General features: G+C 41.0%; 52 protein-coding genes and 1 pseudogene (1 of these 53 running past the window's edge). 29 read left to right on the top strand and 24 right to left on the bottom strand.

Features of this window, described 5'->3' with window-relative positions; translation table 11 throughout:
* Positions 1–55 precede the first annotated feature (55 nt).
* The 3 genes from HWQ43_RS03380 to HWQ43_RS03390 all read right to left on the bottom strand — a co-directional run bounded on the left by HWQ43_RS03380 (position 56) and on the right by HWQ43_RS03390 (position 3,561).
* Positions 56–1,783 (bottom strand): site-specific DNA-methyltransferase, encoded by a 1,728-nt coding sequence (locus tag HWQ43_RS03380; RefSeq protein ID WP_366932776.1) that lies wholly within the window; start codon positions 1,781–1,783, stop codon positions 56–58.
* Between the two features lie 27 nt (positions 1,784–1,810).
* Complete coding sequence (locus HWQ43_RS03385) at positions 1,811–2,329, bottom strand: hypothetical protein (RefSeq protein ID WP_292730233.1); 519 nt, start codon at positions 2,327–2,329, stop codon at positions 1,811–1,813.
* Positions 2,330–2,661: 332 nt separating this feature from the next.
* Positions 2,662–3,561 carry an alpha/beta fold hydrolase gene (locus tag HWQ43_RS03390; protein WP_292730236.1) on the bottom strand — a complete coding sequence of 300 codons (900 nt, stop codon included), beginning with the start codon at positions 3,559–3,561 and terminating at the stop codon, positions 2,662–2,664.
* Between the two features lie 469 nt (positions 3,562–4,030).
* Between HWQ43_RS03390 and HWQ43_RS03395 the strand changes: the two genes are divergently transcribed.
* The 5 genes from HWQ43_RS03395 to HWQ43_RS03415 all read left to right on the top strand — a co-directional run bounded on the left by HWQ43_RS03395 (position 4,031) and on the right by HWQ43_RS03415 (position 7,683).
* A complete protein-coding gene (locus HWQ43_RS03395) occupies positions 4,031–4,585 on the top strand; it encodes a thioredoxin family protein (protein ID WP_292730239.1) in 555 nt (184 codons plus the stop codon).
* Positions 4,586–4,656: 71 nt separating this feature from the next.
* Positions 4,657–5,385 carry a UMP kinase gene (gene pyrH, locus HWQ43_RS03400; RefSeq protein WP_292730242.1) on the top strand — a complete coding sequence of 243 codons (729 nt, stop codon included), beginning with the start codon at positions 4,657–4,659 and terminating at the stop codon, positions 5,383–5,385.
* The gene (frr, locus tag HWQ43_RS03405; protein ID WP_292730245.1) at positions 5,372–5,920 is read left to right on the top strand and encodes a ribosome recycling factor; all 549 of its coding nucleotides are present in this window, start codon (positions 5,372–5,374) and stop codon (positions 5,918–5,920) included. The genes pyrH and frr overlap by 14 nt, the downstream gene beginning before the upstream one ends.
* Positions 5,921–6,059: 139 nt before the next feature.
* Positions 6,060–7,181 carry a geranylgeranyl reductase family protein gene (locus HWQ43_RS03410; protein ID WP_292730246.1) on the top strand — a complete coding sequence of 374 codons (1,122 nt, stop codon included), beginning with the start codon at positions 6,060–6,062 and terminating at the stop codon, positions 7,179–7,181.
* A 76-nt stretch (positions 7,182–7,257) separates the two neighbouring features.
* Positions 7,258–7,683, top strand: coding sequence for a hypothetical protein (locus tag HWQ43_RS03415; RefSeq protein ID WP_292730249.1), 426 nt, complete (start codon positions 7,258–7,260; stop codon positions 7,681–7,683).
* Positions 7,684–7,795: 112 nt separating this feature from the next.
* Here the strand turns inward: HWQ43_RS03415 and HWQ43_RS03420 are convergent, their stop codons facing one another.
* Positions 7,796–8,113, bottom strand: coding sequence for a hypothetical protein (locus HWQ43_RS03420; RefSeq protein WP_292730252.1), 318 nt, complete (start codon positions 8,111–8,113; stop codon positions 7,796–7,798).
* Positions 8,114–8,217: 104 nt separating this feature from the next.
* Here HWQ43_RS03420 and lysS point away from each other — a divergent pair, with 104 nt between their 5' ends.
* Positions 8,218–9,903, top strand: coding sequence for a lysine--tRNA ligase (lysS, locus tag HWQ43_RS03425; RefSeq protein ID WP_292730255.1), 1,686 nt, complete (start codon positions 8,218–8,220; stop codon positions 9,901–9,903).
* Positions 9,904–10,163: 260 nt separating this feature from the next.
* On the opposite strand, the gene purF is transcribed toward lysS, so the two are convergent.
* The 4 genes from purF to HWQ43_RS03445 form a co-directional block, all read right to left on the bottom strand.
* A complete protein-coding gene (gene purF / locus HWQ43_RS03430) occupies positions 10,164–11,663 on the bottom strand; it encodes an amidophosphoribosyltransferase (protein ID WP_292730257.1) in 1,500 nt (499 codons plus the stop codon).
* Between the two features lie 323 nt (positions 11,664–11,986).
* On the bottom strand, positions 11,987–14,383 hold the full coding sequence (purL, locus tag HWQ43_RS03435) for a phosphoribosylformylglycinamidine synthase subunit PurL (RefSeq protein WP_292730259.1): 2,397 nt from the start codon (positions 14,381–14,383) through the stop codon (positions 11,987–11,989).
* 43 nt (positions 14,384–14,426) lie between these two features.
* Entirely contained in the window at positions 14,427–14,705 is a 279-nt protein-coding gene (locus HWQ43_RS03440; RefSeq protein ID WP_292730262.1) for a type II toxin-antitoxin system death-on-curing family toxin, read from the bottom strand.
* A 53-nt stretch (positions 14,706–14,758) separates the two neighbouring features.
* Positions 14,759–15,073: a hypothetical protein gene (locus HWQ43_RS03445; protein WP_292730265.1), complete on the bottom strand. Its 315-nt coding sequence runs from the start codon at positions 15,071–15,073 to the stop codon at positions 14,759–14,761.
* A gap of 372 nt (positions 15,074–15,445) precedes the next feature.
* Here HWQ43_RS03445 and HWQ43_RS03450 point away from each other — a divergent pair, with 372 nt between their 5' ends.
* Positions 15,446–15,583 carry a hypothetical protein gene (locus HWQ43_RS03450; RefSeq protein WP_292730268.1) on the top strand — a complete coding sequence of 46 codons (138 nt, stop codon included), beginning with the start codon at positions 15,446–15,448 and terminating at the stop codon, positions 15,581–15,583.
* An 849-nt stretch (positions 15,584–16,432) separates the two neighbouring features.
* On the opposite strand, the gene apcD is transcribed toward HWQ43_RS03450, so the two are convergent.
* Positions 16,433–16,918 carry an allophycocyanin subunit alpha-B gene (apcD, locus tag HWQ43_RS03455; RefSeq protein WP_094348587.1) on the bottom strand — a complete coding sequence of 162 codons (486 nt, stop codon included), beginning with the start codon at positions 16,916–16,918 and terminating at the stop codon, positions 16,433–16,435.
* A 187-nt stretch (positions 16,919–17,105) separates the two neighbouring features.
* Here apcD and rlmD point away from each other — a divergent pair, with 187 nt between their 5' ends.
* Positions 17,106–18,512, top strand: a complete 1,407-nt coding sequence (gene rlmD / locus HWQ43_RS03460; RefSeq protein WP_292730273.1) for a 23S rRNA (uracil(1939)-C(5))-methyltransferase RlmD — start codon at positions 17,106–17,108, stop codon at positions 18,510–18,512.
* Between the two features lie 390 nt (positions 18,513–18,902).
* Positions 18,903–19,352, top strand: a complete 450-nt coding sequence (locus HWQ43_RS03465) for an anti-sigma regulatory factor (protein ID WP_094348589.1) — start codon at positions 18,903–18,905, stop codon at positions 19,350–19,352.
* A gap of 54 nt (positions 19,353–19,406) precedes the next feature.
* On the opposite strand, the gene HWQ43_RS03470 is transcribed toward HWQ43_RS03465, so the two are convergent.
* Positions 19,407–19,685 carry a DUF6439 family protein gene (locus HWQ43_RS03470; protein WP_292730277.1) on the bottom strand — a complete coding sequence of 93 codons (279 nt, stop codon included), beginning with the start codon at positions 19,683–19,685 and terminating at the stop codon, positions 19,407–19,409.
* A 122-nt stretch (positions 19,686–19,807) separates the two neighbouring features.
* Between HWQ43_RS03470 and HWQ43_RS03475 the strand changes: the two genes are divergently transcribed.
* Together HWQ43_RS03475 and asnS are read left to right on the top strand one after the other, a co-directional pair.
* On the top strand, positions 19,808–20,170 hold the full coding sequence (locus tag HWQ43_RS03475) for a hypothetical protein (protein ID WP_292730279.1): 363 nt from the start codon (positions 19,808–19,810) through the stop codon (positions 20,168–20,170).
* 2 nt (positions 20,171–20,172) lie between these two features.
* Positions 20,173–21,564 (top strand): asparagine--tRNA ligase, encoded by a 1,392-nt coding sequence (asnS, locus tag HWQ43_RS03480; protein WP_292730282.1) that lies wholly within the window; start codon positions 20,173–20,175, stop codon positions 21,562–21,564.
* Positions 21,565–21,685: 121 nt separating this feature from the next.
* On the opposite strand, the gene HWQ43_RS03485 is transcribed toward asnS, so the two are convergent.
* The 4 genes from HWQ43_RS03485 to HWQ43_RS03500 all read right to left on the bottom strand — a co-directional run bounded on the left by HWQ43_RS03485 (position 21,686) and on the right by HWQ43_RS03500 (position 25,109).
* The gene (locus HWQ43_RS03485; RefSeq protein ID WP_292730285.1) at positions 21,686–22,471 is read right to left on the bottom strand and encodes an Rpn family recombination-promoting nuclease/putative transposase; all 786 of its coding nucleotides are present in this window, start codon (positions 22,469–22,471) and stop codon (positions 21,686–21,688) included.
* Positions 22,472–22,585: 114 nt separating this feature from the next.
* Positions 22,586–23,023: a hypothetical protein gene (locus HWQ43_RS03490; RefSeq protein ID WP_292730288.1), complete on the bottom strand. Its 438-nt coding sequence runs from the start codon at positions 23,021–23,023 to the stop codon at positions 22,586–22,588.
* Between the two features lie 176 nt (positions 23,024–23,199).
* A complete protein-coding gene (locus HWQ43_RS03495; protein WP_292730291.1) occupies positions 23,200–23,364 on the bottom strand; it encodes a hypothetical protein in 165 nt (54 codons plus the stop codon).
* On the bottom strand, positions 23,361–25,109 hold the full coding sequence (locus tag HWQ43_RS03500; protein WP_366932775.1) for a protein kinase: 1,749 nt from the start codon (positions 25,107–25,109) through the stop codon (positions 23,361–23,363). Before HWQ43_RS03500 ends, HWQ43_RS03495 begins: the two co-directional genes overlap by 4 nt.
* Positions 25,110–25,511: 402 nt before the next feature.
* Here HWQ43_RS03500 and HWQ43_RS03505 point away from each other — a divergent pair, with 402 nt between their 5' ends.
* Positions 25,512–25,820, top strand: a complete 309-nt coding sequence (locus HWQ43_RS03505) for an NIL domain-containing protein (protein ID WP_181927876.1) — start codon at positions 25,512–25,514, stop codon at positions 25,818–25,820.
* A 77-nt stretch (positions 25,821–25,897) separates the two neighbouring features.
* On the opposite strand, the gene HWQ43_RS03510 is transcribed toward HWQ43_RS03505, so the two are convergent.
* Positions 25,898–26,575, bottom strand: a complete 678-nt coding sequence (locus HWQ43_RS03510; protein ID WP_012407592.1) for a response regulator transcription factor — start codon at positions 26,573–26,575, stop codon at positions 25,898–25,900.
* A 1,105-nt stretch (positions 26,576–27,680) separates the two neighbouring features.
* On the opposite strand from HWQ43_RS03510, the gene groES reads away from it, so the two are divergent.
* The 5 genes and pseudogenes from groES to HWQ43_RS03535 form a co-directional block, all read left to right on the top strand.
* On the top strand, positions 27,681–27,992 hold the full coding sequence (gene groES / locus HWQ43_RS03515; protein ID WP_094348596.1) for a co-chaperone GroES: 312 nt from the start codon (positions 27,681–27,683) through the stop codon (positions 27,990–27,992).
* Between the two features lie 102 nt (positions 27,993–28,094).
* Complete coding sequence (gene groL / locus HWQ43_RS03520; protein WP_251960123.1) at positions 28,095–29,729, top strand: chaperonin GroEL; 1,635 nt, start codon at positions 28,095–28,097, stop codon at positions 29,727–29,729.
* Positions 29,730–29,829: 100 nt separating this feature from the next.
* On the top strand, positions 29,830–30,270 hold the full coding sequence (locus HWQ43_RS03525) for a hypothetical protein (protein ID WP_292730303.1): 441 nt from the start codon (positions 29,830–29,832) through the stop codon (positions 30,268–30,270).
* A 12-nt stretch (positions 30,271–30,282) separates the two neighbouring features.
* Positions 30,283–32,976 (top strand): AAA family ATPase, encoded by a 2,694-nt coding sequence (locus HWQ43_RS03530; protein WP_292730306.1) that lies wholly within the window; start codon positions 30,283–30,285, stop codon positions 32,974–32,976.
* Positions 32,977–32,998: 22 nt separating this feature from the next.
* A pseudogene (locus tag HWQ43_RS03535) lies at positions 32,999–33,286 on the top strand (DUF4351 domain-containing protein); the annotation flags it as partial.
* Between the two features lie 455 nt (positions 33,287–33,741).
* Here the strand turns inward: HWQ43_RS03535 and HWQ43_RS03540 are convergent.
* Positions 33,742–34,590: a ParA family protein gene (locus HWQ43_RS03540; protein ID WP_292730309.1), complete on the bottom strand. Its 849-nt coding sequence runs from the start codon at positions 34,588–34,590 to the stop codon at positions 33,742–33,744.
* A 99-nt stretch (positions 34,591–34,689) separates the two neighbouring features.
* Here HWQ43_RS03540 and HWQ43_RS03545 point away from each other — a divergent pair, with 99 nt between their 5' ends.
* The 8 genes from HWQ43_RS03545 (at position 34,690) to ureC (ending at position 41,136) form a co-directional block, all read left to right on the top strand.
* Positions 34,690–35,469 (top strand): class I SAM-dependent methyltransferase, encoded by a 780-nt coding sequence (locus HWQ43_RS03545; RefSeq protein ID WP_292730312.1) that lies wholly within the window; start codon positions 34,690–34,692, stop codon positions 35,467–35,469.
* Between the two features lie 66 nt (positions 35,470–35,535).
* Entirely contained in the window at positions 35,536–36,408 is an 873-nt protein-coding gene (locus tag HWQ43_RS03550) for a radical SAM protein (protein WP_292730314.1), read from the top strand.
* Between the two features lie 58 nt (positions 36,409–36,466).
* Positions 36,467–36,964, top strand: coding sequence for a hypothetical protein (locus HWQ43_RS03555; protein ID WP_292730317.1), 498 nt, complete (start codon positions 36,467–36,469; stop codon positions 36,962–36,964).
* Between the two features lie 17 nt (positions 36,965–36,981).
* A complete protein-coding gene (locus HWQ43_RS03560; RefSeq protein ID WP_292730320.1) occupies positions 36,982–37,752 on the top strand; it encodes a hypothetical protein in 771 nt (256 codons plus the stop codon).
* A gap of 74 nt (positions 37,753–37,826) precedes the next feature.
* Positions 37,827–38,666, top strand: a complete 840-nt coding sequence (locus HWQ43_RS03565) for an urease accessory protein UreD (RefSeq protein ID WP_292730323.1) — start codon at positions 37,827–37,829, stop codon at positions 38,664–38,666.
* 63 nt (positions 38,667–38,729) lie between these two features.
* Positions 38,730–39,032: an urease subunit gamma gene (ureA, locus tag HWQ43_RS03570; RefSeq protein WP_292730326.1), complete on the top strand. Its 303-nt coding sequence runs from the start codon at positions 38,730–38,732 to the stop codon at positions 39,030–39,032.
* 21 nt (positions 39,033–39,053) lie between these two features.
* Positions 39,054–39,359, top strand: coding sequence for an urease subunit beta (locus HWQ43_RS03575; RefSeq protein ID WP_292730329.1), 306 nt, complete (start codon positions 39,054–39,056; stop codon positions 39,357–39,359).
* Positions 39,360–39,420: 61 nt separating this feature from the next.
* The gene (gene ureC / locus HWQ43_RS03580; RefSeq protein ID WP_292730332.1) at positions 39,421–41,136 is read left to right on the top strand and encodes an urease subunit alpha; all 1,716 of its coding nucleotides are present in this window, start codon (positions 39,421–39,423) and stop codon (positions 41,134–41,136) included.
* 91 nt (positions 41,137–41,227) lie between these two features.
* Here the strand turns inward: ureC and HWQ43_RS03585 are convergent, their stop codons facing one another.
* Positions 41,228–43,711, bottom strand: coding sequence for an NACHT domain-containing protein (locus HWQ43_RS03585; protein WP_292730335.1), 2,484 nt, complete (start codon positions 43,709–43,711; stop codon positions 41,228–41,230).
* Positions 43,712–44,172: 461 nt separating this feature from the next.
* Here HWQ43_RS03585 and HWQ43_RS03590 point away from each other — a divergent pair, with 461 nt between their 5' ends.
* On the top strand, positions 44,173–45,312 hold the full coding sequence (locus HWQ43_RS03590; RefSeq protein WP_292730338.1) for a hybrid sensor histidine kinase/response regulator: 1,140 nt from the start codon (positions 44,173–44,175) through the stop codon (positions 45,310–45,312).
* A gap of 191 nt (positions 45,313–45,503) precedes the next feature.
* Positions 45,504–46,886 (top strand): aldehyde dehydrogenase, encoded by a 1,383-nt coding sequence (locus tag HWQ43_RS03595; protein ID WP_292730341.1) that lies wholly within the window; start codon positions 45,504–45,506, stop codon positions 46,884–46,886.
* A gap of 69 nt (positions 46,887–46,955) precedes the next feature.
* Here the strand turns inward: HWQ43_RS03595 and HWQ43_RS03600 are convergent, their stop codons facing one another.
* The 3 genes from HWQ43_RS03600 to HWQ43_RS03610 form a co-directional block, all read right to left on the bottom strand.
* Entirely contained in the window at positions 46,956–47,561 is a 606-nt protein-coding gene (locus tag HWQ43_RS03600) for a sulfite oxidase-like oxidoreductase (protein WP_292730345.1), read from the bottom strand.
* A 295-nt stretch (positions 47,562–47,856) separates the two neighbouring features.
* On the bottom strand, positions 47,857–48,030 hold the full coding sequence (rpmF, locus tag HWQ43_RS03605) for a 50S ribosomal protein L32 (protein WP_012407602.1): 174 nt from the start codon (positions 48,028–48,030) through the stop codon (positions 47,857–47,859).
* Positions 48,031–48,448: 418 nt separating this feature from the next.
* Positions 48,449–48,940, bottom strand: coding sequence for a hypothetical protein (locus tag HWQ43_RS03610; protein WP_104905907.1), 492 nt, complete (start codon positions 48,938–48,940; stop codon positions 48,449–48,451).
* A 202-nt stretch (positions 48,941–49,142) separates the two neighbouring features.
* On the opposite strand from HWQ43_RS03610, the gene HWQ43_RS03615 reads away from it, so the two are divergent.
* A complete protein-coding gene (locus HWQ43_RS03615; protein ID WP_292730350.1) occupies positions 49,143–50,999 on the top strand; it encodes a caspase family protein in 1,857 nt (618 codons plus the stop codon).
* Between the two features lie 110 nt (positions 51,000–51,109).
* Here HWQ43_RS03615 and HWQ43_RS03620 read toward each other — a convergent pair whose 3' ends face one another.
* The 4 genes from HWQ43_RS03620 to HWQ43_RS03635 form a co-directional block, all read right to left on the bottom strand.
* Positions 51,110–51,487 (bottom strand): Mo-dependent nitrogenase C-terminal domain-containing protein, encoded by a 378-nt coding sequence (locus HWQ43_RS03620; RefSeq protein WP_292730353.1) that lies wholly within the window; start codon positions 51,485–51,487, stop codon positions 51,110–51,112.
* A gap of 760 nt (positions 51,488–52,247) precedes the next feature.
* Complete coding sequence (locus HWQ43_RS03625) at positions 52,248–54,020, bottom strand: ribonuclease J (RefSeq protein WP_292730356.1); 1,773 nt, start codon at positions 54,018–54,020, stop codon at positions 52,248–52,250.
* A 286-nt stretch (positions 54,021–54,306) separates the two neighbouring features.
* Entirely contained in the window at positions 54,307–55,191 is an 885-nt protein-coding gene (gene dapA, locus HWQ43_RS03630) for a 4-hydroxy-tetrahydrodipicolinate synthase (protein WP_292730359.1), read from the bottom strand.
* Positions 55,192–55,339: 148 nt separating this feature from the next.
* The gene (locus HWQ43_RS03635) at positions 55,340–56,377 is read right to left on the bottom strand and encodes an aspartate-semialdehyde dehydrogenase (RefSeq protein ID WP_292730362.1); all 1,038 of its coding nucleotides are present in this window, start codon (positions 56,375–56,377) and stop codon (positions 55,340–55,342) included.
* Positions 56,378–57,269: 892 nt separating this feature from the next.
* Between HWQ43_RS03635 and tig the strand changes: the two genes are divergently transcribed.
* A protein-coding gene (tig, locus tag HWQ43_RS03640) for a trigger factor (RefSeq protein ID WP_292730364.1) crosses the window boundary here: on the top strand, positions 57,270–57,671 show its start. It continues 1,032 nt past the right edge of the window; the window shows 402 of its 1,434 coding nt (coding positions 1–402); its start codon is at positions 57,270–57,272; its stop codon lies off the right edge, out of view.

Below are 57,671 nucleotides of genomic sequence, written 5' to 3' on the forward strand. Positions count from 1 at the left end.
AGTTATTTCCGGACTGATTACCGTGATTCACTAATCAACGAATCGCACTTTCTCTTTAAATACGACGAAGTGCGACATCGGGTTGACCAATGAGCCAAAAACTCTCGTTGCTGGCGCGTTTTTTCTTCAGGTCTTCTGTAAGTAGATCAGCATTCATTTGTACTTTGAGTAGAGTCACCCCAGGCCAGTTAGTTTCATCAATATCTTTTGCCGCTTCAGGATCAAATTGAAAAGCAGAAAAAATCACTAGCTTAGGTTTAGGAATTAGCGTTTGTGCTTCTTCAATTGCCATATCTACCTGGCGTTGATCGAGAGGAGCGTGTTCTAACCCAAAGGAAATAACGGCTCGCATTGGCTTGTCTTGATTGCTGTCACTTGAGAGAGAAGCGTTGTCTTCTTCATTACTGGGTTTAGTTTTACCATCAGCATGAAGCCAACGAGTTCCTGGTAAAGGTTCAACTCTGGAAAATAGAATGTATTGACCGCCTTTACCTCGAATTCCTGTTTTTAAAAGCTCCTCTCGCCATTCTGCCTGCCGCAGCGTTTCACCAGAACGAGCAATTGATTGATCAGTAACTGGAGTATTGGAAAACGCTTCAATATAATCAAGAGGTTTAACAGTTGGAGCAGGAACAGCTTCAACCGTAAATGGCCCTGAAACTCTTACTTTTGATTTATCAACAGTAGGTTGGTCGTAAAGAGTTTCTTTAGCAGCGTATTTTTGAATAACTTCCTCAATCTCTTTCCTTGCCATTCCTTCCTTGATTTCTGGGTTGTTGGCAATGGATTTCAGCGTAATACGTGACACTGTTTTATATTTGAAATCGCCACCTAAGCCTTCTTTTATATTCGCCAATTCATAATAATCAAAAACTGCTGTCATCAATCTTTGCTTTGCAAGTGTAATAGCTACACGAGAAGTATCGCAAGTGATCCAACGTCTTCCCCAGCGTTCTGCAACATAGGCTGTAGTACCACTTCCACAGGTTGGATCTAGTACCAAGTCTCCTGGATCAGTTGTCATCAAAAGACAACGCTCTATTGCTCTATGATCTGTCTGTAGAACATAGGTTCTCTGTTCCCCAAATCCACCCGGTCTTAAATCTAACCAAGTACTGTTTAAAGTCTTGTATGGAAACTCATCGTGATAGACTTTCCATCTTAGTGATTTACCAATAGGATGTAACCTTGCGGCGGATGCTAAACGTTTTAAACCTGTGATAGTAGTTTGCCAGCCATATCTTGCAGGTGGCTCATACTCAACATTATTAAAGGTGTATTTGAATGAATTATCATTGCCACGTCTTTGGGAAAATGTTGGCCATAATCTCCAAATACGACCTTCTGGTAATGGTTTCTTGTTTGTTTTTTGTGCTACAGAAAGATCAATAAGTTCTCCATGTTTTGTTTCAACGCAAATATATCGCTCGTTTGGATTCTCTATAGGGTCGCATTCTGTAAACAATTCCTTATACTTTATCTGGTTTATATCCTTCGCAAACCATAGCAAGAAATCATTTACACCTGGCAATAATTTGGATGACTGGCTGCTTGCTTTCATAAGAACAATTTCCATACAAAAGTTATCACTGCCAAATACTTCATCCATTAAGCACCTTACTCGATGGACGTTTTCATCACCTATTTGTACAAAAATAGAACCACTTTCATGAAGTAAATCTTTTGCCAGCCATAAACGATCGCGCAAATAAGATAAATAAGAATGAATTCCTAACTCCCAAGTGTCTCTAAATGCTTTGATTGTTTCTGGTTCTTGGGTCAGGTCTTCATCTTTGCCATCCTTTACATCTCACTTATTGACAAATGGCTGAAAATTTGAACCATATTTAATTCCATAAGGCGGATCGATATAAATCATCTGCACCTGCCCCCCCATACCTTCCTTTTCTAGTAATGAGTTCATTACTAAAAGGGAATCTCCAGCAACTAATCGGTTTGTCCAATTGTGCTTGTGCTTGTAGAACTCAATAGCCTGTCGAATAGGGGGATTTTCTTCTGGGGTTTGAAATAAGGACAGTTGTTTAACCTTTTCATCCTTGCGCTTCCGCACTGCCTCAATAATTGTGCGCGGATCTATGCGTTCATGGACGTGTAGTGATACTGTAGGCACTTCAAAACTGGTATGCTCTACTTTCCCAGCCCAAACTAACTGAGGATCAAGGTGAGGATCGTAGGCATATTTCTTACTACCCTCTTCTGGGTCAGTATCTGGGTTAACTAGCCCAATTGGGGGGTTATTGGCTCGTTGCTGGTTTTCATGCTTGTACTGCTCAATTTCTCTCTGCTCTGATTTCCTCTGCCTTGCCATATCAGTTTCCCTTGCCTCAGAGCTTTTAATTTACAATCTATTAGACCTTTTAAACCAGTTCGTTAAAATTTTCATGACTTAGCTTTTCAATTGGCTTACTACTCGTTGGTAAATTTTCTCCAACCAAATGGGTATTACGGGTTCACCTGCATCTAAAGATATTAAGCCTATCTCAGCCAAAAGGAGGTGCATCTTAGCTCGACTTTATCCAAAATTAAGAACTCGGTTTTCTTTATCTGGCAAAAACCCTGGATTTTTAGCAAATACTTTTCCACCTCACAGATTATCGGCGAAGCTAAACCACCCATTACGTGAAAATTATGCCGAGTCTATTACCGCGATCGCTCCAAAATCCAATCGAGTAAAATCGGATTGACTAACTCCGGCGCTTCATCCTGCGGACAATGCCCCACTCCCTCTAAAGGAATAAACTTTTCTACTTGCGGAAAGTTAGCTAATTCTCTCCCTAATTTAATTGGTTCCCACGGATCGGCTGTTCCCCACAAAATAATCGCCGGACACTGTAACAGTGGTAAAAGGTCTTCTGGTAGTGGCCCTGTAGAATAAGAAGTAAAAGCAAGAAACACAGCCCCAGCCCCTGGATCGCTTGCTGGTGACATCAAAATATCTACCAACTCATCTGTCACCATCTCAGCATTCGAGTATGCTTGCAGGAGAATTTTCCGCACTGTTTTCGGTTTGGCGAGTTGATTGAAAAAGAAATCGCCAACTGGTTTGATAGACAACAGGCGTTGCAGTAGAGGCGCTCCGTAACGACGAGATAAAGGTAAAGTTACCCGTTTGCGATCGTGCAACAGCCGTAAAGAACAGTTGAGTAAAGCAACTCCCAAGGCAATATCTGGATTACTTACTGCTGCTTGCATAGCGACAATACAGCCAATGGAATTTCCCACTAAAAAAGCTGGCTCACCCACTACTTCACGGCAAAAATCTGCTACTTGCTGTCCCCAGGTTTCTAATGTGTAGGTAATTTTTTCACCAGGTTGAGGTTTTGCAGAAGCACCAAAACCAATCAAATCAATAGTATAAACACGGCAATTTTCTGCTAATACAGGAATATTTTTTCGCCAGTGCCACCAAGAAGCACCAAATCCATGCACCAGGACAACAGCTGGCCCAGTAGTTCCTTGGGTTTGATAGCAAATCGGAAAATCTTGCCAAATCCAGGTTTTTGTAGAGTTAAGTGCTGTTTTTGAACTTGAGCTTGTCATGGTAATTTTGATCTAAATAATGCTAAAAGCTTTTTAGCAGCAAAGCACAAGTAAAATTGTTTTTAATTTGCATAAAATTTATCAGATTTTCAAAATAAATCCTTTGCTCTAGTGATAGCCTATACATATACCACAAAAGCTTATAGGCCGATAATACTAGCATTAAGCTGATAATTTTATCCAGTGTAGAGAGTTTTCGTCTTCTTTATAGAGATAATTTACTCACAACTGAGATTATGTCAGTATTAGAAATCATAACTTCTCTAATGTGAGTAATCTTTGGGCTATTTTTTACATGTGAGTGAATTAGCATCAGTGGTAGATTCAGTAGTTTCACAATTTACGATCGCAAATTTGGTCTATAAGATTGGCGAATATGAGGCATCGGCTAAGGGGTGGTTTGGAACTGGAAACTGACGCTGAATTTAACAATATTTTTTTTTGTTCCTAGTTCTGCGAGCCAGAAAACATGAATCTACTAGAAACAATTGATACTCCCGTTGGGAGCTACGCACCGGATTTTGAATTGCCAGGAATTGATGGTCAAGTACACCATCTCAGGCGTTATCTTGAGAAGTTCCGAGCAGTCGGCGTTATTTCTATGTGTAATCACTGCCCTTATGTAGAGCGGTATTTAGGCAGGCTAAAAAACATTCAAGCCGAATTTGCCCCAAAAAGCTTCACATTAATTGGACTCAATGGTAGTAATGTTGACTACGACACTAGGTCAAGCTTTGAAAATATGAAAGCTTTTGCCCGACGTCACCAGTTGAACTTTCCTTACCTGTGGGACTCAACGCAAGATGTGACCGGTAGTTTCGGTGCAACAAAAACACCAACGGCCTTTCTCATAGACACAAATGGTATAGTTCGTTACAAAGGTAAAATTGATAATCATCCCCAAGAGCGATTATCAGTGGGAGAGGATTATTTGAGAAGTGCGATCGCGTCTCTATTTAAAGGTGAAGAAATAACCATACCACAAACAGAACCAGTAGGTACTACATTGATTTGGCGTAACTAGACATAGATAGTCCCTGTAACTGTTATCTTAAATTGGAGGCAATTGCAACTTTTTTGATAAAGCGTAACTTCATGGGAACGAATTACCGACGGGTTTTACTCAAACTGAGCGGTGAAGCCTTAATGGGCAACATGGGCTATGGCATTGATCCCGAAGTGGTCAAAGGAATAGCACAAGAATTAGCAGAGGTGATAGCCACTGGTACTCAAATCGCCATAGTTGTTGGCGGCGGCAATATTTTTCGTGGCGTCAAAGCAGCGTCGGCGGGGATGGACAGGGCAACCGCTGACTATATCGGGATGATTGCCACGGTAATGAATGCCATGACGCTGCAAGATTCGCTAGAACGCATAGGAGTACAGACGCGAGTGCAAACCGCGATCGCTATGCAAGAATTAGCGGAACCGTATATCCGTCGTCGTGCCATCCGTCATCTTGAAAAAGGACGGGTGGTAATTTTTGGTGCTGGTTCTGGAAATCCCTTTTTTACTACAGATACTACTGCGGCATTAAGAGCCGCAGAAATTGATGCCGAGGTGATTTTTAAAGCCACCAAAGTAGATGGAGTATATGATGCCGATCCTCATATTTATCCTGACGCCAAGCGTTACAATAGCTTAACCTACGCGCACGTTTTAGCCAAAGATTTGCGGGTGATGGATAGTACTGCGATCGCCTTGTGTAAAGAAAATAATATCCCAATTTTGGTATTTGACCTAACGGTGCGAGGTAACATCCACCGAGCAGTCATGGGAGAATCCATCGGCACCCTTGTGGGAGGTTCTTGTGAAATTAGCTGAAGCTGAAAGTACGATGCAAAAAACCGTTGAGGCAACTCAACGAGCTTTTAACTCGATTCGCACTGGTCGCGCCAATGCGAGTCTATTAGATAAGGTATTGGTGGACTATTACGGTTCGCCTACTTCCTTAAAATCACTGGCAAATATTAGCACGCCGGATGCTACGACGATCTTAATTCAACCCTACGAGCGCAATACCCTAAACATCGTTGAGAAGGCTATTTCCCTCTCAGATGTGGGTTTAACACCCAGTAACGACGGTTCTGTAATCCGGTTGAATATTCCGCCCTTAACCAGCGAGCGTCGTAAAGAATTCGTCAAAATGGCATCCAAATATGCTGAAGAGGGTCGTGTTGCTATTCGCAACATTCGCCGCGATGCCATAGACGCCATTCGCAAACAGGAGAAAGCCTCTGAAATCTCCAAAGATGAATCAAAAGACCAACAAGACAACTTGCAAAAACTGACAAATGAGTATACTGCCAAAATAGACTCACTGTTGGCAGAAAAAGAAAAAGACATCACGACTGTTTAAAGTCTAAAGTCTTAAGTATAAAGGCTGAAGGATAATGGATAGATTCTTCAGCCTTTATCATTTCTTAGGTATCTAGCAAAAATTGATCAAAAGTATCTCAATAGAAAATAAACTAATTGGGGAGCAAAAATTCAGCCTTATGTACGACTGCATCATCGTCGGCGCTGGGCCAGCTGGTGGAACAGCAGCCTATCATTTAGCCAAACAAGGTCGCTCAGTATTAGTCTTAGAAAAAGAATCTCTGCCAAGATATAAACCTTGTGGCGGTGGTGTATCTCCAGCGATCGCTCAATGGTTTGACTTTGATTTTAGCCCAGCGATTTCTGTGAAAGCCAACTCCCTTCGTTTTACCTGGAAATTAGGCGACCCCGTGGAAGCAAAAATCGCCACCAAAGAACCAGTCTGGATGGTGCGACGAGATATTTTTGACCATTTCCTAGTGCAGCAAGGACAAAAGCAAGGGGCTGAACTACGAGATAATACGGAAGTAACTAGTATTGAATTTCAAAGTGACTATTGGCAAGTTAACACAGCTAATGGTGCAGTTACAGGTCGCTACTTAATCGCAGCCGATGGTGCCAAAGGATCAATGGCAAAATGGCTAGGTTTCAAAGAACGTAAACGTTTGCTCACAGGGGCTTTAGAGGCAGAAATCCCTGGCATCATGGAAAACAAACCCACAATTCATTTTGAGTTTGGCTTGGTCAAAAACGGCTATCTCTGGAACTTCCCCAAAGCTGATGGTTATTCTATAGGTGTCGGGACGTTTATTGGTCGTCAACCCCAGGACTTCAAAAAGATTTTGGATGAGTACGCCAAATCGTTGAATGTAGACCTCAAAACCAGCAAACAATATGGTCATCCCCTATGTATTTGGGATGGCAATCAAAAGCTACACACGCAAAATGCGGTTTTAGCTGGGGAAGCTGCTTGTGTGGTTGATCCCATGACAGCAGAAGGCATTCGCCCCTCAATTTTTAGTGGTTTACTCGCAGCCGCAACTATTAATGAAGCACTTTCTGGTGACACTAACGCTTTAGAAAAATATAGCGAAGCCATTAATGAAGAGTTGGGTACTGAGATGGCTTGGGCGCAAAAATTAGCTGGAGCATTCTATCGGTTTTCCAACATTGGCTACAAAGTTGGTGTTAAGCATCCCTCGGCTCCCCAAATCATGGGTAAGATTATGTGTGGAGAACTGCGCTATGGCGATGTTGCCGGTCGTGCCCTCAAGCATTTAATTCCTGGTTTTGGAAGTTAATTAACCAGATAAGTTACTTGAGCAACTTGTTAAAGGTAGGCAAACTTCTGCCAGATTGTACTAGATATTTTTCAATATGGCAATTTACTTGACAAAACGGCTGTCTATGTTCGCTAATATTCTTGCTCTTATCCTCTTCATGCCGGGAATTGCCTTAGCTGTACCCGTTCAAATCAATACGACTTATGGTGTTATTTTCCCCCAAAGTACCAAAACTGCAAGCTACTCCACCTCGTCGGAGATTAGCCTGACTCCCTTACAACACCAGGAACTCCAGGCTGTGCGTCAGAGAAGAAATAAGGAAATTGCGGCAGTATTAAACTCATCTCAGCGTGACCAACTTAATCACAATCTCCGGGCTGGTAATAATATCAAGCAAGCGCTAGAAAAACTAAATTTGCAACCAGAACAGCAAGACTTAGTAAAGGCGATCGTGCAATTTACTAACTTGAAAATAAAAGCTATTTCATCTAGGCATTTGCTAAAAATAGCAGAGAAGTAAAGGTTTGATTTGTAGAACTGATGGAAAAATTTGACTAATTGGCACTTCGATTTCTGGAAAGGCAATCAAGGATAACGTTGCACCCTACTGCAAAATAAATTCAATAAAGATTTCATTTGGTGCAGGATGACTCAATGTACTTTCGCGCATCAATCTGGACAACAGCGATACCTGGCTCAGGTTCCGAGTATTGGCTCAACTGAATGGGATCTTGCACCCGAACTAAGCCAACTTCTGATAGCAGCCGCTTGAGGTAGTCAGACGCACACAGCGTTGTCGCTGCGTAAGGAGGCTTTTTGGCACTCATCTGGATAACAACAACAACTTGCCCTTCAATCAGTTCAACCCGTTCATTTTCTGTAAAAATACCCGTTTCAAACATCCGGTGATATTCGTTTACAGTCCATAGACGGACTCTAGTTTGTGTCATTGTGTATTTCCTTTAGCCATCCGCACATCATTTTTAGGCGATTATCTCTTACTCTCAACTTTGGCAGCATCTATAATTAATCTTGCCCTATTTAGTTCGTTACCATGTCGGAAGAAGATATCCGAGCCGCCAGGCTGGAGAAAGTAGAACAGCTTAAGCAGCTAGGGACTAATCCTTATGCCTATCGTTGGGAATCCACCCATCACGCAGCGCAGTTGCAAGAAAAATTTGCCGATTTATCCAGTGGTGAAGAAGTTGATTTGGAAGTTGCCATAGCCGGACGCATTATGGCACGTCGCGTTTTCGGTAAATTAGCTTTCTTCACCTTGCAAGATGAAACCGGCACAATTCAGCTTTATCTGGATAAAAATCGCATCCAAGAAGGTATGGCAGATATTGATGCCGATGCCTTCAATCACCTGAAGCAACTTACAGATGCAGGCGACATTCTCGGAGCCAAAGGTACTATTAAACGGACTGAAAAGGGCGAGTTATCTGTCTACGTTAAACAATATACTATCCTCACTAAATCCCTGTTACCTCTACCCGACAAGTGGCATGGATTAACGGATGTTGCCAAGCGCTACCGTCAGCGCTACGTTGACTTGATTGTAAACCCAGAAGTGCGGCAAACTTTCCGCCGTCGCGCCCAAATTACTGCCGGTATTCGCCGCTATTTAGAACAGCGAGATTTTCTGGAAATTGAAACGCCAGTTTTGCAAAGTGAGACTGGAGGTGCAGATGCGCGTCCATTTATTACCTACCACAACACTTTAGAAATGGAGTTGTATCTGCGAATTGCTACAGAACTCCATCTCAAGCGGTTGATTGTAGGTGGTTTTGAAAAGGTGTTTGAATTGGGGCGGGTTTTCCGCAATGAGGGAATTTCGACTCGACACAATCCCGAATTTACGACGATTGAAGTTTACCAAGCCTACGCTGACTACAACGATATGATGGCGTTGACTGAAGGGATTATTACCACTGTCGCCCAAGAGGTACTCGGTACATTGGAAATTACCTACCAAGGGGAACCGATAGATTTAACACCACCTTGGCGACGGGTGACAATGCACGATCTAGTGAAAGAATTTACAGGCTTGGATTTTAATTCGTTCCAAAGTTTGGAAGAAGCGAAAACAGCGAGTAAAAATGCTGCTATTCCTGGTATAGATGAAGCACAATCAATTGGTAAGTTACTAAATTTAGCCTTTGAAGAGAAGGTAGAAGCCAATTTAATTCAACCTACCTTTGTAATTGATTACCCTGTAGAAATTTCGCCCTTAGCAAAACCTCACCGTTCTGTGCCTGGTTTGGTAGAACGATTTGAGTTATTTATAGTCGGGCGAGAAACTGGGAATAGTTTCTCAGAACTTACCGATCCCATCGATCAAAGAGAACGTTTAGAAGCTCAAGCGGCGCGGAAAGCTGCTGGTGACTTGGAAGCCCAAGGTGTAGATGAAGACTTTCTGACAGCTTTGGAATACGGGATGCCGCCTACAGGTGGTTTAGGGATTGGGATTGATCGGTTAGTGATGTTATTAACTGATTGTGCCAGTATTCGGGATGCGATCGCCTTCCCCTTACTCAAACCTCCCAGCAGCCTGATTAAAGAATTTCGTTATGATCCAACAACTCAAACACTAACTATTGAATTTGACAATGGAAGTGTTTATGAGTATTTCAAAGTACCCCTTAGTGTAAAGGAAGGCTTAGAAAATGCACCGTCTGATGGTCAATACTTTAACAAGTTTATTAAAGGGAAATTTAAGTTTGAACAATTGAGTTGAGTTAGTAAAAATAAATGGGGCGATGACTTGCCCTATTCATCAACTTGATTCGGATTTGGTGAGAGTTTCGCCTGGAGTGTCTCTCGTTCCCATGCTCTGCATGAGAATGGCTGATTAGAGGCCCTGCCTCCAATCAGACATTTTTAGGGCTTGTATGTACACCGTAGACTAGAGAAGGAGGAGAATTCAAAGCCTCTCAAGAGCAGGAGCGAAAAGTCTGAGTGCGGACTTGTCTCCTCTTCTCCCTAATTCCCCAATCCCTACACCACTACCTTTTCCAGGATCAGCTTAGAACGTTTCACTTGCTCAGGAATCGTTACGGGATAATCTCCGGTGAAGCAGGCAGAACAGAAACTATTGGTGTCTTCTCGTGTTGCTTCTAGCATTCCTTCCCAACTCAGATAGGCGAGACTGTCTACTTCCAGTTGCTTGGCAATTTCTGCTACTGACTTGGTAGCAGCAATTAGCTGATCCTGAGAATCGGTATCGATGCCATAGAAGCAGGGATGAGTTACAGGCGGAGAAGAAATTCGCATGTGTACCTCTACTGCACCTGCGTCACGTAAGGTTTTGACTAGTTTACGGCTGGTAGTACCTCGTACAATCGAGTCGTCTACAATAATTACTCGTTTACCTAGCAGCACATCTTTGAGGGGGTTGAGTTTCATCCGCAGACCCGATTCCCGCATGGTTTGGGTTGGTTGAATGAAGGTTCGCCCAACATAGCGATTTTTAATCAGTCCTTCGCCGTAAGCGACACCAGACGCTTGGGAAAATCCAATAGCAGCAGGTATACCAGAATCAGGAACACCAAAGACAATATCGGCATCTACACAAGATTCTTTAGCTAGCTGGTGTCCTAATCGCATTCGATAGCTGTACAAACTCTCGTTGTGCATGACGCTATCAGGGCGGGCAAAGTAAATCATTTCAAAGATACACAATTTCCGCTCAGATTTTTGACTCCAATGATAAGAAGCTAAACCTTCTTCAGTAATCCAAACTAATTCACCTGGTTCTACGTCTCGCAGGTATTCGGCTCCAATGATATCTAAACCACAAGTCTCGGAAGCCAAAACGTAACGGACTGGATTACCAGCCAAAGTGCCGATTACTAAGGGGCGGATTCCATTAGGGTCACGGACACCCATAACGCCGACGGGAGTCCCAATAACTAAACTAAAGGCTCCTTGGCAACGGTGAAATGCCTTAATTGCACCTTCTAGCCAATCAGCGCCCGTATCTATGGCTTCGGCGATCGCAAAAGCGATCATTTCTGAGTCTGTTGTGGTGACTAAGTTACATTTATTCTCAAGCAACTCTTGACGTAGTTGCACGGTATTGACTAAATTCCCATTATGTGCAAGTGCTATGGAACCTAAACGGGTTTCCAGCACTGCGGGTTGAGCATTAACTTTGCGGCTAGAACCTGTGGTGGAATAACGAGTGTGACCAACAGCAAGACTACCAGGCAATTGATCCAAGACAGATTCATTGAAGACTTGAGACACTAAGCCCATATCTTTGTGGAGATGTACTTGGGTTCCCTCAAAGGTAGCAATACCAGCTGATTCTTGACCCCGATGCTGGAGGGCATACAATCCAAAGTAGGTCAGTTTAGCAACGTTTTCTCCTGGGGCGTAGATGCCAAAAACACCACAAGCTTCTTCTGGCTTGTCAGGCTGATTTTCATGACTATTGATTGGGTTGTTGTTCTGGTCGGGGTATTCATCCGAAGTGACAGAATGAATAGAAATCATGCTAGCTTTGCTCCTGGTGGGGGGGTCAATCAATTTTGAATTTGAGATTGACAATTTTGGATTGATCGCACCGTAGTAAAGATGCGGCTTGGGATTTTAGAATGGCGATTTTAGATTTTTTGCCCAGTAAGAGCAAGATATGAACTAGAAGCAACGCCCCTAATCCAAAATCTAAAATTCAAAATCTAAAATTGGTAGTCAGTCGCTGGGATTAGATAGATGGCTGCGGAGTTCTTAACAAATCTTTAACCATCCATTAAAACAGTACCGTAAATTTGCTCAGAGACGCTAAAAGTTGTGAGTGAAGTCTAAATACTCAGCATTCAGCGCTCAGAAGTAGTGGTATGGATGGCGAGACGTTTGGCGATCGCATGGGAATAGCGATCTTCCATATCTTCGATACTAACTTTGATTAAGGTTTGGTTATCAGTGGTGAAAACCCCCAAACCCGTCTCAAAATTACCAACTACACCCAGTTTTTGCCACTCTTGACCCAGATGTTCCTGTAAATATGATTCCCAAATTTCTTGTTGTGCTGATGCTAAAGAAACTAAAATTCTGGCACCACCTTCGGCAAACAACACCTCGTCAAGGCGGTTTAACTGTGTAGGTGCTATTTCTAAATTGATTTCCGCACCAAGATTGCCAGCAAGACAACATTCGGCTAGTGCGATCGCCACTCCTCCCTCAGCAGAATCGTGGGCTGAACGTACCCAACCATTACGAATTCCTTCACGACAAACTTTCTGGACGCGGCGTTCCAAGTCAAAATCTACCCGTGGTGGTTTTCCGGCAACAGTCCCGTGGATAGTGGCTAAATATTCAGATGCTCCCAAACTGATTTGAGATGTCAGAGGCAATCCGAGAAGATAAATCACATCGCCGGATGCTTGCCAACCTTGACCACAAATTTTGGTTATATCAGGAATTAAGCCCACCATACCGACAACAGGAGTGGGATAAATAGGTTGTGGGATGCCTTGAGAATCAAGAGTTTCATTGTACAAAGAGACATTACCACCTGTGACTGGTGTCGCCAATTCTCGGCAACCTTCCGCCAAACCGCGACAAGCTTCTGCCAATTGCCAGTAACCAATGGGTTTTTCTGGAGAGCCAAAATTTAGATTATCCGTCACCGCCAGAGGTTCAGCACCTACACAGCTAAGATTGCGTGCAGCTTCTGCCACCACTGCCTTAGCTCCTTCGTAAGGGTCAAGATAAACATAACGAGGATTGCAATCTACCGTGGCAGCAACACCGCGTTGGGCATTGAGGGTTTCCTTGTCTCCTTGTCCTCCTTGTCCCCTTGTCCCCTTGTCCTCTTCCAGGGGGCGCAAACGGATAACAGCCGCATCTGCACCACCTGGCAGCATGACTGTATTATTTTGTACTTGATGGTCATACTGACGATATACCCAATTTTTAGAAGCGATCGTGGGTGTATCAAGCAAAGTTAAGAGAATATCATTCCAACTTTGCAGCCCTCCTAGAAGTTCTATTCCAGCAGTTGTAGAAGGAGGTAGGGAATCAGGAGTCCATTCCCAAGCTTGACGTGCATATTCTGGTGCTTCTGCCAATAACTCCCGATTATATAGTGGCGTATTCTCCGCCAAAGCCTCAGCGGGAATTTCTGCTGCTACTTCACCCTGAAAGAGAATCCGCACAATAGGTTCAGCGATGACTGTACCAGCAACAACGGCTTGAAGTCCCCAACGGTGAAAAATGTCGATTAATTCTTGCTCACGCCCTTTATGAGCAACAAACAGCATTCGTTCTTGAGATTCCGAAAGCAGATATTCATAGGGAACCATCCCCGTTTCTCTGACGGGAATCTTATCTAAATCTAGTTCAATTCCCACACCGCCTTTTGCCGCCATCTCTGAGGTAGAACAGGTGATTCCCGCTGCTCCCATATCTTGGGCGGCAACAACTGCACCCGTCTTAAACGCCTCCAGACAAGCTTCAATTAACGACTTTTCCAAAAAGGGATCGCCCACTTGCACAGCAGGGCGATCGTCTATGGATTGATCGCTCAATTCTGCACTAGCAAAACTCGCGCCTCCCATACCATCACGCCCAGTGGTGGAACCAACATACAGCACGGGATTGCCTAAGCCAGATGCTCCAGATTTGACGATTTCTGAGGTTTCCATCAACCCTAGTGCCATAACGTTCACTAGAGGATTTCCAGAATAAGCAGAGTCAAAGTAAACTTCACCGCCAACGGTGGGTACTCCCACACAATTACCATAATGTGAAATTCCCGCCACTACGCCTTGGAACAGCCTTTGAGTTTTGGCATCTTCTAAGGAACCGAAGCGCAGTGAGTTTAATAGAGCAATGGGACGCGCACCCATTGTAAAAATATCTCTGAGAATACCTCCGACTCCCGTTGCAGCTCCTTGAAAGGGTTCGACCGCTGAGGGGTGGTTGTGGGATTCAATTTTAAAAGCTAGTTGGAGTCCATCACCCAAGTCTACAACACCAGCATTTTCACCAGGGCCCACGAGGATGCGGGGACCCTCGGTGGGAAATTGTTTGAGTAGAGGTCGAGAATTTTTATAACAGCAATGCTCTGACCACATCACGCCAAACATTCCCAGTTCAGCTTTGTTGGGATGACGGCCTAGCCGACGGACAATTTCTGCGTATTCTTCTGGTTTAAGACCTTCAGCAGCAATTTCTTGGGGGGAAAAGGCTGGTTTTGAGGTTGCAGTCATGGAAGTAATGCACTCTGGGGGGACAGAGCATTATTCTATCGATTTACTTGCCCTGTAAGTGCAGTTCCAGAAATGTAGATAATTCTTCTTTGGATATTTCTTTCTGAACTACTTGAATCACCAAGTTGTAAACTTGCTCTTGGGATAAGTTCAAACTGTAGCCGTTTAAGGTTATGAAGGTATCCATAACCGCAAATGCAGTGCGTTTGTTGCCATCAATAAACGGATGGTTCATCGCCAAATGGTACAGGTATGCTGCTGCTTGCTCGTGAATTGTAGGATGGAGTAGTTCGCCGCCAAAAGTAGCTTGAGGTTGTACCAAAGCTGTTTATCTCATCTTGGTGAATGTCTAGGACTTGAGAAATAGAAAGAAATCTAGGAGTTTGCAAGGCGACGGTAAACCTCCTGCCATTTCTGTTTAGAAGCCAAATAAGCCTGCCATACCTCTTCATCTGAGGCAATCTGATTTGAGGGAGTATTTTCTAATTTGTCTTTACTTTGTTCAATTTCGCGGAAAAATTCGCCAAAATCAGGAATATTTAATAATAGTTTCTCAGTTGCTTCGCTTTCTTCTGTTTTTTGTAAATAAGCAATAATTGCAACTGCTACTCGCAACTTCTCAGAAGGAAGTTGACGTAACAGACTTTCGGCTTCTGATAAATAAGTGCTGTGCTTTTGTTCTGTTGCCATCGTTACCCCAAGCTAGGTTCGTTGCCAGTTGTGAATCAGTTTTGCCCCTAAATCTAGCTTCTCGCGCTATTGTGATTTACTCAATCAAGGCAACTGCAAAAACACTTAATTTTATAGTCAATTAAGCTGAATAGGGATAATTTGAGTAATCTTACTATTATTACAAATAAAGGCTTGTTTGTAAAATTAAGATTAACTAAATGCAACATTATTGAAGTAGGAAAATTCATTTTCCTATAATCTTTATTCAGGTTTTTCACAGTCCTAATCCATTGGAATAAACTATTTGTTATTGCTATAGTTGACGCAATTTTAGCTGGTTCGGGTATAGCTGCTACTGGAATTATTTCTATTTCAAGCACAGTAATAACAATGCTTATAGCAGGAGCTAGTATGGAGACAATATCAGCAGCAGTAGGAGCAATGTTGAATACAATTTATGCAGCCACCGCATCAGTTCAATTAGTAGCTATGTTGGTGAATGGCGTTAAAAGTATTTTGGGATGCTAATTTATGCTGCAAAGCGCCATGCCTAAGACGGCAAGCTACGCATTTCTAATTTTGTGTAAATTTAAGCGCGATCGCTCTTCAATTAAACTTTAACTAAATACCTGTATTTTCATCTTGGTAAATATTGGCAGTAGATGCCGTGCAGCCTTTATTACAAGCAAACTTGTTTCTTGGATGGAGGGGTAGTAAAACCCCAGAATGCACTCAACAGGATTATTCCGACCATGAACTAGACAAGATGAAGATCATTAGCACACCAAATGCTTTAGTCTTTAAAGATAACTTTATTTTTTAATGTTGGTGAAATTTCTAGCTCCTTTACTTACGTGAGTCTAGTCTTACTCAGAGATTATTCGGGTATATGCAGTTTAGATGTAACAATCAAGTGACGAGAATCACACATATCGATGATTAGGATCGTCTCGTTCATCTCGCTAACTAGGCATAATTAATGACAACTGAACTCTAGCCGAGTCATTAATAGGGAACACACTTAATAGCCGACAGCCTTAATCAAGGACTGTCGGTTTTTTGTATCTATATTGTTGTCCTTGTCTTTTGAGCAATGCCCCTCAAGAGTCCTGAGTAATGAGTGCTGAGTAGGGAAAATTTCAACTCGGAACTCGGAACGGGCTAAACGCCCCGCTACCTCTAACGGAACTGTTTTGCCCCATACCCATAAAATTTCCCCACAACTGGTTGGTAACTTGACAGAGATTTTGCCACAGCCACTACCAAATGTGGGGAAGGTATGATCAAATTGGGGATCTTATGCCTATCGAGTGCTAATATTTTGCACTCACTCTAGTAGACCGAAACTATATTCCTAGAACCAGCACACACTTTGTATTAAGACATCGCTTGAATGATGTAATCAAAGTAAGGTGCTGCTTCGGCAGCGTCTTCCGCACTCAGTAAGCTAAGAGAGGCTGTTTTGAGGGAATTGATCGCTTCTACCATTCCAGGCACGGGAACGCCCAATGAATTATACATTTCCCGGACACCAATCAAACCGATTTTTTCAATTGGCTCTTTGTCACCGGCAAGTACACCATAAGTAATTAGGCGTAAGTACCAGCCAAAATCACGGATACATAGAGAGCGTTGGCGTTCACCGTAAGCATTACCTCCAGGGGAGATAAAGTCAGGACGCTTCTGCCAAAGTTGTTTGGTTGCTTCTTGAACTATCTTCTTTTCGTTTTCAGCTAAGGTAGCCGCAATCCGCGTCCGTTGTACACCGGTTTGCAAAAAGTCTTTGATATTTTTAAGTTCGCCACTGCTGGGATAACGCAGTTCGTCGTCGGCTTTGAGAATAACTTGGCTAATTACAGTCATGATGATTGAAATCACCTGAAATATTATCTGTTAGTTTAGCGAGTTGGAGGTACACAAGTGAAGGGATCGGAGCTACTTATGTATTGAATTTATCTGTTTGGGGGAGTGAGGACTGGGGAGTGGGGATAAAAAAAGTGTTTTCCTAATGCCCCATGCCCAATAACAAATGACAAATGACAAACGACAAATGACTAAAATAATTTGGCAACAGGGTGAATTAATTGAAGTGACGATCGCTAACCTGAGTGATACAGGCGATGGTGTGGGACGCGCTGATGAACGTGTAGTGTTTGTCCCAGATACTGTCCCAGGCGATCGCGCCATTGTCCGCTTAGTACATGTTAAACCTAAATACGCCCACGGTAAGCTCCAACAGCTATTGGAGGCATCCCCCCACCGTATACGACCTAGTTGCATTGTGGCGGATAAGTGCGGTGGTTGCCAGTGGCAGCATATTAATTATGATTACCAGCTAGTAGCCAAGCAAAATCAAGTTATCCAAGCAATAGAGCGCATTGGCGGTTTTATTCAACCACCAGTAGATCCGGTACTTGCTGCCCCTTCCGCTTTCGGCTACCGTAACAAATCTACATATCCTCTCTCGCTATCGGCAACAGGACAAGTACAGGCTGGTTACTATCAAAAAGGTAGTCACCAATTAATTAATTTAAATCAATGTCCAGTTCAAGATGCGCGATTAAATCCCTTACTTGCCGAAGTTAAGCAGGATATTCAACAGCAAGGTTGGCAAATTTACGACGAACAGTGCCACCAAGGAAAAATTCGCCATCTCGGTTTACGCATTGGCCGACACACTGGAGAAATGTTGCTGACTTTGGTGGTGAAGGACTGGAATTTATCAGGAATTGAAACCCAAGCCCAGGAATGGTTAAAGCGCTATCCGCAGTTAGTGGGAGTGTCGCTCAACCGCAATAGCGATCGCACAAATGCTATCTTTGGATCAGAAACCCGTTGCATCGCTGGAGTACCCCACCTGCGGGAAAATTTTGCTGGACTGGAATTTCAAGTACGCCCAGATACATTTTTCCAAGTGTATACCGAAACAGCAGAGGCACTATTACAGGTAATTCAATCAGAACTCAATCTTCAAGGGCATGAGTTCCTAGTTGATGCCTATTGTGGTATAGGGACTTTAACTTTACCCCTCGCCAAAAAAGTACGTATTGCTACAGGATTAGAAGTGCAAGCAGCAGCAGTAGAACAAGCAATTTTGAATGCCCACCGCAACGGAATTGATAATGCGACATTCCAAGTCGGGGCAGTAGAAAAATTGCTTCCCCAAATGGGCACAATACCAGAAGTAGTAATACTCGATCCGCCACGTAAGGGGTGCGATCGCGCAGTCATAGATACTTTACGGCAATTGAAACCATCTCGGATCGTTTACGTCAGCTGTAAAGTAGCTACCCTCGCCCGCGACCTGAAATTGCTTTGTCAAGATGGGCAATATACCATCACACGGGTACAACCTGCTGATTTTTTTCCTCAAACTGCTCATGTTGAAACTGCCGCCTTTCTTGTGCTATCACATTTTGACAAGGGTAGTAATTCCTTCAAAAAAACTGAAATTTGAAAATTTTAGTCTAGTGCATACTAAAGATGCTAAAATTGAATTAAGCCAAAAATAAAAATTCATTTTGTTTAAATAAATTCAAGTTGCATAGGTTCTTAAAAACATGAAGAGGATTGCGTAAATTATAAATCGGCAACTAACTAGAGTATGCCAATACTCTCTAAAATTAACAGCATATTCTTAATTTGCTGAGTTTATTATCAAACTTATTCCAGCCGATATATAGGTAAACAATCCCAATTCATAGTTATAGAGCCATGCTCCCTAGCATTTTCAAAATTTAGTTTTAAAGACGCAAGTTTGAAGGCAGCATGACCACCTCAAGTTTTATCAGGGTGACTGTAATAGCAAACTGATGTCTAGCTAACTGAAAGCTATGGGGTTTCTCTTGTGATTACTATTTCACTCCGTCCAGTTGGACGTTATTGGGGCACTATTAGTTTTGCCTCAACCCTCTACCTTTGTCCCATCTTAGACTTATTGTTGGCAGAAATTCCAGCAAGATTACAAGCAGAACTGCGGCTAGGACTTCAAGAAGCCCTAGTAAATGCAGCTAAACATGGTAATAATCTTGATCCGAGTAAAACAGTTGTAGTTCGTTTTTCCGTAATAGATAATCAATATTGGTGGATCATCTCAGACCAAGGTAGTGGCTTTACTCCTTCATCTACTAGTAATGAAGAACCAACAGATTATCTTCCACCAGATGAGTCAGAAAATGGTCGTGGTTTATGTCTTCTGCATCAAATTTTTGATCAGGTAGAGTGGAACCGTAAAGGCACAGAATTGAGGCTTTGTAAACAAATGGAAAATCGCCGGGGATTATCTCTGCGGCGATGATGTATTTAGGAGTTAGAAGTTAAAAGTTAGGAGTTGAATAATAATTCATAACTCCTAACTTTTTCCGTGAGTTGGACAAGGAGGCGCAGAAATAGAGCGATCTAACCAACCAACTGCCTGTTGTAATCTAGCTTGAGCTTCTTCTGGCTGATTCTTTAAAAGATACACGATTGCTGCTGCCACTTGTTCATTAGCGCGGGAATTGCGGTTAGACTTGAGGCGATGCCAATCGTTAGGGGAAATAGTTAACCTTTCCATAAGGGCTTGAGCTAGTTCCAGAGTACTAAGTTCATTCAGTTGACTGGTTTTAGGCAGCTGAGTAGATTGAGACATAATTATGAGTGCTGAGTGCTGTTAGCGGGGCGTTGAGCCAGTGTTGAGTGCTAAGTCAAAACTCATAGTTTTAATTTTGACTATTGGCAGACTCGCCTTTAATCTTAGTTTACTACTTGTACATGAAGCCGCCAAAACAATCACAGTCGTCAGCAGAAAATCCAGAACCAGATTTTGAGCAAGAATTAGAGGAAGTAGAGCGATCGCTCCTATCCTTAAAAGAACGTTACGATCAAGTGCAACGCGATCGCCAACAACAGGCACAATGGCAACAGCGCCGCGATAAATTAAAGCACAATAAATCTCAGACACCAGAAATCAAAGCAGAGTTACGGCAAATTCAACGGCAGTTGGAAATGCTAGAACTAAACTTAGAAAGCCAGTTATTTTCTTGGCGTAGTCTCAAAAAACCTTTCTGGCAAGTAGTCCGCTTTGGTGGAATGGGCGTTATCATAGGCTGGATATTAAAGTCTTATGCTGGATAAATATGGTAAATCGACGGATTGCAGAAATATTGCGAAGTGGCCAACCTGATGAGTCTCTCCAAGTGCAAGGCTGGGTGAGGACAAAACGTGAGTCAAAAGGATTTGCTTTTATCGAAGTCAATGACGGCTCATCGCTAGCTAATTTGCAAGTCGTCATTAATCAGGATTTGCCAGATTATGAAGCTATATTAAAAAAATTGAATACGGGTGCTGCTGTTGAGGCTACAGGGGTACTAGTGGCTTCTCTCGGTAAAGGACAGAGGATTGAGTTAAAAGCCGAGACAGTGAAAGTTTACGGCGAAGCTGATCCCGATACATATCCCCTGCAAAAGAAACGCCATTCCTTTGAGTTTCTGCGAACCATTGGACATTTGCGATCGCGCACTAATTCTTTTGGCGCAGTTTTTCGCGTCAGAAATGCTTGTTCGACAGCAATTCACCAATTTTTCCAACAAAGAGGCTTTTTGTGGGTACACACACCCATCATCACTGCTAGCGACTGCGAAGGCGCAGGTGAACTATTTAGCGTTACCAGTTTAGATTTAAAGAATATTCCCCGCACAGATAATCAAGCAGTAGATTACAGCCAAGACTTTTTTGCTAAACCCACATATTTAACAGTTAGCGGCCAGTTGGAAGCGGAAGTGATGGCGATGGCGTTTAGTAACGTCTACACTTTTGGGCCTACCTTCCGTGCAGAAAATTCCAACACCTCGCGCCACCTAGCAGAGTTTTGGATGGTTGAGCCAGAAATGGCTTTTTGTGATCTAGAAGGCGATATGGATTTAGCAGAGGCGTTTCTCAAACACATTTTTAAATATGTGTTGGAAACTTGCCCAGAAGATATGGAATTTTTCAATGAACGCATTGATAAATCTGTATTGGCAACAGCCGAGAATATTATTAATAATCAGTTTGAACGCTTAACTTATACAGAAGCTATCAAACTTTTAGAAAAAGCTGATGTTAAATTTGAATATCCTGTAAGTTGGGGTTTAGATTTACAATCAGAACACGAACGCTATCTAGCTGAACAATTATTTAAAAAGCCTGCGATCGTTACAGATTATCCAGCGCAAATCAAAGCTTTTTATATGCGCTTGAACGACGATGAAAAAACCGTCCGCGCAATGGATATTCTCGCACCCAAAATTGGCGAAATTGTCGGTGGTTCCCAGCGCGAAGAACGTTTAGAAGTATTAGAAGTCCGCGTGTTAGCGCAAGGATTAAACCCAGAAGACTTGTGGTGGTATCTTGATTTGCGTCGTTATGGTACTGTTCCACACGCTGGTTTTGGGTTGGGTTTTGAACGACTCGTGCAATTTATGACTGGTATGGGAAATATTCGTGATGTGATTCCCTTTCCGCGTACACCACAAAGTGCTGAATTTTAGTTGGAGAATTTTAATCAGGCGATTAGAAATCGCGTCTGCACGGACTTATAAAAACTTTGAAACCCGCTAATGCGGGTTTTGCTTGTATAGGCACGTACTTTTATAAAGCGATTAATTAAAATTAAGGATTTTGAATCTCCTCTTGTAAAACTTGAACTTGCTCAATAGATAATTCAGTAACTTGAGCAATTTGTTCTAAACTCATGCCAATTCGCAACAAATTTAAAGCCAACTTTCTTGTTGTTTCTGCTTTACCTTCTGCTTTACCTTTCGCTTCGCCTTCTTCTAGGATCTGTTGATAAATGACTGATTCGCGCATAATCTCACTCCTTAAAATCTTGCTAATTACATCTTTCTTTAACACCAGACCTGCTAAAATGCCACTGGCAGCAGCTATATTTCTTTGTAGCTGGCGAGCGCTAATTGCTTCAACTGCTTTGGCTACTTGGGTTAATACCATTGTAGGATCGTTTGTTTGACTTAGCACGGCAAAGGGTAATAGACCTGGAATACTCATAAACCTGTCTGTTGGTTGTTCCCACAGACGTATTACTCCAAACTGATGGTAAGTGTTGTTTAATCTAAAACTGTTTTCACTGACTAATTCTGAACTGGTTTTTCTCAAATAGATTACTATTTGACGCATTTCTTTGTTAGGAAAGCGGCGATAAACCCTAACTCGATAATCTAACATCCGAAAGGGGATATCTTCATCAGGGTCGGTTTGAAATTCGGTATGTAGAACTAAATCATCAGATTGCAATAAAATTAATGAATCGGCGCGAATTGGTTCAGATGATAATTCAGTAGGGCTAAGTTCTGTTAATTTAATCGGTGAACCTAGTAACCAAGTTGCCAAGTCATCTTTGAAGTTTTCGGCAATAAATTTACAGATATTGTCATACATGGCAACCTTAAAGTAAGGGTATCGAGTATTTATGAGACAAATTAAATTTTTTGGTGTTGGACTGAGGTAGGGAAACCCAATATTATGTTACTACCTCACTGTTTTAAACACCACCTAATTACCAAGTAACTCTTGTCTACGCCGCTCTTGTTCCTGCTCATCAACACGTTGCTTTACTTCTTCATACTTTAGTGCGGCTGTAAATGCTTCTTCCAAAATTTGTCCACTTAAGTGTTTACTTTCATTTTCATCTCTTAACACAGAGATTATCTCCCTTCTTTGTTTATTGTCCAGGGCTATAAACCATTTTATAAAAGCATTTAATATCATTCTCCTTGAACTAATTTCGTTATGAGAAATAACACATGAAGGGCATACGTACACCAAATAGCAATCCCCATTAAAATGCCTAGAATCTACATCTTGACAAGAAGATATTGCGCTATCTCTAGCAATAGATTTTAACATTGTTTCATCACACTCTTTACTAGATGCATCTTGACTAGCAAGACAATCTAATAACTTTATATCAGGAATATTACTCTCATCCACACTATTATATCCATTATAAAATGCTAGGCTTGCAGCAGCTACAGAAGCAGGATATCCATCAACTAATTCTCCTGAAGAGGCTAACCAAGGAAACTTAGATAAAATTAATAAGTAGTGATATCTATAATCAATGCAAAATGAAACTTTATATCCATTTGATTTGATGCGTGAAAAATTTATTTTTTTGTAATAATCAGGTGAAAATGTATCTTTCTGGCAGCTTCAGCAACTTGGCTAAGTACTTTCATATCAACCTGTGCATCACTTCTCATTGGTGTTAACAACAAAGCCGAGCTAGTTACCAGCAAAGTAATTAAGCTTTTAACTGTGAAATTTATCATTGATTTCCCTCTCTTATTACTTGTTCTAATTCATCGGAAGCTTTAGGTATGGGATATGTAGATTCCCAAGGTTTAGGGATATTAGCCCCATCATCGTTTGTATTTACTGCATTGTTTGGTTGTTTTGTTGAAACTTGTTGCTTAGGTATTAATTGCCGTTTATCTAAGGCTGTTACAGTTGTTTTTGGCTGCTCCTTAGTTTGCAAGTAAACTTGTTTAGCTTTTTCAAGGCTAATTTTTGTCTGTTGCTGTTTATCGGCTTGTTGCCTTTTTTGTGTTATTAAAGCCCTTTTCCTTATATCAGCATTTAACTGTTCTCTTCTTTGCCTCATTTCTCTTTTTTCCCTTATCACAGCTTCTAACTGCTCTCTTGCTGTTCTAACAGCAGCTTCTTTTCTAATAGCCGCTTGTCTTTCTTCCTCGGCTTTTAAAGCAGCCTGAAGTTTTTGTTTTTCTATCTCCCCTATTTGAGATTGTTCGGTTTCTCCTTTGTCAGATGTAGGCAAAGTTAAAGGACTTATTTTAGGTTGAGAGTTAACAGTTAATGGAATTTCAGGAATTTGGTTAACTGGATTAGGAATAGCTACCGGAACATTTTCTACAGGAGAAACAGAAACCGGATTTTTGGTGTTTGGTTGATTAATAGCCGCAATAACAACAGCAAAACATCCCAGTCCTAAACCGATGAGAACTTGCCAAAGTTTTTGGCTTTTCTGAGTCTGCCTAGAAGGCGCATTGACTGATTTAGCTCCACCGACTGATACAGTAGCAACAGAACTAGATGATGCAGCAGATTTAGACCCATTACTTGATTTAATTTTCGTTTGTTGCCATAGTATTCTAGGCATTTGTAACGCTTTTTCAATTTCATTCAATTTATGCAAAATTACTTGCGTATTTTGAGGACGATGATTTGCAGTAGGAGCCATCAAATGGTCGATTAAATCTGCCAAAAGCGGAGAAATATTGAGTGCAGATTTTCGCCAGTGCAACTCGTTAGTCAGAGGGTCATAAATTTCTTTATCCTGGGGTTCCTTACCTGTGAGCAGAAAAATAAAAGTCCGTCCCAATGCAAAAAAGTCTGACTGCTGTACCGAATAACCGTTTTGTTGCTCTGGCGGTGAATAGCCTTGTGAAATAATTCTGGTATGGGAATTTCCCGCCAAAATGGTTGTCGTGACTTGTCGAACTGCACCAAAATCAATTAAGACAAGCTGCCCACTTGGTCGCAGCATGATATTCTGAGGCTTAATATCACGGTGAAAATATTTATGAGCGTGTACTAAAGCGAGAATTTCTACAAGTTGTTTTAGCCAATTGAGAGCTTGAGCTTCAGAAAGACGTTGATAATTACGAAATTCCATCCACTGCTCTAAATTTACGCCTTCAATTTTCTCCATCGCTAAACAGTGCAATGGTACAGAGCTATTTTTAGCTAAAACAGTAAAATAACCATTTGGTTCTACCTTGGGAATACCCGCACTGTTTAGCTGACTCAAAACCTTTGCTTCCTGTTGAAACAGTTCAATGGTTTTGGGGTTATTCTCAGTCAGCACTTTTAAAACTTTAGTTTTCCCACATTCGTCAACTTCAAAAGTGTTACCAAAGCCACCTTGTCCTAGTTGTTTGAGTACCCGATAGCGACCTTGCAACAATATTTCTGACCCACAGTTACGGCAAATAAGGTTGTTTGCATTCACTGCGTCAACAGGTTTTGGGCAATAGGGATTTATACAATAGGTCATTACACAGAAGTAAATATCCTAAAAAATCGATTTTTATTGATATCTAAACAGAGGGCTAAATCTATAAGTTTCTATTAATAGAATTCCCTAAAACTTTGACAAAGTAACATATATAGCACTTGTAACTTCAGTATTAAATTCCATACACAATAAATTAGGGTTACAACAATTGTTGTAACCCTACAGATTAGCTATATTAAATCTGCTCGAAAAGCACTATAGAATAACAATTAACCTTGTAACTACCGAATTATGAGCAATTCTTCACATTTACTACATCTATATTAATGGTTTGCCAAGGTAAATACTTTCTTGCTTGCCTGCGTGGGATAAGTGACGCTAGTGTTAAAAGAAATCGTGCAAAGCAAAACCCTCATCCCAGAAGTCGAGTAGGAAGCTAGAATGGCAATTCCCAATAAACAAGTAAAATCTAATACTGATATTTTAGATAATAGACGCACCCAAACTCGCATCCAGGTTCGTATTCCTAAAGACTTGCATGAGGAGCCAGTCATTTCACGACTGGTTTCTCACTACGGTATCACAGTTATTATTGCTGATGCTCAGGTAAGCGCAAACGTGCCACAATATAGCTGCTTCGATCTGGAACTACGGGGCACTGTTTCCCAGATTGAAAGTGCCTTGACTTACCTGGATGAACTGGATTTAGAAGTTTTGCACCAATCCAGCCCTGAAGAAGATGGTTGGTAAATTGAGTGCTGAGTCCTGAGTTACGAGTGCTGAGTCAAAAACACTCAGCACTCAGGACTCAGCACTCGTTACTGATTTTAGGCCATTTGATTTTCAATCGCCCACCGCGCTAGTTCAGTGCGGTTGTGGAGATTGGTTTTGCCCAACATATTGGACACATGGCTTTCAACCGTGCGCTGACTAACATTGAGTTCTTCAGCAATTTCACGGTTAGCTAAACCCCTAGCAACAAACTGAACTACTTTCAGTTCGGTTGGGGTTAATTGTACATCGAAGGGAACCTGGATACGGGAACCGTTTTCGCCTCCTTTTGCTTGGTGTTCTTTCCAACGGATAGTTTGTTTCAGCGAGGATTCAACTTGCGCTACGAGTTCTTCTGGTTCAAAGGGCTTGACCATATAAACATCAGCACCTTTGTTTAGACCTTTAACTCGGTCTGCACTTTGTCCCTTAGCTGAAAGGAAAAGAACCGGAATCCAGCTGGTGCGTTCGTTTTGCCGGACTTGTTCCACAAAAGTATATCCGTCCATTTCCGGCATCATCACATCGCAGATGATCATGTCTGGAACATCTTGCTCTAAAATTTCCAGAGCTTCACGTCCATTCTCAGCGGTGATGACTTCATATCCCCGGAATTCTAAGTAATCCTTCACCAGCAAGATGAGGTTAGGGTCATCATCAATCAATAGAAGTCGTTTGTGATCTTTCATGCTGGGCTCTTTCATAGCAGTGGCACTTGTCGCGCTTCGGTCCATCAAAGTCTTGAATATTTATCCTCTATGGTGGGTTATTCGAGATGTTGTCCTTTTTCCTACTTAACTTGCCTTTGCTGTCTCGAAGTCTCAAAAATGCCGAGCACTTTCAATAGACTAGTAGCTCGATAGCAAAAGTCCAGCAACGATACGTATAGCAGTAGTATCTATAATGCGCTATTATATATCGCTTTGAAAGGGGCGGGGTAAAAAACACTGATTAAATAATAATCTTTCGGACTCACAAGTAAGTATTGGCTTAAAGATGACCCTACCTCAAAACCAACCCGCACTTTCTTAAAGCTTACTGCCATACCATATCTTTTGGTTGTTAAGCCTCTATGAGGTGTTCACAAGAAACTAGGGAAGTTTCTGGCAAAAGATGGATTGAAAACGCATATTCTCCTACCACCTTATTGCCTATTCAGTGTTCTCGGATAATCCGCAGGGTAACTTCCAGGTTTGCTTGGCGATACCAGACACCATCAGGGTAAACCACCATTATGGGTCTAGAAGAAGAAACACGCAAGCAATTGGCTTTAGTTTTATAGACGCAAATAGAATGACTTTAGTGCGGCTCATCGAGTTTTAAATCTTTAAGTCGCTTTTTTAAGTAATCCCAGAATTCCAGACTAGCTCGTTTTGAGCAGCAATTGTCTGGTCAGCGCAAATAAAAATGTGTCGCTGAATTTTTGCAAGTCCTAAACTTTCTACACAATTACTCAGGATCTTATGTTCCAGGGACTTAGTGGTTTTGGGAATTTGATGGCTGGACTGGATCGCTGTCACTGTATTGTTACTGATCGAGCGGCTCCCTGATTACAGTTCTATAACAATTTGCAAGCTTTGCAAATCAAAGTTGACTGGGTTGACTGGGGAGTGGGGAATAGGGAAGAATTTTCATAACTCTTAATTCTCCACTCCCTACTCTCTTCGTAACTTACAGAACAAAACCCGCAAGGTATAAACAATTAAGCATTTATACTTAAGTACATCTATGACCTTCTAGTTCGGGAACCCGTACTCAAGGCATTCTTGCCATTGGACGCCACTTTTCGGTAAATTAGCACTCAGGAGTTGAGAGTGCTAAACTCTGGAGAAAATAATTATGGCTGCTTTATCTCTAAGCGTTTCTACAGTTAAACCTTTAGGCGATCGCGTTTTCGTAAAAGTGAGCGCCTCTGAGGAAAAGACCGCTGGTGGTCTGTATTTGCCCGATACCGCCAAGGAAAAGCCCCAAGTAGGGGAAGTAGTGGCCCTTGGTCCTGGCAAGCGTAATGACGATGGAAACCGTCAGGAATTGGAAATTAAAGTCGGCGATAAGGTGCTGTACTCTAAGTACGCTGGTACTGACATCAAGCTCGGCACTGAAGAATATGTACTGCTTTCTGAAAAAGATATTTTAGCAGTTGTTATCTAGTGGTCATTAGTCATTGGTCATTAGTCATTAGCCAATGACAAAGGACAAATGACAAATGACGAAGAACAAAAGACAAATGACAAAGGACAACTAAGAATAATTATGGCAAAGCGCATTATCTACAACGAAAACGCCCGTCGCGCCTTGGAACGAGGCATTGACATCCTGGCTGAGGCTGTAGCTGTTACCCTTGGCCCCAAAGGTCGTAACGTAGTCCTAGAAAAGAAATTTGGCGCACCGCAAATTGTTAATGACGGTGTAACGATCGCCAAAGAAATCGAATTAGAAGACCACATTGAAAACACTGGCGTAGCTCTGATTCGTCAAGCTGCTTCTAAGACCAATGATGCTGCGGGCGATGGCACAACCACTGCTACCGTTTTAGCTCATGCGATCGTCAAAGAAGGCTTGCGGAACGTTGCAGCTGGTGCTAACGCAATTTCGCTGAAGCGTGGTATTGATAAAGCTACTGCCTTTTTGGTAGACAAAATCAAAGAACACGCCCGTCCAGTGGAAGATTCCAAAGCCATTGCCCAAGTTGGTGCAATCTCAGCTGGTAATGACGAAGAAGTCGGTCAGATGATTGCCCAAGCAATGGACAAGGTGGGTAAGGAAGGCGTAATTTCCCTAGAAGAAGGGAAATCTATGTTCACCGAGTTGGAAATCACTGAAGGGATGCGCTTTGACAAAGGCTACATCTCTCCTTATTTCGCTACCGACCCTGAGCGGATGGAAGCGGTTTTTGATGAGCCTTTCATACTGCTGACCGATAAGAAAATCGCTTTGGTACAAGACCTCGTACCAGTGTTAGAGCAAGTAGCTCGTGCTGGTCGTCCTTTGGTGATTATCGCCGAAGATATTGAAAAAGAAGCTTTGGCAACCTTGGTAGTAAACCGTTTGCGCGGTGTACTGAACGTGGCTGCTGTTAAGGCTCCTGGCTTTGGCGATCGCCGCAAAGCACTACTAGAAGACATCGCTGTTTTAACTGGTGGTCAACTAATTACCGAAGATGCTGGTCTGAAGCTAGATAACACCAAGCTGGATAGCCTGGGTAAAGCTCGCCGGATCACCATTACCAAGGACAGCACCACAATTGTTGCCGAAGGTAACGAAGCTGCTGTTAAGGCTCGTGTCGAACAGATTCGTCGTCAAATCGATGAAACCGAATCTTCTTACGACAAAGAGAAATTACAAGAGCGTCTTGCTAAACTCTCTGGTGGTGTTGCTGTAGTGAAAGTGGGTGCAGCAACCGAAACCGAAATGAAAGACAAGAAGTTGCGCCTAGAAGACGCTATCAACGCTACCAAAGCTGCTGTGGAAGAAGGTATCGTTCCTGGTGGTGGTACAACTCTGGCTCACCTTGCTCCTGAATTGGAAGTTTGGGCAAAGAGCAATCTTAAGGATGAAGAGTTGATTGGTGCGTTGATTGTCGTTCGTGCCTTACCTGCACCTCTGAAGCGGATTGCTGAAAACGCCGGTCAGAATGGTGCTGTGATCGCTGAACGCGTCAAAGAGAAAGAATTCAACGTTGGCTACAACGCTGCAACAAACGAATTCGTCGATTTGTTGGCTGCTGGTATTGTTGACCCTGCGAAAGTGACTCGTTCTGCTCTGCAAAACGCTGCTTCCATCGCTGGTATGGTGTTGACAACCGAATGTATTATAGTTGACAAGCCTGAACCTAAAGATAGCGCTCCTGCTGGCGCTGGTGCTGGTGGCGGCGACTTCGATTACTAATACTTTGTAATCCCCTGTTTGTAAAAATAGCTGCTTCCCTTGTGGAGGCGGCTATTTTTTTATGTCAAGATTCAGGTGTTTCAAACGAGAAAATAACGAAATGGAAGATTACCAAGCCGCTTTTATGCAGCGTCACCTTGATACTGAAATATTATGTAGAAAGGAATCGGAAAGAAGAGTAGCCGCTATGCACTTTGGAGGTGTAACCATTGAATGTTTATTAAAAGCAATGATTTTTGCTACCTTACCAAAGGGTGCAACTCAGGAATGGAAGACAGATTCTACTAATCCTGGGCATACTATTACTAATCCGGGACATAGTTACACAGAAGCATTAAAGCGGCACAATCGACTTAAATCTAGAATTGATAATTATCCTGAAGTGCAAAAATGGCTTACTGAAGTGGAAAATCCAAATAGCCAAAATTTTATAAATATGCGTTATTGTGTCTTTGAGCCTGATGATGAAAGTTATAAACGCTGGTTAAAAGCTTATCGGAGTCTCAAGGGGTGGTTACAAAAGCAAGCTACTCAACTTTAAAGAGGTGGTCAAATGCAGGAAAGTTGGCAGGTTTTGCTAAAGCAGGAAATTGCAAACCAATATGTGCATAATTCACAAGAATGGGTTGATTTAAATATTTCTACATCAGGTTTATTGAATTTGACTATTGTAAGCGATCGCTTTATTAATTTATCTATTCCTCAGAGGAAAGAAGAAAGTTTTAATTTACTTAAATCACAAGTTCCTCATTTATCTCCTGGGTTTATTTCCTTATATACGCCTCAAGAAGCAGATTCACTAAATCTTTCAGCACCGCAGGCTTTTAATACAGCTTCAGTACAAACTTGGCAAGATTTAGCAATTCAAGCAGCAAATCCGCAAAATCAACCTCAACTTCCCCAGCTTGAACCCAGTTTACCCAGAACCGTAACTTTTTATTCCTTTAAAGGAGGAGTAGGTCGAACTACTGCATTAACCCATGTTGCCTCAATTTTGGCAATGCGTGGTCTTAAAGTCGTAGCTGTGGATTTAGATTTAGAAGCACCTGGGTTGAGTACAGCATTCGACCTCAAGCCACAACCAAAGTATGGAATAGTTGACTATTTTTATGAGCGTTCCTACTTACCAGAAGACGTAGAACCAAGTATTTCAATTGCTGAAATTTTTGGTGAAGTGAAAATCTCTAACGCCACAGGAAGATTATTTGTTGTTCCTGCTGGTTGTCTGAATCTTGATTATGTCTCCAAAGTTGATGATCTTCATGCTACTACTATTATTGATGGAGATCAAAATCTTTGGTCTGTTTTCAAACGTGAAATTTACGAACAATTAAAACCTGATATTATTTTAATTGATTCGAGAACTGGAATCAATCAATGGGGAGCTTTATCATTAATTCAAGCAGCTGACGAAGCAATTATATTTCTTTTTCCTAACGAACAAAATAAACAAGGAATAGAACTGCTAATACAATCCCTGCAATGGGTAAAAAATTTATCCATTAATTTTGTTTTTTCTCCTGTTCCTGATGTTACTGAGATTGGTTTGTCGAAAGTAAAACAAATTTGGTACTCATTGCTGAACAGATTAAATACAGTAACAAATGAAAACTATGAAACAGATGAAGATGAGCCAGATTTAGATAATTCTCAAACTCCAATAGAAAAACTTTTAGTAGTCCCTTATCTTTTGCCAATCGCTTTGGCTGATAGCTATCCTGTACAAGGTATGCAAGATTACTACACAAAAATTGCGAACTTAATTGATGAAAAAACTGATGAACTCAAACGTAGCAATGTTTTAAATACAATAGATCAGCGGTGGAACATTATTGAAAGTCTGCAATTTCCTGAAGTAAATGCTGCTGACCAAAGACAAGATTTGAATCTACTATTTCAGCGCACTACTGATTTTGAAAGATTTTTAGACGATACAACCTGCCTAATTAGAGGGCGAAAAGGCACAGGAAAAACTGCACTTTATTGGCTTTTTCTAAAACACAAAAGTGTTGCTCAAAAACTAGCTCATGGACGGTTGGATAAGACTATATTTTTATCAGCACATGGTAGATTCCAAAAAAGTCGCCCATCTCGTGATGAATTCCAAATCATCCATCAAAGTTTGCAGCAAAATAGTGGCACATGGGAAGCTTTCTGGAGAGCTTATTTACTGCTGAGATGTCATCATGAAAATTTATTTAATTTTCCTAAAGGTAAGAAAGGTGCAAAGTTTAGTGAACTGAAAAAAATTATTAATAATTTACCTATAGAAAGATGGCAGTCTGAATGCACTCAAGCCTTGCTATTATTATCTATTAACTCTGAACTACGGCTCATAGTCAAAGATGCCATAGATATTCTTCTTAATGAAGAAGCCAAAAATAATTCTCAAAAATTGTGGTTTCTTTACGATGATTTAGATGAAGATTTTCCTGAAGTAGGAGGAGTAAGACAGCAAGCACTCACTGGCTTATTCCAATTAGTTCAATCTTGTGATGCTAACAGATTAACAGAAATTAGATTTAAAATTTTCTTGAGAGAAGATATATGGAATCATTTAAGTTTCGACAATAAAAGTCATTTTACTGGACGGGACATTATCTTACAGTGGACTAGGATTGACTTTCTCCGATTAGCACTTCGCCAAGCAATACAATCTGAAGATTTCAAGAATTTGGTTGACCGAATATCTCCTGTTGCTTTTGAAAGTATTGATCAAGCTAGTGAAGAAGCGATTGATAAAGCTTTAGAAATACTTTGGGGAAGTCGTCGCCGAGGTGGAAACAGAGCTAAAAATGTATCTCGATGGGTTTATGAACGATTAACAGACTCAAGTGGCACTACTTTCCCTCGGAGTTTAAGTATATTACTTAAAGGAGCAAAAGAGCAAGAACTAACCTATAAGGGACAATCATCAAGCAAATTCCGTACAGACCGCTTACTTCAAGGAAAATCCCTAGAATTTGGTTTGAAAAAAGCATCAGAAAAGCGATGTGAAGAAATTAAAGAGGAATACCCTGATTTGGCTAAATTTTTTGATTCTCTTAAGGGGAAATTGGCCTTCTTATCTAAAGAACAGTTACAAACAGTATGGGAAGAGTCAGCACATGACATAGCAAATTTTGAAGAATTTGCTTCTTTTTTAGCGGAAATTGGCATTATTGAATGGCGGAAAAAAGAGAAACGCTATAAGGTTGCTGATATCTATGTATATGGTTTTGAAATGGATCGTAGAGGCGCGGTATAAAAATATTGTCGACTTTATTTATATTGCAGTTTGTATAGAAGTTCTCACCGTTTTGAGGTTTGAAAAAGATTTGGTTTGGCAATTTTTACGGGAGGATATTATGAAAGAGTCTGTAATTTATCAAGATATCGTTCAAAAGGAAGCGTTTAAATTGATTAGTCGTCAGCTTAAACGGCGTTTTGGTGATATTGATGGATCATTAGTTGAGCAGGTTCGTAATTTATCCGCTGAACAGTTAGAGGAATTGGGAGAGGAACTGCTTGATTTTTCTGAAATGGCTGATTTGATAGCTTGGTTAGAGCAGCAATAGAGGAATTAATAACAATGATTTACTTTTTAAGCTGCATCATATTTTAGAGATTGAGGCTGCAAGTAGTTTACCGCTTTTATCTTGAGCTTGCAATTTTTGAATAATATGCTCAATAATAATATTCAAATCCTTCCGGCGGCGCATAGAGCGTTTCGGGTCAAGTTGACCGTGTTTTAATAATTCTCTAACCTGTTCTCCTAGCTCAGTTAAGTAAAATCTAAGTTGTTCTTCACCCTGTTTGCGTAAAATTTGCCGACATTCAGTTAGGATAATATCGCCATTTTGGAGAGTTTTACTAGCATCTGATTGCTTTGGTGTTGCTTCGGACGAATCTTTACTTTTTTGAGCGTTGAAACTGTTAGTTAAACATTTTTCTACAGCTTTGGCAAGTTTTGGATCAGATTCTACAACTTCTGCGATCGCTCTTAATAAGTCTGCAATTTGTGATGCTTCTATTATCTACCTACTCTCTGAATAAATTCTTTAGTTAATTTCACCATAGAATCATCATATTTTTGTCTATAAGTCAAATAATTATTTAATTCTAACCCTTCGGCAATTCTTGCTCTTTCTAAAATTTTAGTTTCAAAAACTGGTGGATAGAAAGGGTTAACAATAATAGAGTTTAAATTTTCACTTTGGGCTATAGTTCGGTTGTAACGAGAAATTAATGTCCCAACTGTTTTTAAGTTATGTACATAATCTCTATTAAACTTTTCAATGTGTTCAAGTAATAAATCTAATCCATGAATGGACATTCGGTTTGGTACACAAGGGATTATACAAGCATTGCTAGCTAGAAATGCACTTTTAACTACTGTGTTAATATTTGGGGCGCAATCTATTAAAATATAATCATAATTATTTAATAAGGGTTTGAGGATTGTACGAATAAGCTCAACAGGTTTGAAGTTAAAAGAATAATAACCTGATGGCAATTCTTCCTGGATTTCAAATAGCCTTGGGCTTCTAGGTATCAGATGCAAGTGGGCAAAAGAATTTCTGTTTCTAACATTTGAAACATTGTGTTTAACTATAAAATTTTCGTTTTTAACATTTTCTAAAAAATATTCAGGATCTTTAAATAAATAAGGCAATGTCAATTTTTTACTTTCAAATTCTTTTTCCCAAACCTCTTCTGACATTAAAGCACTAGTCAAATTACTTTGAGGATCAAGGTCAATAGCAAGTACACGCTTTTTGTACATTGTATCGCCTGCTAAATATTCTGCTAACGCCATGACTATGGTAGTTTTGCCAACTCCACCCTTGAGGTTGCAAATGCTTATCACTTTAGCTGTCATAATTTCTGGTAGATTGACGCATTTCATGAGCTACAGTTCTATGCTTCCCTGAAAATACGCCCAACTAACAGGTTCATTTTTACTTTTATATCAAAACCCATGAGCCAAATTAATCCTGAAACAACCCCTTTACATACCTTAAACCCACTTAATCGGTTTTCTGACAGAGCAGAAGATTATGTAAAATATCGGCCAAGCTATCCCGCAGATGCAATTGATATTATCTTGGAAGGATTAGGTGAAAATTCACAACTCGTAGCAGCAGATATTGGTGCAGGTACAGGAATTGCTTCACGATTGTTAGCTGAACGAGGGTTTAATGTCATCGCCATAGAACCAAACGCAGCGATGCGAGAAGCTGCCCAAGCACATCCTTTGATAGAGTTTCGTGATGGAACAGCAGAATTTACCCAACTACCTGATAAATCAGTTGATTTAGTTACTTGTTTTCAAGCTTTCCACTGGTTCAATCCCGAACCAACTTTATTAGAATTCCACCGCATTTTAAAACCATCAGCACGCTTGGCTGTGGTGTGGAATAATCGAGAGAAAGAAGATGCCTTAACTACAGAATATAGCCGAATAGTCCGCGAAGCATCTAATAATCACCCGGCAGAATCTCGAATGCAGTCGGTAGAACCACTGTTAGTAACTCCCCATTTTATTAACATCCAGGAATATAATTTTACTTATAGGCAACAGTTAGATTTAGCTGCACTTATTGGACGAGCAATGAGTGTTTCTTACCTTCCGCGCGAAGGCTCGGCATACGAACAGCTTATTGATAATTTTGAAGAATTATATCAGCGCTTTCGTGATGAAAGTGGTTTTGTCTATATGGTCTATCGCACTAGCGTACACCTTGGTGAAGTAATTTAAAAATAAAAATGGGAATCATAAGAAGTAGGGTGCGTTAATTCACTCTCAATAAATATCAGGATTCACATGGCACAACCAAAATATGAAGGTTATTGCGAATGCATTCCTACCAAATTAGTCCGAGAAAAATTTGGAGATGTCAATGTTTATGCCCAAAATGCTAAATCACTTTTAACAAAAGCTACTGGTTTTATTGGTAATTATGATTTTACTCTAAATCCTTACAGGGGATGTCAATACGGTTGTAGTTATTGCTATGCTGCTGCATTTACCCCTAATGCTCAAATGCGCCAAAATTGGGGAAAATGGGTAATTTTTAAGGAAAATGCTGCTGAGATTTTAGCGAAAGAATTAAAAAAATGGTATGAAAAAAATCCCCAGACTCCTCCTAGTATATACATGAGTAGCGTTACCGATCCTTATCAACCACTTGAGTCTAAACATCAATTGACTCGTCGGTTGTTGGAGGTAATGCTAGATGTGGGGATTGACGGTTATCCAACTCCAACTTTGGTGATTCAAACTCGTAGCCCAATTATTACTAGAGATATTGATTATTTACAACGATTTAAGCGATTGCGAATTAATATGAGCATTTCCACTGGGAGCGAATTAGTGAGAAAAGATTTTGAACCGCGATCGCCCAGTATTAAAGCTAGACTAAATGCTATCACTAAAATCAAACAAAGTATTGATTATTTCAAAGGTTTTGTTCCTAAAATATCTATCACTATCACCCCTCTACTTCCTACTTTGCCAACTGATGAAGCTGCTTTTATTGACAAGTTAGCCATCGCCAATAGGGTTGTAATTCAAACTTTTCATGCTAGCCAGAGTCGTTCTATCATCGCATCAACTCGCCAAGAAGCTGAAGAAATTAAGCAAAAATACGCTTGGTGGTATGATGATGAGAAATTAAGCTATATGAAATTTAAATAAAAGTTAGTTTCTCGGCTTCCAAGTGTAGAAATTATGGAAGGTAAAGAGGGATTTGGTTATGAATAATCCTATCAGAAATTGGTGGCGAAGTCAGCAGTTTAAATTATCTTTGAGACGCGGGGATATCCGACATTCAACGCAATTATTGCAAGAAATTCAAAAATCAGGTGCAAGATTCTCATGGTTAGAAAAACTATTTAGGGATAAACTTCAACTTGAACGTTATTCCCAAGAATACAAACGACAAACAGAAACTTTAAATAAACAATTAACAGAAGCATCTCAGGAAAAAGATGATTTTATATTAATCCCAGATGAGGAATTTGTTAAATATATTTATAAAGCTTTTAATTTAATACAGCACGATGAATATAAACTGCAATCTACTAGTATTGATGAACGTATATTTGATGATTTTGAATCAAAACTAGTTGAATATCTCAAAGAAGAATTTAGTAAGATTCCTGAAAAACAGTTATTTATTAAGCTAGAAGACGGTCTTGAGGATATTAATAACTTAAAAATTGGACAAGATCCAGACTACCTTTTAGTCTAACTCCTCATGTCTACTTTATGAAGTATTTTTTAGATAATGTATCTTGCATATATTTAGCTTGGTTTCTCATTTACCAAGATGTTTTACTACCAAGTAAGATTAATATCCTTGATATTGCAGCAGGCCCAGGAACAGTTGCTTATAGTTTAGCTTTATTCCTCCAAAGTAGTAGCGGTTTTTTTCATATCCCACAAATGCACATATCTTACTACTCTTTAGAAAAACAAGATGCTTTCCAGTTTCGTGGGCTTCAGTTTTGGCGACGATATATAGAATCGCGTCTAACCCCAGTAAATGCATTCTTCCGCTTTGTTACTACTGATATTTTTACTTGGAAAAGCCAATCGAATAATCTACCCAAAGATTTTTTCGACTTTATCGTAATTTCCCACTGCTTCTTTATAGATAAAGCGAAGAGGGTTGAAGCTAATAATACTTATAAGCAAATATTTGCCACTAGCTTAAAAAATTCAGGTTATATTCTGCTAATTGTGCAAAATAAAAAGTTATTCAAAATTTACGATGTTCACCAATTTGAAAACCAAGAACAGGAAAAAAATGTAGTGGAGAAATTTTTAGCAGAACTGGGATTAGAGTTAGTTTGGTATAGGTATCTAACCTCAACAGGTTCAAGAACATCTTTGCCCGGTGCTGAATTTGCTAAGTTTGCTCAAGACAAATTACCAAAAAAGCTGTATATGAGTCCAATATTGCAACAGTATTTTGGTCAGAAGCATCAGTCAAACTATACATTAGATGATTATGTAATATTGGCGAGAAAATCATGATAAATTGCAGGTAAAATACCAAAGAATGCATTAAATAAATATAAGATATCTTAACTTTAATTTTGAATTTATAAATGACCTGCAATTCACAAATAGCAGAAGGTTGGCATGGCAAACTTAATTTAGTCTATGCCGATCGCCAGGGTAAAACCCAATTAATTTACAATCACCAACAAGCGCCCCTGAAGGTACAACGCCCATTTTATCCAGAAGGGGAAAAAGTTTGTCATAGCGTCATTTTACACACGGCTGGGGGAATGGTGGGAGGCGATCGCTTATCCTCTAACATCCATCTCCAACCCCAAACCCAAGCTTTAATTACTACGGCGGCTGCAAGCAAGATATACCGCAGTAATGGCTTACAAGCTAGACAAACCATTGAGATACAAGTTGATGCTGGCGCTTGTTTAGAGTGGTTGCCGCAAGAGACAATTTTATTTAACGACGCGATTTATCGGCAAGATTTACGGGTTAAATTAGCAACCGGGGGCAGTTGGTTAGGCTGGGAAATTACCCGATTTGGTCGCAGTGCTAGAGGAGAAAAATTCTTGCAAGGAGAATGGCGATCGCACACGGAAATTTGGCAACAAGATATTCCCTTGTGGATTGATCGGCAATCGTTACGAGGTAGCGAAGAAACTTTTCACAGTCCCCACGGCTTGGCTGGAAAACCAATAGTAGGTAGTCTAGTTTGGGTTGGTGGCGCAGTTTCAGCAGAAATTGTCGAAAAAACGCGAAATTTATGGCATGGCAAAGGAGAAGCGGGTGTTAGTCGGTTACAACATGGATTATTGTGTCGATATCGCGGTTCTTCTACATCTGAGGTGAGGAACTGGTTTATTAATGTTTGGCAGTTGCTGCGAGTTTGTTTTTTGAATCGTGGTAATTGTATACCAAGAGTGTGGCAGGTTTAAACGAACCGCCATCGCGCAGCGTCTCGCAGAGAAGACGCCAAGAACGCCAAGAGGAAGATAAGAATGCAACTTACGCCGCAGGAAAAAGATAAGCTATTAATTTTTACTGCTGCTTTATTAGCAGAAAGACGGAAATCAAGGGGTTTAAAACTGAATTATCCTGAAGCGATCGCTTATATTTCTGCTGCCATTTTAGAAGGTGCAAGAGATGGGCAAACTGTAGCTGAATTAATGAGTTATGGTACAACTCTCTTGACGCGGGATGATGTCATGGAAGGGATACCTGAAATGGTGCATGATGTACAGGTAGAAGCTACTTTTCCTGATGGCACAAAGTTAGTAACAGTGCATAATCCAATTCGTTAATTTTGTAATTTTTAATTTATTATGATTCCTGGAGAAATTATCACACCAGAAGGTGAAATTGAACTAAATGTTGGTCGTCCAACTATAAAATTACAAGTGTCAAATACAGGCGATCGCCCCATACAAGTCGGTTCTCACTATCACTTTTATGAAGTCAACACCGCCTTAAACTTTGACAGAGAACAAGCGCGAGGAATGCGTCTCGATATCCCCGCCGGAACCGCAGTTCGCTTTGAACCAGGCGACGAAAAAGAAATAACTCTAATCCCCCTAGTTGGTACTCGCCAAGTCTACGGCTTCAACGCCAAAATTAACGGAAACCTCTAAAAACCTCCGCGTACCTCTGCGCTTCCCTCAGCGTCCCTTTGCGTTAAAAAAAGGATTTTATATGAGTTACAGAATGGATCGCCGCGCCTACGCCGAAACTTACGGGCCAACTGTAGGCGATCGCATCCGACTTGCAGACACAGAATTATTTATTGAAGTTGAACAAGATTTCACCACCTACGGCGATGAAGTAAAATTTGGCGGTGGTAAAGTCATCCGAGACGGTATGGGACAATCCCCCATTTCTAACGCCGATGGTGCTGTAGATTTAGTAATTACTAATGCCTTAATTCTGGATTGGTGGGGTATTGTCAAAGCGGATATTGGCATTAAAGATGGCAAGATTTTCAAAATTGGTAAAGCCGGAAATCCTTATATTCAAGACAATGTAGATATTATTATTGGCCCCGGAACCGAAGCCTTAGCTGGTGAAGGAATGATTCTCACTGCTGGCGGTATCGATGCCCATATTCATTTTATTTGCCCCCAACAAATTGAAGTTGCGATCGCTTCCGGGATTACCACCATGATCGGCGGTGGTACTGGCCCAGCTACGGGTACAAATGCCACTACCTGCACCCCCGGCCCTTGGAATATTTACCGAATGTTGCAAGCTGCTGATGCTTTTCCCGTCAACTTAGGATTTTTGGGTAAAGGTAATGCTAGTCAACCCCAAGGACTTGTAGAACAAGTAGCCGCCGGTGCAATGGGGTTAAAACTACATGAAGACTGGGGAACCACACCCGCAGCAATTGATACTTGCCTTAGCGTTGCCGATGAATATGATGTGCAAGTAGCGATTCATACTGATACTCTGAACGAAGCCGGATTTGTCGAAGATACGATCGCCGCTTTCAAGAATCGTACCATCCACACCTACCACACTGAAGGCGCAGGCGGGGGACACGCACCAGATATCATCAAAGTTTGTAGCCAAGCCAATGTTCTGCCATCTTCCACCAATCCCACACGTCCTTACACCCTTAACACCTTAGACGAACACCTGGATATGTTGATGGTATGCCATCACCTCGACCCTGCGATCGCTGAAGATGTCGCTTTTGCCGAATCTCGCATCCGCCGAGAAACCATTGCTGCCGAAGACATTTTGCACGACTTAGGCGCATTTAGCATGATTTCTTCCGACTCTCAGGCAATGGGAAGGGTAGGCGAAGTGATAATTCGCACCTGGCAGACATCTCACAAAATGAAGGTACAACGGGGAACTCTTAACCCACAAGGAACTGAGCAACAAGCAGACAACTTTCGTGCAAAAAGATATGTTGCTAAGTATACGATTAATCCTGCGATCGCTCACGGAATTGCTCAATATGTGGGTTCAGTGGAAGAGGGAAAATTAGCAGATTTATGTTTGTGGCGTCCTGCATTTTTCGGCGTGAAACCAGAAATAGTGATTAAAGGCGGAATGATTGCATGGGCACAAATGGGCGATGCTAACGCCAGTATTCCTACACCGCAACCAGTGTATATACGACCGATGTTTGGTAGTTTTGCTGGGGCGCGTCATGCCACATCATTAACTTTTGTTTCGCAAGCAGCTTTAGAGAAAGAAATTCCCAGCCAGCTAGGTTTACAAAAGGCAGCAGTTGCAGTTTCTGGGACACGCCAATTGAGTAAGCGGGATATGAAGCTGAATGATGCACTACCTCACATTGAAGTAGATCCAGAAACATACCAAGTCAGGGCAGATGGAGAGTTGCTGATTTGTGAACCTGCGACCGTTTTACCAATGGCACAGAGGTACTTTTTGTTTTAGTTCATCACAGACCAATCTACTGAAGTCAGAAGTTACCAAGAAAGGATTATCGAAACTTCTAAATACCTAGATAAAGGTTTAAAATGCAAAATTAGGAAATCTCTTTGTTATTTTCCATTTTTAATTTACTTATTGGTAATAGCAAGTTATGCTCAATTTCTTGTCTAATTTTATCGCTAATATTACAATCGCTGTTTAAGCAGTTAACCAGGAGCTTGTTACTATTATAATACTGCTGTAGTAGTTTAGCTTGTCTATAACTGAATTGCCAGTTATGACCAATATTACGATGTTCAATCATTAAAGCTATTAACTGCTCAGTCCAGGCTTGACTATTTTTATCCCACCATTCTCCAAATCCTTCTAGTTCCTCAAATAGGTTTTTCCATTCTGGTATTGCCTCATTAAGTTTATCTATTAGTAACTGCAATGCCGTCTTAAATTCTGATTCAAAAGAAGAAGCTAAATCAATAGCCTTTCCAAGAAAATCGTCAATATCAGCTATATCACACCAAGCATTATCCCGATCAAGTAACGCTTGTCCACGAGATGATTTATCAATAGTTTCATCAAGAATATCAGTAGCATCAAGACCTTGAAAAAAAGCGTTAGCTAGGTCATCACTAAGAACAAGACTATTTGTGAGAACCTCATTGAGTAACCAATCTATCTCTATATCATCTAAAGTATCTTCTGAATCCCATCCAAGAGCATTATCTAAATCATATAAACTATTTCCTGAATCCCCTTCAATAGTATTATCTAATTTATTTTGTTCACTATCTAAAGTCATTTCAAAATACAATGCTCTGATAGCTGCTGGCTTGTAAAAAGATTCAAATGAACTAGATTTACAATCAAGCCATTCTAAAAAATGCTGTAATTTCTCATCCGAAGCAGTTAGCTTATCAATTTTTTGTTTCATTAATAATACTAAATTATCTGGCTCTTCCATAATTCCAACTGCGAGTAAAAATACCTCCTGCCAGCGTTTTTCATTAATGTGATGCACTAAATCTTTATATGCTAAAGTAGCTACAATTTTTCTAGCACAAAAATACTCTTGAAAAGTCAGATGCGAAAAAGAATAAATTCCTTTTGCTCTTTCTACCAATAAGCCATGCTGGGCTTCAATAGATTTCAAAACGTCTTCGCTATCAACTTCCCAAACTTGTGTTTCTAAATTAGCATCCTGTAAATTACTGATAAATTTGGCGATATATGCCTCTACAGTTTTTTGTTTAAAAAAATAGTCTTTCTGCTCAAAGGTAGTAAAAGCAATTTCACTTAGTAAATCTTCTTTACAGTCCAAAGATAAATTTTTATAAACTTGATTGCGCTCAATGTTCCATTTAGAGTCCCATTTCTTAAGCAATATATCCAACCCTTCTTTATAAAGTTCTGAACGGTTTGCTGGAAAATCTTCGTTTTCCTCAAATACCAGACACAGCAAGGTTAGCAATAGTGGATTAGTTGCCAGTTCAAAAATTCGTTTGTTTGCTTGTAGTTTTTCAATAAATCTTTCAGCTTTAACTTGGCAGATTAAGCGGAACCAGTTGTGAGCGAAAATGGCAATCTGTTCTTCGTCAAAATCTGCTACTTCCACTTCAGTAAACTGTTCAAAAGTGTATTTTTGGGCAGCTATACGACAGGTTATAACAAATTGATTGGTGTGGAACTGTTCGGAAATATTCCGAGTTTGCCATAAAATACGCTTTGTATCTTCTTCTCTAACTTCATCGAGACCATCCAGTAAAACCAAAACTTTACCCTGTCTCAACAGCTGCTCAGTTTTCACGCTGCTATTTTGGATACCACAGATAAATAATTGTTGAGTAATGTACTGGAGAATATCTAGCTGTTTAGGGTCTTGTGCGAAGTCTTTAAGGATGATGAATACGGGAACTCGGTTTGTCAAAAACTGCCCTTCGATACAGTGCATCGCTAAATACTTCAAAAATGTAGTCTTTCCTGCGCCCGGTTTACCTAAAACCATTAGTTTATTGTGATGCTGCACTGCTTTTAGCCCTGGCACGCGCTTCTCACTGGGTTCATGAAGTCCAAAATGATCAAAGTCTTCCCGATCAAACTTTTGCAGCAGTTGCCCAATTTTCACTCGCCTGCGTTTTGTGGTTTTCTCCAGAATGTTGACGTTAGTATAGATGCCTCGCTCTCCAGTTAACTCAATAGGCTGATCCATATCCAGCACACGCATCGTTCCACATTTCTCTTTGATGCTGCGTTTAATCTTTTCCCGGATTTCTTGAACTAGAGCATCAATATCATCCTCTGCAATGTCAGCAGTTGAGCTACCAGAAGGTTTCTGCTGGGAATATCGCTTTTCAAGATACTCCCGCAAGCGGCTTTCTTTCACAAGCCCACTGCCGCAAATACTGAACTTTTTGTAAACCCCCGTTAGAAAACTGTTGAGATTGCTGTTAGAGATGTTAAGCACTTGTGCAACTTGAACTCGACTCTTGCCATTACCAAAGATTTCCAAAAAGACTGCCTTTTCTCGGTTTGACAATTCGCTGTATTGCTTTAGTTGTGTCAGGAAGTCTTTTGGTAACGACATATACCTATTGTAAAATCAGCTTCAAGTTCAGTTTAGCGTGCGTTTCAAGCAGAATTACGGCAAGTCATCAGATGTCAAGATAAGTCAAGATAAGTCACTACAAGTCAAATAAATAACTACAAAACAAAATTGCGACATTGAACTCAGTCAAGCAACTGAGGCGATCGCAATGTTAGAAATATTAATTACTCTGATTCTCAAGAAATCTATTGAAGTTATCCTAGTGCTATTGCTGAAAAAAATCTGGGCATGGCTGCTGAGGGATGAAAGCTTTCAATGTCTCAACCACTTTCTGAAAATGCAGATTCTCTGTATCTTGATTGGATTTTGCTCAAAACATCTCTAAAGTCTCTGCCTGAGCCAACAAAAGAGAACGATTCACACACATATAGCTAGACAAATTGTTACAAATACAGCTAGCCTTATCAAAAATTTACTTTTACCCCGTAGCTTGCATCTATATGACTTCACAATCTTCTCGTTCTGACAAAATTCTAGTTGTCGATGACTCTCCTGATAACGTGTTTTTGATCAAAACTATTTTGGAGGAAGAAGGTTACACCATTAGCACCGCAGAAAATGGGATTTCGGCCTTGGCAGAATTGAAAGCTTCTCCTTGTGACTTGGTTCTTCTGGATCTGATGATGCCAGGTATGGATGGGTACGAAGTCACCAAGCACATTCGTGGAGAGATGAAATTGCCGCAATATATCCCCATATTGCTGATAACTGCCCACGATACGCCCAACGTCGCCCACGGTTTAGACTTGGGTGCTGATGATTTTATCCGCAAACCTGTAACAGTAGATGAATTGCTGGCACGAGTGCGATCGCTCCTGCGCTTGAAGCATAGTATGGATGAACGTGATGAAATTGCCCGTCAGCGAGAAGATTTTGTCTCCCGCCTTACCCACGACTTACGCACTCCCTTAGTAGCCGCCGATCGCATGTTAATGCTATTTCAGCAAGGTGCGTTGGGAACATTATCAGCGCAAATGCAGGAAGTAATCGCCATCATGGCCCGTAGCAATATCAACCTGCTTTCTATGGTGAATACTTTATTGGAAGTTTATCGCTTTGAAGCAGGTCGCAAAAGTTTGGCGTTTCAACCAGTCAATCTGGGCCAATTGCTAGAAGAGGTAACTGGAGAATTATCACCCTTAGCTCAAGACAAAGCACTGTCGCTAAGTGTGGATTTTACCGAAGAATCAAACACAGTCATGGGCGATCGCTTGGAGCTGCATCGTCTATTTACCAATCTCATCGGGAATGCGATCAAATTTACCGACTCCGGGTCTATTACTATTCGTTTTACTTCTCAACGCCAGTTCGATAAAAGTAATCAATCTCAGTTCTCTGAAACATCCAATTCCGTTGACTACATTAGAATTGAAATAGCGGATACAGGCCTAGGTATTCCCCCTGAAGAACAAGCTACCATTTTTGAACGATTTCGCCAAGGCAGTCATAAAAGTTCTGGTAGTGGCTTAGGACTGTATCTTGCTCGTCGAATTGTCGAGGCACATCAAGGCATTATTCTGCTTAATTCCGAGTTGGGCAAAGGTAGTATATTTATTGTGCTTCTACCTACCAAAGCATGAAAAAACTAGTAATTATAAATTATGAATTATAGAGTTTTTTATCCTGGTAATTCATGATTTACAATCTTACTACTATCTAGCGATAATTTAAAGTACAAATTTCAATTACAAAATCAAACGCTAAAAATTGACGAATCAAATATGCTGAGATAAGAGCATTAGCATTAAATAGTTTTTGATAGGACAAAACAATGATTACCACTGAATTATCTAACATTGGCAATATTATCCAGACTCAGCGAGATTTTTTTCAAACGGGCAAAACTAAAGATGTAAATTTTCGCATTGAACAACTGAAAAATCTGAAGCAAGCAATTATTGAGCATGAAAAGTCAATAGTCGAGGCATTACAAGCGGATTTACATAAACCAGAGGTAGAAACTTATCTTACAGAAATCAGCGTAATTAAGGATATTGATTACGCCATCAAACATCTTCAAAACTGGAGTAAGCCAAAAAAAGCAGCAGTTTCCTGGGATTTTTTTTCCTACTCAGCGAAAATTTATCCAGAACCATTAGGGGTTGTCTTAATTATTGGGCCTTGGAACTATCCATTTCAGTTAATTATCTCGCCGTTAATAGGTGCGATCGCAGCTGGAAATTGTGCAATTATTAAACCTTCAGAAATTGCTTCTCATACGTCTGATATCATAGCTAAGATTATTGCCAAACATTTTGACCCTGCTTATCTTGCAGTAGTAGAAGGAGGCGTGGAAGCAAGTCAAAAACTACTTGCAGAAAAATTTGACCATATCTTTTTTACTGGTGGCACAGCTGTCGGCAAAATCATCATGGCAGCAGCAGCAAAATATCTCACACCAGTGACTTTAGAATTGGGTGGCAAAAGTCCTTGTATTGTAGATACGGACATTAATCTGGAACACACTGTCAGACGAATTAGTTGGGGCAAATTTATTAATGCTGGACAAACTTGTATCGCCCCCGACTATCTTTTAGTTAATAAAATAATCAAAAAAGATTTAATAGATGGTCTGGAAAAATCCTTAAAAGAATTTTATGGCGAGAATCCTATAAACAGTCCTGATTATGCCAGGATTATCAGTCAAAAACACTTTGAAAGGTTGGTGAGTTTTCTCAAAGATGGAAAAGTTGTCATCGGTGGAGAAAATAAACCTTCAGAGCGTTATATTGCCCCAACACTTATTGATAATGTCTCACTAGAAGATTCTGTCATGCAGGAAGAAATCTTTGGGCCCATTTTACCCATCATTGAATATACTGACATTACAGAAGCGATCGCCTTGATTAACTCTAGACCCAAACCCTTGGCATTATATTTATTTTCTCAAGATAAAAACCTGCAAAAGCGAGTTTTGCAAGAAACTTCCTCTGGTGGAGTTTGTATTAATGACACAGTGATGCAGGTTGGTGTCTCGTCTTTACCATTTGGTGGAGTGGGAGATAGCGGTATCGGCAACTATCACGGCAAAGCTAGCTTTGACACCTTTTCCCATAAGAAAAGTGTATTGCAAAACTCTTTCTGGCTGGATTTAAAATGGCGATATGCTCCATATCAGGGCAAATTGCCGCTAATCAAGAAACTTCTAGGTTAGAAATTATGAGTTATGAGTTATGAATTTTGGACTCCTAACTCCTAACTCTAAACTTCTAACTCCTAACTATTAAATCCCAAAAGCGTTGCTGTAACGCTCCTCAGCCCAAGGTTCACCACGGCGATGGTAGCCATTGCGCTCCCAAAAACCAAGTTCTTCAGCAGCTAAAAATTCCAAACCATTAATCCACTTAGCACTTTTCCAAGCGTAGAGGTGGGGTACAACTAGCCGCATCGGGCCACCGTGTTCAGATGGAAGGTCTTCACCAAAGACTTTAAAAGCAAAGAAGTTTTCTTCGCGCAGACAATCTTCTACAGAAATATTGGTGGTGTAGCCGCCATAGCAGTGTTCCATAACGTGGGCTACTTTCGGGTCTAATTCAATCAGATCCATGAAATCTGTCACTTTTATGCCAGTCCATTTGACATCAAGTTTAGACCAGCGCGTTACACAGTGGAAGTCAGCTGTGAATTCGTGTTGAGGTAGCGCCATAAAGTCTGACCAACTAAAGGTAGCAGATTTTGCTAAACCCCAAACTCGAAACTCCCATTTCTCAGTGCTAACTTGGGGAGTTTCACCATAAGTTAATATGGGGAAACCTTTAGCTAAGTGTTGGCCAGGAGGAACGCGTTCGCCCTCTTCTTTACCTGGTTTTTGAAAAAATTTTCCTAGCATAGTTAGAGAAAAATCAGTTTTCTCAAGATGTTTACAAGCTTTTTTGCTGAGTTGCCAACAGTATCAGATGTTTTACTCTTTATATGAACTCTTGAATGATAGGTAATGGGTAATGGATATTTCCAATTACTCACTACCAATTTTTTTCGATCTAATGAGCTTATGTAGAGTGTCTATGATTCATAATGCAATCAGGAAAGCTAAGAAAAAGCATTTATCTAGCGATCGGAACTTTGATTGTTGAGTTTGGCAATCAAATCTATCGGTGCTGTTCGTGCTTTTCCTGACTGAGAAATTATGATTCTTCTTCCTCTTCTTCAGCAGTTGGATAAACAAATGTAGAACGTCCAGTCAAAATTGACTTGCCCAGAGATAGGGCTTTCTGAGCTTCAACGACGGCTTTATGCCTCCAGGTAGCTCGACGTTTATCTCGTTTTGATTTGGAAGTTTTCTTCTTAGGAACAGCCATGTCAGCAGATATCGCGATTCTTGACAACCTTCTTATTCTAGGCCATCCACTGACGCCAAAGACAACAGTTGAGTCAGGAATAAGTAAGTTGGGTTAAGACTGGCGTGGTGATGCTTTTACAGAAGGAGTTCTAAAAGTGACTTATTTGCGTCTCCTCTACTCTCAATACGGTTCGGATAAGGTTTTTTGATGACACGCCCTAGATTGCAAAGACGCGATAATTCGCCGTCTTTACAATAATCAGTCCTTTGTAGAGACGGCGATTCATCGCGTCTCTTGCCTTAACCGAACCGTATTACCTCTACTCTGACAAACAAGCAAGCAAGCAAGCAAGCAATGCGTAGCGTTTCCTTTAAGAGAAATTCCGAGCCAATGAAATCCTTGGTTCGGACTTTCTCTACGTGTCTAGCTCAACCCGTCATTTTGGCGTTGACACAGCGCTAGCTGCTGGAACTTGATTAGAGTTATTTTCAAAGAAAAGTAAAGATCGCGCAGTTTTGAAGTAAGTGGCCCAATTTTGAGCATCGGGACGTGATCGCCATTGAGGACGACTGACATCTAATGTCAGGACTGGTGCGATCGCTCCATAATTTTGTACGGACACAATGATAGAAACATCTGTCACCAAGATATCTTGGTCGAAGCTCCTTTGAGCAGCTGCCCTAGCGACCGCTTCTGCTCTCCTGAGAACGGTTTCATAGTTTTCTTCCGGCAGGCGGTCAATAGCTAGATCGACTCTAGCGGTGTAAGCTCGCACAACCTGCGGTGCGATCGCTTCCATCAAAAACCACGCAGGGACAGTAGATATAAGCAAAACTACTAAAGGAATTATCCGGATTCTTCTGGCAATTTGGCTAATAACTGAAAAGGGAGCGAGCGATGATGGTAGGTGAGCAGAAATTTTGCTCATGACCTTCTATCTCCTTAGTAATGATCTGTTATTGAAATTAGGTAAAGGTATTTTCCGGCTAATTAACGTAATAAAAATTACATTCTAACTTAAGATTCAATTAGAATCACCTAGAGTATAAGACATCGGTTAGCTTTGTTTTTTTGGCAAAGCCAACCACAATTTTAAGACCAGCAAACAACAATAACTGACAAAGAGCGGGATGGCAAATTACTGGGCGATCGCGATTGGTATCAATCAATATCAGTTATTTCAACCTTTAAGTTGTGCCCAAGCAGATGCTGAGGCACTAGAAGATTTTTTGGTGACAGAGGCAGGTTTTCTCCCCAAGCACTGTCTAGTGATGACAGATACTTCGCCGCCGATTGGGGATAGATCGACTTACCCGACGAAGGAGAATATTTTGCTGCTGCTTGAAGATTTGGCAGCAACGAGTTGGCAACCGGAAGACTATCTGTGGTTATTCTTTAGCGGTTATGGAGTCAACTACAAATGCAAAGATTACTTAATGCCAGCAGAGGGCAACCCGGAACTGGTGCAAGAGACTGGCATAGAATTGCGATCGCTAATGCAAAGTCTGCAACTTGCTAACCTGAATGTATTGCTACTATTCGATATCAACCGCGCCTTTGGCACTCAAGCGGATGCTCCCGTTGGTGAAGAAACAATAGAACTAGCTCAAGAACTACAATTGGCGACAATTCTTTCTTGCCAACCAGAGCAATTTTCCCATGAGAGTAGCGAACTAGGCCACGGATTCTTTACAGCAGCTTTGTTAGAAGCTTTACGTTCTGGTAATGGCAGCAACTTGGCAGATTTAGAAAGCTACCTAAGCCTGATCGTGCCAAAATTATGTCACCATCACTGGCGTCCTATCCAAAACCCTGCCACTATCATCCCCTCAAGGCAGCAAGTAATCTTGCCAAAATTGGCAATGGAGGCTGATTTTCAGCCAGAAGTAGTGATTTATCCTGAAGAATCTTTTGCTGTTGCCCTTGCGGCTCCTCCCCTTGATGATTTCTCTAAAACTTCAGTAGATCGGGGCAGGCGGGGAGAAGCTAGTGTGAACTCCTCCCAACAGGTGAAGGGTCAAAAAGTCCAGGCGTCAGGTAGCGGATTAGTTGCCCAGCCAATGGCAGAAACTTCCTTGGGAGTGAATACCAGAGGAAGATTTATCCCTAATTCTTCCAAAGGTTACGTCTCTCGATTGCCATCGAATCAGCCAAGCATCCCTTTTTGGAAACAGTTTATCTTGTGGGGCGGAGGCAGCTTGCTGGTAGCAGGTTTAATCGCCGTAGTTTTTCTGCGTAATCAAGAAACTTTTAGAATTAAGCAAATATCAACTGCATCACCCAATGCTACTGTTAACGATCGCCAGGTTGTCGAAAATTTACCAAGCGATCGCACTTCACCAGTTAGACTCAAAAACCAATCTAGCGCCCAAATAACTTCTAGTTCCCAGTCAAAAAAGCGGAATCAAGCAGTATTAGACCTGGCGAAAATGTCGCTCAGACAAACTCAGGCTAGCGATTTGAGCATGGCGATCACTACAGCCCGAAAAATTCAATCGGGTGAACCACTGTACGAACAAGCTCAAGAGAATATTCAGATTTGGAGCCAGATGATTTTAGATTTAGCAGAAGGTCGTGCTAAACAAAGACAGTATGCCAGCGCTATTGCTGCTGCTCGACTAATCACCAAAGACGAAGCCCCCTACGCCAAAGCACAAGCAGCAATTAACCTGTGGCGCTTAGAGGGTAAGCAGTATGTGAGCAACAAAACTCTTTTAGATGCAGCTAATGCCTTAATTAAGTCTGAGCAGGCATCTACCTACAATCGAGCGATCGAAGTTGCCAAGAAAGTACCAGCAGATCAACCAGGCTTCGATACAGCCCAAAAATCGATCAATAAATGGAGTGAGAAAATTTTAGACCTGGCCAAGCGTCGCGCCGCCGAAGGAGAACGTAATGCCGCAATTGCGACCGCTGCTTTAGTGCCAGAGGAAACAGCCGCTTATGAAGATGCTCAGGATGCCATTCAAAAATGGCAAAAGAAATAGTAAAAAAATAATAAAAAATCGTTAGGAGTTAGGAATTAGGAGTTATATTATTGATCCCCGACCTCTTATTCCTGACTCCTAACTTTTTCCTCAGCGTTCATATCTCAGTATTAGCAGTACTGCGATACATCTTCGCCACACTCGTCGGCTAGATAGCACAACGCTCGGAAACGTAAACCAACCACTTCTTCATATAAGGGGTTGAGCTTGCACATGGGTGGGATGTGAAACAAGGTCTTCCCAAATAATTTGACATCGCGCTCAAAGGGGCACTGAGATGGAATCAGTTTGCACAAACGGTGAGCTAGTTGGCGATCGCTGACTTGAATGTTTTCTACTCGTTGCCGTAAGGGTTGGAGAATATCCCAGTAGGGCTTGGAAGGAGAATGGTTTAGCTGGGTTGCTTTATGGTCAGTAGTTTCTGCTTGATTGATTGATACCCAGCTAGCCAGGAAAATCTTTTTGGTGGTATTGTCGAATACCTTCATGGTTAACCCTCTGTGTTATTGAGGCTATTCACCTTTTTGATGAATATATACAACGTGGCAACGAACTTTCCCGGAAAAATCGCGTTCTGACTGCGATATAATGTAATACCTGATTAGCCACTTAAGTCAGAAGCTAATTTATTACTACGTCAAGTTAATCGCAAATTTCTGGGGATCGGTAGTGTAATATTACGATCTTGTTCATAACTTGACACAGTTTAAATTTTAATAAAGACATCCATCATTGGATAGGTTTTAGTGTAACATTTACACAACTTAATATAAGGTCTTTCTGAAAGTATTTTTGCTAAGTATAAACATCAGTAATATCCTAGAAGACATTTTTCCTCTCCGTGTTCCCACTTTCTCACGTAAGTGTGTCTTGTTCACCCCTGGCTGAATACTGTAGAAGTAGTGATTTTTGAGCGGCTAGAATCGATTTCATTTCACAAAACTTAGGTTGGCAGTGGCGATTTGAAAATAATACAGTCTGAAGCGTTAAAATGAGATGAACTTACTTATGGGTGTTTTTGTACTCTACAGCGCAATTCCTCCCGGCAGTACGCTGTACGCACGCCTCCGGTGGCAGTAGCCTAACAAGTTAGATCGCCTCCAAGAACTATAGATAATTTCTATACCCATTACAAAAGAAAACGCAAAGACGTTCAGAAAAATTCTGTGTCTTTGCGCCAATCGAAGTTTGAGCGGTGAAAGCCACTGCTCAAACTTCTCTTTGTATGAGATTTTTACCTTAAATTCTCTATGATGCTACCTGAGCAGCAGTCCGAGTCCGCCGTCTTCTCCCATCAGCAACTTTTACAGGTGGCTCATCAGGGATTTGCATTAACAAAGTCACAGATGGTTGACATTGCAATTCCCGACGAATGGAACGTTGCAATTCCCGTTCTAAAGTTCCTTGCAATCCACCCCAGTCTATATCTGCTGCTTCAGCTTGCTCAGGAGCAAATTCTGTCCAGCGCACAGAGAGGATTTCTTCAATGCGTTGTTTTACCCAGGTTTGTAACAGCGATCGCTCTACACTTGTAACTACACCCCGGAGGTGAGTTTCTGGTTTTGCTAACAGTTTACCATTCCAATCAATGGCAGCGGCAATGGTGATAATGCCTTCTGAAGCCATGCGTTGCCGTTCTTGCAGCACTTTGGCACTTACCATCCCCGAACTAGTAGTATCCACCAATTCGATACCAGATGGCACTTTCCCAGCGACGCGAATAGCATCTTCTGTCAGTTCGACAATATCACCATTCTGAATAATGATCATGTTTTCTGCGGGAATGCCCATACTCTGAGCCGTTTCTGCGTGCTTCACTAGCATCCGATGTTCGCCGTGAAATGGCACAAAGAACTTGGGTCGAGTTAAGGCAATCATCAGCTTTTGTTCTTCCTGACAGCCGTGACCGGAGACGTGAATCCCTTTATCCCGACCGTAGATCACTTTCGCACCTTGAATCATCAATTTATCAATGGTGTTGACTACTGCGATCGTATTTCCGGGAATTGGGTTAGCAGAGAATACTACCGTATCTCCTTGGCGAATTTTAATGTGAGGATGTTCTTTGTTGGCAATGCGGGTCATTGCTGCCATCGTTTCACCCTGAGAACCTGTAGTTAAGACTAAAACTTTTTCGTCAGGGAGATTACGAACTGCGTGCAATGGTTGCAGCAAATTATCTTCACATTTGATGTAACCTAAATTGCGGGCATGAGCAATCAAGTTCAGCATGGAACGCCCTACAACCGTCACTACACGGTTCTGCTTCTTGGCGATATCCAAAATCATGTTGATGCGATGGACGCTAGAAGCAAAGGTCGTGACGAATAATCGCCCACTGGCTTGACTAAATACTCTCTCCAAATTGGGATAAACTGAGCGTTCCGAAGGTGTAAACCCTGGTATCTCAGCGTTAGTAGAATCACTTAGGAGGCAAAGAACGCCTTTTTCACCATGTTCTGCTAGGCGTTGCAAATCAAACTTTTCACCATCCACTGGGGTATGGTCAATTTTAAAATCCCCTGTGTGAATGACTACACCAAGAGGAGTATGAATGGCAACAGTGAAACTATCAGCGATGGAATGAGTGTTGCGGATATATTCAACTAAAAAGTTTTTGCCAATCCGCACTACATCCCGTGGTAGAACTGTTCTGATTTCTGTGCGATCGCGGACTCCTGCTTCTTCTAATTTACCCTCTAGCATTGCCATTGCTAGTCTGGGACCATAAATCACCGGGATATCAAATTGCTTGAGATGAAAGGCAATCCCGCCAATATGGTCTTCATGACCGTGAGTAACGATCATCCCTTTAATTTTGTGGCGATTTTCCCGCAGATAGGTCGTATCTGGCAGAACAATATTTACTCCATGCATCGCCTGTGTGGGAAAAGCCAATCCTGCATCTAACAGGATAATTTCATCGTCATACTCAAAAAGACAGGTATTTTTCCCAATTTCGTGCAAACCGCCCAAAGGAATAATTTTCAAGGCGGAATTATTAGCTTCGTTTTTAGACATTTTCTCCTTAGATTGTTACTTGTGGTTAATTTAGTTGATAGTTAACGAACATGTATTTAAGACAACATCATTTGTCTCTTAATTCAGTCCCAAAGCAATCAAGTTTTAATTGAAATCTTCAATTTTTTATTCAATAAAATCGACTGTACACTGAAGAATTTATAATATGTCTATCAGTCCTAGCACAGATTTTTAAATTGCAACTTATGAACAATTATGGTCATTGGTTTATATGTATCTTTAGAAAGCCAAAGCAGCAGATTACCAGCGCTTAACTAGATGGTGGCTAGATTAAACTAAGTTCTTTCAGTACCGCTTCTAACTTTTGACTGACTTCTAAATCAGGTTCGCATAGTGGCGGACGAGTTGAACCAACCTCCCAACCTTGAAGTTTCAGTGCTTTTTTCACTGGAATGGGATTTGAAGTGAGAAATAGAGCTTTAAACAACGGGAAAAGTTGGAGATGAATGTCGCTTGCTACCTCATTTTTTCCCGCACTAAAAGCTTGAATCATCTGCTGTAATTGGTTTCCTACCAGATGAGAAGCCACACTGACTACACCCTTTGCCCCGATCGCTAACAAGGGCAAAGTCATGTAATCATCACCAGAATAGATGTGGAATTCTTTTGGTGTCAAGCGACGAATTTCGCTTGCCTGATCTATATTACCAGTGGATTCTTTAATTCCGACAATATTGCTAACCTCAGCTAACCGGGCAACTGTTTCTGGCTGAAGGTTTTGTCCGGTACGACCTGGAACATTATATAACAACAACGGTAAGTCGGGACAGGCTTGTGCTATTGCCTTAAAGTGCGCTTCCAATCCCGCTTGCGGCGGTTTGTTGTAATAAGGAACAACTTGTAAGGAACCATGTACTCCTATTTTAGACGCTTTTTGGGTGGCTGCGATCGCTTCTTTGGTGGAATTTGATCCACAACCTGCGATTACCTTGGCTTTTCCTGCCACGGACTGCAAGACCTCGACAAACAACTGGTATTCTTCATCCCAACTTAGCGTCGGGGATTCTCCTGTTGTGCCGCACATCACCAATGTATCTGTACCGTTGTTAGCTAGATGCGCCGCCAGTTCTGCCGCTACATCATAGTTGACACTACCATCTGCTTTAAATGGTGTAATCATAGCGGTTAAAACATTGCCAAAATCTCCCACCCTTTTTTCACTCCTGATTACCCATGTTTTTATATCTTGGTGGTTCTCTATTGTAATAACCTATCTGCAAATTGCTTTCAAGTATCATTAGTCATTTGTTATTTGTCCTTTGTCCTTTGTCATTTTACTAATGACCAATGACCAATGACTAATGACTAATAGCTAATGGTTTGAGTAGATTTTTCTCTACTAATAACTCAGCGATTTGTACTGCATTCAATGCTGCGCCTTTGCGAATTTGATCGCCACATAACCATAATTCCAAGCCACAAGGATGAGAAATATCCTGGCGAATTCTTCCCACTAAAACTTCATCTCGACCGGTTGCTTCTATTGGCATCGGAAAATGATTCGTTCCCCAATCTTCTACCAATTTTACTCCAGGGGAGGAATTTAAAATTTCTCTGGCTTCCTTCGCACTAAAGGGAGTCTCAAATTCTAAATTAATGGCTTCTGAGTGGGCGCGGAGTACGGGAACCCTTATACAGGTGGCAGTGATTCTGATTTGCTGCGTACCAAATATTTTTCGGGTTTCATTGACCATTTTCATTTCTTCCTCACAATAACCCAAATCGTTTAATGGGGAGTTATGCGGGAATAAATTAAATGCCAATGGGTAAGGCAATATTTCGGCAATCGGTGGTTGTCCTTGTAGTATAGCGCTTGTTTGGGTTTTGACTTCTGCCATTGCTCTAGCACCCGCACCACTAGCAGATTGGTAGGTTGCAGCGACGATGCGTTGTACTGGTTTAACTTTATGTAATGGCCAAACTGCCACAGCCATCAAAATCGTTGTACAGTTGGGGTTGGCAATAATACCTTGGTGATGCGCCGCAGCTTGGGGATTCACCTCTGGCACTATTAAGGGAACTTCCGGGTTCATCCGAAAGGCACTGGAGTTGTCAATTACCACTGCGCCCTTTTCCACGGCAATTGCTGCCCAAGTTTTAGATGTGGAACCACCTGCACTAGCCAGTACTATATCGACATTTTCAAAAGCGCGATCGCTCACTGCCTCTATTGGTATATTTTCACCTTTAAAGCGCAGCGATCGCCCAACACTCCGCTCTGATGCCAATAACTTCAAGTCAGCAACCGGGAAATTACGGCTTTCTAATAATTCGAGCAACTCTGTGCCTACTGCACCAGTCGCTCCCAAAATAGCTAAACGATAGGATTTCGACAAACTTGCTTCCTCCTTATAAGAGACTTAATCTGCAATTTATTGGAACAATTGACAATTTAGTTATATTTAAATAGCGATCGCAGTCTGGAAATATATTTTTAATAGGTTTAGATTTTTCTCTAATTTAGTCTATCTTTAGATATTTAATACATTTATTTTTTTGCTTATTTAATTAAGTTAAATGATATTGCATTTTAAAATAACAGTATATTTATTTTTTTTCATCGATTTTAATTATAACTATATATTATACAGCAAACTGCCACTTTTCTAATAAATGGAGATATCTGCACTTAGGGGTTTAACAAGCATCCTACCTGCAAAGAAATAAATGTATTGGCTGCACGCTTCCTTGCAAAAATGATGAATATACTAGGATCTAAATCCATAAAGCCAGCACCACGTCAAACTGAGCTATGTGGTTAAGTAACAGATGCACTCTCGTACCACACACAACTTAATAATAGCTAGATAATAGCTAGACTAAATACTATAACTTTAACCTGGGGGTACTAACCACTATTTGAGAACCAGGATATCACGGCATTAGCCCACTGGATAATTAATTCCCAAGTTTTAGAGTGAGTCGGGAGTGAAGAAGAGAATAGGTTACAGGGTACAGTTTACAGATTTATTCCCTATCAACTGTCACCTCCCCTTAATCCAAATGCCCCATTAACTAAATTGTTATGAAGGTAAAATGTCAAGTCCTTGATAATTGGCAGTAAACTGGATGTTTGCCCCAGGACAAACATCCATCCTTGGATGTCACAAGACCTTTTGGCAAACTCCCATTACCCCTAAGAGACATCAAGCCATAAACGCAAACAATTATTTTATTGCGTTTTGTGTGTACTCGGAGTATAAAATACCAGAAAACTAGAGACGAAGCATGAAAGTTACCCAGGAAAAACTTCCCGCCAGCCAAATTGGTCTGGAAATAGAGATTACGCCGGAAATTACCAAGCAAACTTACGAACAGGTCATTAAAAACTTAGCGAGTACTGCCAATATTCCTGGGTTTCGTAAAGGCAAGGTGCCTCGGCCGATATTACTACAACGGCTGGGTACAACTCGAATCAAGGCAGCGGCGCTGGAAGAACTAATTCAAGATGGCATTGAGCAAGCAGTCAAACAAGAAGCCATCCCAGCAATCGGCCAGCCGCAATTGCGCTCCTCTTTTGAGGATTTGATTAATAATTATGAACCTGGAAAACCCCTGACGATTTCCGCTGCTGTCGATGTAGAACCAGAAGTGAATCTAGTGCAGTACACTGATTTGCAAGCCAAGGCC

The sequence above is a fragment of the Nostoc sp. JL31 genome (genome assembly GCF_017114965.1).
GTDB classification, from domain to species: Bacteria; Cyanobacteriota; Cyanobacteriia; order Cyanobacteriales; family Nostocaceae; genus Nostoc; species Nostoc punctiforme_A.

Excerpts from the sequence above, each read along its gene's own strand:
- HWQ43_RS03385 (WP_292730233.1), bottom strand. The coding sequence starts at position 2,329 with ATGGCAAGGCAGAGGAAATCAGAGCAGAGAGAAATTGAGCAGTACAAG.
- HWQ43_RS03390 (WP_292730236.1), bottom strand. The coding sequence starts at position 3,561 with ATGACAAGCTCAAGTTCAAAAACAGCACTTAACTCTACAAAAACCTGG.
- HWQ43_RS03395 (WP_292730239.1), top strand. The coding sequence starts at position 4,031 with ATGAATCTACTAGAAACAATTGATACTCCCGTTGGGAGCTACGCACCG.
- pyrH (WP_292730242.1), top strand. The coding sequence starts at position 4,657 with ATGGGAACGAATTACCGACGGGTTTTACTCAAACTGAGCGGTGAAGCC.
- HWQ43_RS03410 (WP_292730246.1), top strand. The coding sequence starts at position 6,060 with ATGTACGACTGCATCATCGTCGGCGCTGGGCCAGCTGGTGGAACAGCA.
- HWQ43_RS03415 (WP_292730249.1), top strand. The coding sequence starts at position 7,258 with ATGGCAATTTACTTGACAAAACGGCTGTCTATGTTCGCTAATATTCTT.
- HWQ43_RS03420 (WP_292730252.1), bottom strand. The coding sequence starts at position 8,113 with ATGACACAAACTAGAGTCCGTCTATGGACTGTAAACGAATATCACCGG.
- lysS (WP_292730255.1), top strand. The coding sequence starts at position 8,218 with ATGTCGGAAGAAGATATCCGAGCCGCCAGGCTGGAGAAAGTAGAACAG.
- purF (WP_292730257.1), bottom strand. The coding sequence starts at position 11,663 with ATGATTTCTATTCATTCTGTCACTTCGGATGAATACCCCGACCAGAAC.
- purL (WP_292730259.1), bottom strand. The coding sequence starts at position 14,383 with ATGACTGCAACCTCAAAACCAGCCTTTTCCCCCCAAGAAATTGCTGCT.
- HWQ43_RS03445 (WP_292730265.1), bottom strand. The coding sequence starts at position 15,073 with ATGGCAACAGAACAAAAGCACAGCACTTATTTATCAGAAGCCGAAAGT.
- HWQ43_RS03450 (WP_292730268.1), top strand. The coding sequence starts at position 15,446 with ATGCTTATAGCAGGAGCTAGTATGGAGACAATATCAGCAGCAGTAGGA.
- apcD (WP_094348587.1), bottom strand. The coding sequence starts at position 16,918 with ATGACTGTAATTAGCCAAGTTATTCTCAAAGCCGACGACGAACTGCGT.
- rlmD (WP_292730273.1), top strand. The coding sequence starts at position 17,106 with ATGACTAAAATAATTTGGCAACAGGGTGAATTAATTGAAGTGACGATC.
- HWQ43_RS03470 (WP_292730277.1), bottom strand. The coding sequence starts at position 19,685 with ATGTCTCAATCTACTCAGCTGCCTAAAACCAGTCAACTGAATGAACTT.
- HWQ43_RS03475 (WP_292730279.1), top strand. The coding sequence starts at position 19,808 with ATGAAGCCGCCAAAACAATCACAGTCGTCAGCAGAAAATCCAGAACCA.
- asnS (WP_292730282.1), top strand. The coding sequence starts at position 20,173 with ATGGTAAATCGACGGATTGCAGAAATATTGCGAAGTGGCCAACCTGAT.
- HWQ43_RS03485 (WP_292730285.1), bottom strand. The coding sequence starts at position 22,471 with ATGTATGACAATATCTGTAAATTTATTGCCGAAAACTTCAAAGATGAC.
- HWQ43_RS03495 (WP_292730291.1), bottom strand. The coding sequence starts at position 23,364 with ATGATAAATTTCACAGTTAAAAGCTTAATTACTTTGCTGGTAACTAGC.
- HWQ43_RS03500 (WP_366932775.1), bottom strand. The coding sequence starts at position 25,109 with ATGACCTATTGTATAAATCCCTATTGCCCAAAACCTGTTGACGCAGTG.
- HWQ43_RS03505 (WP_181927876.1), top strand. The coding sequence starts at position 25,512 with ATGGCAATTCCCAATAAACAAGTAAAATCTAATACTGATATTTTAGAT.
- HWQ43_RS03510 (WP_012407592.1), bottom strand. The coding sequence starts at position 26,575 with ATGGACCGAAGCGCGACAAGTGCCACTGCTATGAAAGAGCCCAGCATG.
- groES (WP_094348596.1), top strand. The coding sequence starts at position 27,681 with ATGGCTGCTTTATCTCTAAGCGTTTCTACAGTTAAACCTTTAGGCGAT.
- groL (WP_251960123.1), top strand. The coding sequence starts at position 28,095 with ATGGCAAAGCGCATTATCTACAACGAAAACGCCCGTCGCGCCTTGGAA.
- HWQ43_RS03525 (WP_292730303.1), top strand. The coding sequence starts at position 29,830 with ATGGAAGATTACCAAGCCGCTTTTATGCAGCGTCACCTTGATACTGAA.
- HWQ43_RS03530 (WP_292730306.1), top strand. The coding sequence starts at position 30,283 with ATGCAGGAAAGTTGGCAGGTTTTGCTAAAGCAGGAAATTGCAAACCAA.
- HWQ43_RS03540 (WP_292730309.1), bottom strand. The coding sequence starts at position 34,590 with ATGACAGCTAAAGTGATAAGCATTTGCAACCTCAAGGGTGGAGTTGGC.
- HWQ43_RS03545 (WP_292730312.1), top strand. The coding sequence starts at position 34,690 with ATGAGCCAAATTAATCCTGAAACAACCCCTTTACATACCTTAAACCCA.
- HWQ43_RS03550 (WP_292730314.1), top strand. The coding sequence starts at position 35,536 with ATGGCACAACCAAAATATGAAGGTTATTGCGAATGCATTCCTACCAAA.
- HWQ43_RS03555 (WP_292730317.1), top strand. The coding sequence starts at position 36,467 with ATGAATAATCCTATCAGAAATTGGTGGCGAAGTCAGCAGTTTAAATTA.
- HWQ43_RS03560 (WP_292730320.1), top strand. The coding sequence starts at position 36,982 with ATGAAGTATTTTTTAGATAATGTATCTTGCATATATTTAGCTTGGTTT.
- HWQ43_RS03565 (WP_292730323.1), top strand. The coding sequence starts at position 37,827 with ATGACCTGCAATTCACAAATAGCAGAAGGTTGGCATGGCAAACTTAAT.
- ureA (WP_292730326.1), top strand. The coding sequence starts at position 38,730 with ATGCAACTTACGCCGCAGGAAAAAGATAAGCTATTAATTTTTACTGCT.
- HWQ43_RS03575 (WP_292730329.1), top strand. The coding sequence starts at position 39,054 with ATGATTCCTGGAGAAATTATCACACCAGAAGGTGAAATTGAACTAAAT.
- ureC (WP_292730332.1), top strand. The coding sequence starts at position 39,421 with ATGAGTTACAGAATGGATCGCCGCGCCTACGCCGAAACTTACGGGCCA.
- HWQ43_RS03585 (WP_292730335.1), bottom strand. The coding sequence starts at position 43,711 with ATGTCGTTACCAAAAGACTTCCTGACACAACTAAAGCAATACAGCGAA.
- HWQ43_RS03590 (WP_292730338.1), top strand. The coding sequence starts at position 44,173 with ATGACTTCACAATCTTCTCGTTCTGACAAAATTCTAGTTGTCGATGAC.
- HWQ43_RS03595 (WP_292730341.1), top strand. The coding sequence starts at position 45,504 with ATGATTACCACTGAATTATCTAACATTGGCAATATTATCCAGACTCAG.
- HWQ43_RS03600 (WP_292730345.1), bottom strand. The coding sequence starts at position 47,561 with ATGCTAGGAAAATTTTTTCAAAAACCAGGTAAAGAAGAGGGCGAACGC.
- rpmF (WP_012407602.1), bottom strand. The coding sequence starts at position 48,030 with ATGGCTGTTCCTAAGAAGAAAACTTCCAAATCAAAACGAGATAAACGT.
- HWQ43_RS03610 (WP_104905907.1), bottom strand. The coding sequence starts at position 48,940 with ATGAGCAAAATTTCTGCTCACCTACCATCATCGCTCGCTCCCTTTTCA.
- HWQ43_RS03615 (WP_292730350.1), top strand. The coding sequence starts at position 49,143 with ATGGCAAATTACTGGGCGATCGCGATTGGTATCAATCAATATCAGTTA.
- HWQ43_RS03620 (WP_292730353.1), bottom strand. The coding sequence starts at position 51,487 with ATGAAGGTATTCGACAATACCACCAAAAAGATTTTCCTGGCTAGCTGG.
- HWQ43_RS03625 (WP_292730356.1), bottom strand. The coding sequence starts at position 54,020 with ATGTCTAAAAACGAAGCTAATAATTCCGCCTTGAAAATTATTCCTTTG.